At 72.6% G+C, this 57,172-nt stretch carries 50 protein-coding genes (1 of these 50 cut by a window edge); 32 read left to right on the forward strand and 18 right to left on the reverse strand.

What is annotated here, in order from left to right:
* The 9 genes from IE217_RS28905 to IE217_RS28945 form a co-directional block, all read left to right on the forward strand.
* The coding region (locus IE217_RS28905) for an acyl-CoA carboxylase subunit beta (RefSeq protein ID WP_308432780.1) at nucleotides 1-871 on the forward strand (871 nt) is incomplete at its 5' end.
* Nucleotides 872-952: 81 nt separating this feature from the next.
* Nucleotides 953-1,939, forward strand: coding sequence for an agmatinase (gene speB, locus IE217_RS28910; protein ID WP_190180902.1), 987 nt, complete (start codon nucleotides 953-955; stop codon nucleotides 1,937-1,939).
* Nucleotides 1,940-2,013: 74 nt separating this feature from the next.
* Nucleotides 2,014-3,864, forward strand: a complete 1,851-nt coding sequence (locus tag IE217_RS28915; protein ID WP_190180903.1) for a gamma-glutamyltransferase family protein — start codon at nucleotides 2,014-2,016, stop codon at nucleotides 3,862-3,864.
* A gap of 106 nt (nucleotides 3,865-3,970) precedes the next feature.
* Complete coding sequence (locus IE217_RS28920; RefSeq protein ID WP_190180904.1) at nucleotides 3,971-4,816, forward strand: inositol monophosphatase family protein; 846 nt, start codon at nucleotides 3,971-3,973, stop codon at nucleotides 4,814-4,816.
* A 317-nt stretch (nucleotides 4,817-5,133) separates the two neighbouring features.
* Nucleotides 5,134-6,543, forward strand: coding sequence for a phytoene desaturase family protein (locus IE217_RS28925; protein WP_190180905.1), 1,410 nt, complete (start codon nucleotides 5,134-5,136; stop codon nucleotides 6,541-6,543).
* A complete protein-coding gene (locus IE217_RS28930; protein ID WP_190180906.1) occupies nucleotides 6,540-7,082 on the forward strand; it encodes an O-acetyl-ADP-ribose deacetylase in 543 nt (180 codons plus the stop codon). Before IE217_RS28925 ends, IE217_RS28930 begins: the two co-directional genes overlap by 4 nt.
* A 110-nt stretch (nucleotides 7,083-7,192) precedes the next feature.
* On the forward strand, nucleotides 7,193-8,707 hold the full coding sequence (locus tag IE217_RS28935) for an AlkA N-terminal domain-containing protein (RefSeq protein ID WP_308432781.1): 1,515 nt from the start codon (nucleotides 7,193-7,195) through the stop codon (nucleotides 8,705-8,707).
* A gap of 13 nt (nucleotides 8,708-8,720) precedes the next feature.
* Nucleotides 8,721-9,257: a methylated-DNA--[protein]-cysteine S-methyltransferase gene (locus IE217_RS28940; RefSeq protein WP_190180907.1), complete on the forward strand. Its 537-nt coding sequence runs from the start codon at nucleotides 8,721-8,723 to the stop codon at nucleotides 9,255-9,257.
* A 228-nt stretch (nucleotides 9,258-9,485) separates the two neighbouring features.
* On the forward strand, nucleotides 9,486-9,695 hold the full coding sequence (locus IE217_RS28945) for a hypothetical protein (protein ID WP_190180908.1): 210 nt from the start codon (nucleotides 9,486-9,488) through the stop codon (nucleotides 9,693-9,695).
* Between the two features lie 66 nt (nucleotides 9,696-9,761).
* On the opposite strand, the gene IE217_RS28950 is transcribed toward IE217_RS28945, so the two are convergent.
* The gene (locus IE217_RS28950) at nucleotides 9,762-10,253 is read right to left on the reverse strand and encodes an NUDIX domain-containing protein (RefSeq protein WP_190180909.1); all 492 of its coding nucleotides are present in this window, start codon (nucleotides 10,251-10,253) and stop codon (nucleotides 9,762-9,764) included.
* Nucleotides 10,250-11,362, reverse strand: coding sequence for an ADP-ribosylglycohydrolase family protein (locus tag IE217_RS28955; RefSeq protein WP_190180910.1), 1,113 nt, complete (start codon nucleotides 11,360-11,362; stop codon nucleotides 10,250-10,252). The genes IE217_RS28950 and IE217_RS28955 overlap by 4 nt, the downstream gene beginning before the upstream one ends.
* Nucleotides 11,363-11,534: 172 nt before the next feature.
* Here IE217_RS28955 and IE217_RS28960 point away from each other — a divergent pair, with 172 nt between their 5' ends.
* Nucleotides 11,535-12,686, forward strand: coding sequence for a glycerate kinase (locus IE217_RS28960; protein ID WP_229865675.1), 1,152 nt, complete (start codon nucleotides 11,535-11,537; stop codon nucleotides 12,684-12,686).
* Between the two features lie 147 nt (nucleotides 12,687-12,833).
* Here the strand turns inward: IE217_RS28960 and pssA are convergent, their stop codons facing one another.
* The 9 genes from pssA to IE217_RS29005 form a co-directional block, all read right to left on the reverse strand.
* Nucleotides 12,834-13,652, reverse strand: coding sequence for a CDP-diacylglycerol--serine O-phosphatidyltransferase (gene pssA / locus IE217_RS28965; protein WP_190180988.1), 819 nt, complete (start codon nucleotides 13,650-13,652; stop codon nucleotides 12,834-12,836).
* Between the two features lie 22 nt (nucleotides 13,653-13,674).
* Entirely contained in the window at nucleotides 13,675-14,331 is a 657-nt protein-coding gene (locus IE217_RS28970; RefSeq protein WP_189706045.1) for a phosphatidylserine decarboxylase, read from the reverse strand.
* 170 nt (nucleotides 14,332-14,501) lie between these two features.
* Nucleotides 14,502-15,707, reverse strand: coding sequence for an acyl-CoA dehydrogenase family protein (locus IE217_RS28975; RefSeq protein WP_189706047.1), 1,206 nt, complete (start codon nucleotides 15,705-15,707; stop codon nucleotides 14,502-14,504).
* A 3-nt stretch (nucleotides 15,708-15,710) separates the two neighbouring features.
* A complete protein-coding gene (locus IE217_RS28980) occupies nucleotides 15,711-16,223 on the reverse strand; it encodes a MaoC family dehydratase (protein WP_190180911.1) in 513 nt (170 codons plus the stop codon).
* Between the two features lie 5 nt (nucleotides 16,224-16,228).
* Nucleotides 16,229-17,203 carry an HpcH/HpaI aldolase/citrate lyase family protein gene (locus IE217_RS28985; RefSeq protein ID WP_190180912.1) on the reverse strand — a complete coding sequence of 325 codons (975 nt, stop codon included), beginning with the start codon at nucleotides 17,201-17,203 and terminating at the stop codon, nucleotides 16,229-16,231.
* Complete coding sequence (locus IE217_RS28990; RefSeq protein WP_190180913.1) at nucleotides 17,200-19,248, reverse strand: ethylmalonyl-CoA mutase; 2,049 nt, start codon at nucleotides 19,246-19,248, stop codon at nucleotides 17,200-17,202. Before IE217_RS28990 ends, IE217_RS28985 begins: the two co-directional genes overlap by 4 nt.
* Nucleotides 19,249-19,265: 17 nt before the next feature.
* The gene (gene ccrA, locus IE217_RS28995) at nucleotides 19,266-20,609 is read right to left on the reverse strand and encodes a crotonyl-CoA carboxylase/reductase (protein ID WP_190180914.1); all 1,344 of its coding nucleotides are present in this window, start codon (nucleotides 20,607-20,609) and stop codon (nucleotides 19,266-19,268) included.
* A gap of 403 nt (nucleotides 20,610-21,012) precedes the next feature.
* Nucleotides 21,013-21,873 carry a TetR family transcriptional regulator gene (locus tag IE217_RS29000; protein WP_190180915.1) on the reverse strand — a complete coding sequence of 287 codons (861 nt, stop codon included), beginning with the start codon at nucleotides 21,871-21,873 and terminating at the stop codon, nucleotides 21,013-21,015.
* A 157-nt stretch (nucleotides 21,874-22,030) separates the two neighbouring features.
* Nucleotides 22,031-23,836 carry a 3-hydroxyacyl-CoA dehydrogenase family protein gene (locus IE217_RS29005; RefSeq protein WP_190180916.1) on the reverse strand — a complete coding sequence of 602 codons (1,806 nt, stop codon included), beginning with the start codon at nucleotides 23,834-23,836 and terminating at the stop codon, nucleotides 22,031-22,033.
* A 383-nt stretch (nucleotides 23,837-24,219) separates the two neighbouring features.
* Here IE217_RS29005 and IE217_RS29010 point away from each other — a divergent pair, with 383 nt between their 5' ends.
* Nucleotides 24,220-24,795, forward strand: coding sequence for an adenylosuccinate lyase (locus tag IE217_RS29010; RefSeq protein ID WP_190180917.1), 576 nt, complete (start codon nucleotides 24,220-24,222; stop codon nucleotides 24,793-24,795).
* Nucleotides 24,796-24,802: 7 nt separating this feature from the next.
* Here IE217_RS29010 and IE217_RS29015 read toward each other — a convergent pair whose 3' ends face one another.
* The 4 genes from IE217_RS29015 to IE217_RS29030 form a co-directional block, all read right to left on the reverse strand.
* A complete protein-coding gene (locus tag IE217_RS29015) occupies nucleotides 24,803-25,303 on the reverse strand; it encodes a GNAT family N-acetyltransferase (protein ID WP_190180989.1) in 501 nt (166 codons plus the stop codon).
* Nucleotides 25,304-25,320: 17 nt separating this feature from the next.
* A complete protein-coding gene (locus IE217_RS29020; protein WP_190180918.1) occupies nucleotides 25,321-25,722 on the reverse strand; it encodes a RidA family protein in 402 nt (133 codons plus the stop codon).
* A gap of 49 nt (nucleotides 25,723-25,771) precedes the next feature.
* Entirely contained in the window at nucleotides 25,772-27,376 is a 1,605-nt protein-coding gene (locus IE217_RS29025) for an alpha/beta hydrolase (RefSeq protein WP_190180919.1), read from the reverse strand.
* A gap of 135 nt (nucleotides 27,377-27,511) precedes the next feature.
* Nucleotides 27,512-28,570 (reverse strand): Rv2578c family radical SAM protein, encoded by a 1,059-nt coding sequence (locus IE217_RS29030; RefSeq protein WP_190180920.1) that lies wholly within the window; start codon nucleotides 28,568-28,570, stop codon nucleotides 27,512-27,514.
* Between the two features lie 168 nt (nucleotides 28,571-28,738).
* On the opposite strand from IE217_RS29030, the gene IE217_RS29035 reads away from it, so the two are divergent.
* The 10 genes from IE217_RS29035 to IE217_RS29080 all read left to right on the forward strand — a co-directional run bounded on the left by IE217_RS29035 (nucleotide 28,739) and on the right by IE217_RS29080 (nucleotide 44,499).
* Nucleotides 28,739-29,182 carry an SRPBCC family protein gene (locus IE217_RS29035; RefSeq protein ID WP_190180921.1) on the forward strand — a complete coding sequence of 148 codons (444 nt, stop codon included), beginning with the start codon at nucleotides 28,739-28,741 and terminating at the stop codon, nucleotides 29,180-29,182.
* Nucleotides 29,183-29,265: 83 nt separating this feature from the next.
* On the forward strand, nucleotides 29,266-31,665 hold the full coding sequence (locus IE217_RS29040) for an MFS transporter (RefSeq protein ID WP_190180922.1): 2,400 nt from the start codon (nucleotides 29,266-29,268) through the stop codon (nucleotides 31,663-31,665).
* A 147-nt stretch (nucleotides 31,666-31,812) separates the two neighbouring features.
* Nucleotides 31,813-34,290 (forward strand): ATP-binding SpoIIE family protein phosphatase, encoded by a 2,478-nt coding sequence (locus tag IE217_RS29045; RefSeq protein ID WP_190180923.1) that lies wholly within the window; start codon nucleotides 31,813-31,815, stop codon nucleotides 34,288-34,290.
* 103 nt (nucleotides 34,291-34,393) lie between these two features.
* Complete coding sequence (locus tag IE217_RS29050; RefSeq protein WP_190180924.1) at nucleotides 34,394-35,119, forward strand: class I SAM-dependent methyltransferase; 726 nt, start codon at nucleotides 34,394-34,396, stop codon at nucleotides 35,117-35,119.
* A gap of 157 nt (nucleotides 35,120-35,276) precedes the next feature.
* A complete protein-coding gene (locus IE217_RS29055) occupies nucleotides 35,277-38,153 on the forward strand; it encodes a bifunctional glycosyltransferase/CDP-glycerol:glycerophosphate glycerophosphotransferase (RefSeq protein WP_229865676.1) in 2,877 nt (958 codons plus the stop codon).
* A complete protein-coding gene (locus IE217_RS29060; RefSeq protein ID WP_190180926.1) occupies nucleotides 38,150-39,283 on the forward strand; it encodes a glycosyltransferase in 1,134 nt (377 codons plus the stop codon). The genes IE217_RS29055 and IE217_RS29060 overlap by 4 nt, the downstream gene beginning before the upstream one ends.
* Before the next feature lie 128 nt (nucleotides 39,284-39,411).
* A complete protein-coding gene (locus tag IE217_RS29065) occupies nucleotides 39,412-40,245 on the forward strand; it encodes a M55 family metallopeptidase (protein WP_190180927.1) in 834 nt (277 codons plus the stop codon).
* Nucleotides 40,238-41,542 carry a M20/M25/M40 family metallo-hydrolase gene (locus IE217_RS29070; protein WP_190180928.1) on the forward strand — a complete coding sequence of 435 codons (1,305 nt, stop codon included), beginning with the start codon at nucleotides 40,238-40,240 and terminating at the stop codon, nucleotides 41,540-41,542. The genes IE217_RS29065 and IE217_RS29070 overlap by 8 nt, the downstream gene beginning before the upstream one ends.
* A gap of 60 nt (nucleotides 41,543-41,602) precedes the next feature.
* Complete coding sequence (locus tag IE217_RS29075) at nucleotides 41,603-43,579, forward strand: prolyl oligopeptidase family serine peptidase (protein ID WP_190180990.1); 1,977 nt, start codon at nucleotides 41,603-41,605, stop codon at nucleotides 43,577-43,579.
* A complete protein-coding gene (locus tag IE217_RS29080) occupies nucleotides 43,576-44,499 on the forward strand; it encodes a S66 peptidase family protein (RefSeq protein ID WP_190180929.1) in 924 nt (307 codons plus the stop codon). Before IE217_RS29075 ends, IE217_RS29080 begins: the two co-directional genes overlap by 4 nt.
* Before the next feature lie 37 nt (nucleotides 44,500-44,536).
* Here the strand turns inward: IE217_RS29080 and IE217_RS29085 are convergent, their stop codons facing one another.
* Entirely contained in the window at nucleotides 44,537-44,884 is a 348-nt protein-coding gene (locus tag IE217_RS29085) for a DUF6204 family protein (protein WP_190180930.1), read from the reverse strand.
* A 163-nt stretch (nucleotides 44,885-45,047) separates the two neighbouring features.
* Between IE217_RS29085 and IE217_RS29090 the strand changes: the two genes are divergently transcribed.
* Nucleotides 45,048-47,009 (forward strand): DUF5107 domain-containing protein, encoded by a 1,962-nt coding sequence (locus IE217_RS29090; RefSeq protein ID WP_190180931.1) that lies wholly within the window; start codon nucleotides 45,048-45,050, stop codon nucleotides 47,007-47,009.
* 6 nt (nucleotides 47,010-47,015) lie between these two features.
* Here IE217_RS29090 and IE217_RS29095 read toward each other — a convergent pair whose 3' ends face one another.
* Nucleotides 47,016-47,363: a VOC family protein gene (locus IE217_RS29095; protein WP_190180932.1), complete on the reverse strand. Its 348-nt coding sequence runs from the start codon at nucleotides 47,361-47,363 to the stop codon at nucleotides 47,016-47,018.
* A 99-nt stretch (nucleotides 47,364-47,462) separates the two neighbouring features.
* On the opposite strand from IE217_RS29095, the gene IE217_RS29100 reads away from it, so the two are divergent.
* A complete protein-coding gene (locus IE217_RS29100) occupies nucleotides 47,463-47,933 on the forward strand; it encodes a phage holin family protein (RefSeq protein ID WP_190180933.1) in 471 nt (156 codons plus the stop codon).
* A gap of 82 nt (nucleotides 47,934-48,015) precedes the next feature.
* Here IE217_RS29100 and IE217_RS29105 read toward each other — a convergent pair whose 3' ends face one another.
* The gene (locus tag IE217_RS29105) at nucleotides 48,016-48,966 is read right to left on the reverse strand and encodes an LLM class F420-dependent oxidoreductase (protein WP_190180934.1); all 951 of its coding nucleotides are present in this window, start codon (nucleotides 48,964-48,966) and stop codon (nucleotides 48,016-48,018) included.
* A 228-nt stretch (nucleotides 48,967-49,194) separates the two neighbouring features.
* Between IE217_RS29105 and IE217_RS29110 the strand changes: the two genes are divergently transcribed.
* The 9 genes from IE217_RS29110 to IE217_RS29150 form a co-directional block, all read left to right on the forward strand.
* Nucleotides 49,195-50,829, forward strand: coding sequence for an NAD(P)/FAD-dependent oxidoreductase (locus IE217_RS29110; protein ID WP_190180991.1), 1,635 nt, complete (start codon nucleotides 49,195-49,197; stop codon nucleotides 50,827-50,829).
* Between the two features lie 88 nt (nucleotides 50,830-50,917).
* Nucleotides 50,918-52,765 (forward strand): transketolase, encoded by a 1,848-nt coding sequence (locus tag IE217_RS29115; protein WP_190180935.1) that lies wholly within the window; start codon nucleotides 50,918-50,920, stop codon nucleotides 52,763-52,765.
* Nucleotides 52,762-53,700 (forward strand): non-homologous end-joining DNA ligase, encoded by a 939-nt coding sequence (gene ligD, locus IE217_RS29120; protein WP_229865679.1) that lies wholly within the window; start codon nucleotides 52,762-52,764, stop codon nucleotides 53,698-53,700. Before IE217_RS29115 ends, ligD begins: the two co-directional genes overlap by 4 nt.
* Before the next feature lie 105 nt (nucleotides 53,701-53,805).
* Entirely contained in the window at nucleotides 53,806-54,177 is a 372-nt protein-coding gene (locus IE217_RS29125; RefSeq protein WP_190180936.1) for a gas vesicle protein GvpO, read from the forward strand.
* Nucleotides 54,178-54,287: 110 nt separating this feature from the next.
* On the forward strand, nucleotides 54,288-54,719 hold the full coding sequence (locus IE217_RS29130) for a gas vesicle structural protein GvpA (protein WP_190180937.1): 432 nt from the start codon (nucleotides 54,288-54,290) through the stop codon (nucleotides 54,717-54,719).
* Nucleotides 54,716-55,486, forward strand: coding sequence for a GvpL/GvpF family gas vesicle protein (locus IE217_RS29135; protein WP_190180938.1), 771 nt, complete (start codon nucleotides 54,716-54,718; stop codon nucleotides 55,484-55,486). Before IE217_RS29130 ends, IE217_RS29135 begins: the two co-directional genes overlap by 4 nt.
* A 4-nt stretch (nucleotides 55,487-55,490) precedes the next feature.
* Nucleotides 55,491-55,754, forward strand: coding sequence for a gas vesicle protein GvpG (locus tag IE217_RS29140; RefSeq protein WP_190180939.1), 264 nt, complete (start codon nucleotides 55,491-55,493; stop codon nucleotides 55,752-55,754).
* The gene (locus IE217_RS29145) at nucleotides 55,751-56,482 is read left to right on the forward strand and encodes a DNA primase (protein ID WP_190180940.1); all 732 of its coding nucleotides are present in this window, start codon (nucleotides 55,751-55,753) and stop codon (nucleotides 56,480-56,482) included. Before IE217_RS29140 ends, IE217_RS29145 begins: the two co-directional genes overlap by 4 nt.
* A protein-coding gene (locus tag IE217_RS29150) for an SRPBCC family protein (protein WP_190180941.1) crosses the window boundary here: on the forward strand, nucleotides 56,479-57,172 show its 5' portion. Its footprint extends 494 nt past the window's final position; the window shows 694 of its 1,188 coding nt (coding positions 1-694); it begins with the start codon at nucleotides 56,479-56,481; the stop codon falls past the right edge of the window. The genes IE217_RS29145 and IE217_RS29150 overlap by 4 nt, the downstream gene beginning before the upstream one ends.

The following is a 57,172-nucleotide window of genomic DNA, read 5'->3' on the forward strand; positions in this document are numbered from 1 at the left end:
CTTCGCCTACGACGACGAGGAGACCTGCATCGCCGAGGTGCGCTACCTCCTCTCCCTCCTTCCGCAGAACAACCGCGAACTGCCCCCGGACGCACCCTCCGGCGACCCGGCCGACCGCGGGAACGGGGCGCTGTCGGCGCTGGTGCCCGTGGACGGCACCCGGCCCTACGACATGCGCGCCGTGATCGAGGAGATCGTCGACGACGGCGAGTTCATGGAGGTCCACGAGCGCTGGGCGACCAACGTGATCGTCGCGCTCGCCCGCCTGGACGGCCGCGTGACCGGCATCGTCGCCAACCAGCCGCAGGTGCTGGCCGGCGTCCTCGACATCGAGGCCAGCGAGAAGGCCGCCCGCTTCGTGCAGATGTGTGACGCCTTCAACATCCCGCTGGTCACCCTGCTCGACGTACCCGGCTTCCTGCCGGGCGTCGACCAGGAGCACGGTGGAATCATCCGGCACGGCGCGAAGCTGCTGTACGCCTACTGCAACGCCACCGTGCCGAGGATCTCGCTGATCCTGCGCAAGGCGTACGGAGGTGCCTACATCGTGATGGACTCCCAGTCGATCGGCGCCGACCTGACGTACGCCTGGCCGACCAACGAGATCGCCGTGATGGGCGCCGAGGGCGCGGCCGGAGTGGTGTTCCGCCGGCAGATCGCCGAGGCCGACGACCCCGAGGCCATGCGCGAACGCATGGTGAAGGAGTACAAGGCCGAGCTGATGCACCCCTACTACGCCGCCGAGCGCGGCCTGGTGGACGACGTCATCGACCCGGCCGACACCCGCGAGGTGCTGATCCGCGGTCTGGCGATGCTGCGCACCAAACACGCCGACCTGCCCTCCCGCAAGCACGGCAACCCCCCTGCCTGACCCACCGGTTCACACCCGCCACGCCCGCGAAGGCCGCGGGCGGAGCACGCACATCCCCCAGAGGAAGGCCCCGCACCCACCATGACCGACCAGCCCCACGGCGTCGTCCCGCCTCGCGGACCGGAGGAGTCCGAGCGGACCCTCCACTACGCGGGCCCGGCCACCTTCGGCCGGGTGCCGCGCCTGGACGAGGTCGAGAACACCGACATCGCCGTGGTGGGCGTGCCCTTCGACTCGGGCGTCTCCTACCGTCCCGGCGCCCGCTTCGGCGGCAACGCCATCCGGGAGGCCTCCCGCCAACTGCGGCCCTACAACCCGGCCCAGCAGGTCTACCCCTTCCACTTCGCCCAGGTCGCGGACGCCGGCGACATCACCGCCAACCCCTACGACCTCAACGAGGCGGTGGAGACCATCGAGGCCGCCGCCGACGAACTCCTCGGCACCGGCGCCCGGTTGATGACCCTGGGCGGCGACCACACCATCGCCCTGCCCATGCTGCGCGCCGTGGCCCGCCGGCACGGTCCCGTCGCCCTGCTGCACTTCGACGCCCACCTGGACACCTGGGACTCCATCTTCGGCGCGCAGTACGCCCACGGCACGCCGTTCCGCCGCGCGGTCGAGGAGGGCGTGCTCGACACCTCCGCCCTCTCCCACGTCGGCATCCGCGGCCCGCTCTACCACCAGAACGACCTCGCCGAGGACGCCAAGCTCGGCTTCGGCATCGTGACCTCCGCCGACGTCATGCGGCGCGGCGTGGACGAAGTGGTCCAGCAACTGCGCGAGCGCATCGGCGAACGCCCCCTCTACATCTCCGTCGACATCGACGTCCTCGACCCCTCCCACGCCCCCGGCACCGGCACCCCGGAGGCGGGCGGCCTCACCTCGCGCGAACTCCTCGAGATCATCCGCGGCCTGTCCGACTGCCGGCTGGTCTCCGCCGACCTGGTCGAGGTCGCCCCCGCCTACGACCACGCCGAGATCACGTCCATCGCCGCGTCCCACACCGCGTACGAACTCGTCACCATCATGTCCCGCCAGATGGGCCCGGCCCGCTGGGGAGCCAAGTGAACGGACGACCACCCGGGGCCCGACCGGCGTAGCCTGTCGCCGACCGGCCGGCGGCGACGGACACGAGGTGACAGATGCGGTTCACCACCCGCCCCACGCTCCAGGGCACCTTCGGCATGGTGTCCTCCACCCACTGGCTGGCCTCGCAGTCGGCCATGGCGGTGCTGGAGGACGGCGGCAACGCCTACGACGCGGCCGTCGCCGCCGCCTTCGTGCTCCACGTCGTCGAACCCCACCTCAACGGGCCCGCCGGCGAGGTGCCGATCCTGCTCGCCCCGGCCGGCGGCGAGGTCCGGGTGCTGTGCGGGCAGGGCGTCGCCCCGGCCGGCGCGACCGTCGCCCACTACCGCGGCCTCGGACTCGGCCTCGTACCCGGCACCGGACCGCTCGCCGCGGCCGTGCCCGGCGCCTTCGACGCCTGGATGCTCCTGCTGCGCGACCACGGCACGAAATCCCTCGACGACGTCCTGAAGTACGCCATCGGCTACGCCGAGCACGGACACGCGCCCGTGGAGCGCGTCGGCCAGACCGTCGAGACGGTACGGCGGCTGTTCGAGACCGAGTGGACCTCCTCGGCCGAGGTCTACCTGCCCGGCGGGCGCCCGCCCCGCCCCGGCGAACTCCTGCGCAACCCCGCGCTCGCCGCCACCTGGAAGCGGCTGCTCGCCGAGACGGCCCACGCGGGGGACCGGGAGGCGCGGATCGAGGCGGCGCGCGAGGTCTGGCGCACCGGCTTCGTCGCCGAGGCCCTCGTCCGGCAGTCCGGGCGGCCCACCATGGACACCAGCGGCGAACGCCACGCCGGCACCCTCACGGCCGCCGACCTCGCCGGCTGGTCCGCCGCCTACGAGAGCCCGGTCACCTACGACTGGAACGGCTGGACCCTCTGCAAGGCCGGGCCGTGGAGCCAGGGCCCGGTGTTCCTCCAGCAACTCGCCCTGCTCCCGTGCGAACCGTCCGAACTGCCCGCACGCGGCTCCGCGGACTACCTGCATCTGCTCATCGAGGGCTGCAAGCTGGTGATGGCCGATCGCGAGGCCTGGTACGGGGACGCGGCCGAGGTGCCGCTCGCCGAGCTGCTCTCGCCCGGCTACAACGCCGGGCGGCGCGCACTGATCGGCCCCCGGGCCTCCTTGGAGATGCGGCCCGGCAGCCCCGGCGGACGCGTCCCGCGGCTGAGCGCGCACGCGACAGCGGCGGGGGCGGGCTCGGCGGCGGTCGTGGGGGAGTTCGACGCCCTGGGCGTCGGCGAGCCCACCGTGGCCAAGCCGCCGACCTCCCCCGTGCCGGGCGAACCCCAGGTCGCCGCCGACGGCACGACCCGGGGCGACACCTGCCACCTCGACGTCGTCGACCGCTGGGGCAACATGGTCGCCGCCACGCCCAGCGGCGGCTGGCTCCAGTCCAACCCCGTCGTCCCCGAACTGGGCTTCCCGCTGGGCACCCGGCTGCAGATGGCCTGGCTGGAGGAGGGCCTGCCGAACTCGCTGACCCCCGGCCGCCGCCCCCGTACCACCCTCAGCCCGTCGATCGCGCTGCGCGAGGGCGTGCCGGTCATGGCCTTCGGCACGCCCGGCGGGGACCAGCAGGACCAGTGGCAGCCGCACTTCTTCCTGGCGGCCGCCCTGAGCGCGCCCGTCCGCGGCGGCCTCGATCTCCAGGGGGCGATCGACGCGCCCAACTGGCACAACGACTCCTTCCCCGGATCCTTCTACCCGCGCGGGATGCGCCCCGGCAGCGTCACCGTGGAGTCACGCACGGACCCCGGGGTCGTCGCCGCGCTGCGCCGCCGGGGCCACCACGTGACGGTCGGCGAGCCCTGGTCGGAGGGCCGCCTCTGCGTCGTCGCCCGCGACCCGCGCACCGGCATCCTGTCGGCGGCCGCCAACCCGCGCGGGATGCAGGGGTACGCGGTCGGCCGCTGAGCAGGGGGTGCCCTGGTGATCCGCGGCACCACGTGTTCATGCCGATTCCACCCGGTGTGCACCGGCCGGGCGGGGATTGTCACAGGCGCGTGGTCTCATGGAGGGCATGATCGAAGAATCGGAAACCATCGAGGAGTTTCTCGCACGCCACTCGGCGGACGTGGAGGACGCGGTGCGCAAGGCGGCCGCCGCCGAGATCATGCCCCGCTTCCGCAGGCTCGCCGAGCACGAGGTCGACCAGAAGTCCGGCCCGCACGACCTGGTGACGGACGCCGACCGCCTCGCCGAGCTGTACCTCACCGACACCCTCGCCGCCCTGCTGCCCGGCTCCGTGGTGGTCGGCGAGGAGGCCGTCCACGCCAACCCGGCCGTCTACGAGGCGATACGGGGCGAGGCCCCCGTGTGGATCGTCGACCCCGTCGACGGAACGCGGCAGTTCGTGCACGGCGACCCCGGCTTCTGCACGCTCATCGCCCTCGCCCACCACGGAGTGGTGCGGGCCTCCTGGACCTACGCCCCGGTCCGCGACCAACTCGCCGTGGCCGTGCGGGGACAGGGCGCCCACCTGGACGGAGCCCGGCTGCGCTCCGGCACGCCCGAGCCGGGCCGCCCGCTCCAAGTCGCCACCTCCCACCCGGACTTCACCACCGCCGAGCAGAAGCACGCCCTGCTCGGCCTGCGGACGGAGGGGGTCGCCCCCCGCCCCTGCGGCTCGGCCGGCCTGGAGTACCTGGCGGTCGCCCGGGGCGAGCTGGACGCCACGGCCTTCTCCTGGGAGGCCGCCTGGGACCACGCGGCGGGCCTGCTGCTGGTCGAGGAGGCCGGCGGCGCCCACGCCACCTCCACCGGTGAGCCCTTCCGCATAACCGGCGGCAACGCCCTGCCGTTCACGGCGGCACGCGACGCGGCCACGGCCCGCCGGTTGGTGGCGCTGCTGTCGCCGCCGGCCTGAGCCCGCGTGCCGGGCCGCGCCCTACCGCGGCGGCCGCGGTCGCGCGGGTGCTCGTGGTTCGTCGGCCGCGGGCGGTCGCGCGTGGGTGCTTGTGGTCCTTCGGCTGCGGGCGGTCGCGCGTGGGTGCTTGTGAACCATCGACCGCGGGTGGCCCCGGCCGGTTCCGCGCGGGCTTTCGTGTCCGGCGGCCGCGGGTGGTCGCGGCGGTTTCGCGTGGGTGGCCGGGTGGTCCGAGCCCGTGCCGTGCCGGCCGGCCCCGCGGCATATCCTGAGCGCAAGTGGCCATCGGCTGACGAAGGGGTCCGAAGGTGCCGTCGATGCTCGATGCGGTCGTGGTGGGTGCGGGGCCGAACGGACTGACCGCTGCCGTGGAGCTCGCCCGGCGCGGCTTCTCGGTGGCCGTGTTCGAGGCGCGGGACACCGTCGGCGGCGGCGCCCGCACCGAGGAGCTCACCCTGCCCGGCTTCCGGCACGACCCGTGCTCCGCCGCGCACCCCCTCGCCATCAACTCGCCCGCCTTCCGCGCCCTGCCCCTGGAGCGGTACGGCCTGGAGTGGCTGCACGCCCCCCTGCCCATGGCGCACCCCTTCGCGGACGGCACCGCGGCCGTCCTGGCCCGCTCGGTCGCGGAGACGGCCGCCTCCTTCGGACCACGTGACGCGGGCGCGTACCGCAGACTGGTCGCGCCGTTCCTGCCCAGGTGGGACACCCTGGTCCGCGACTTCATGTCGCTGCCCATCACGGCCCTGCCCCGCGACCCGGTCACCCTCGCCCGCTTCGGCCTCGCCGGCCTGCCCCCGTCCACCTGGCTGATGCGCCGCTTCCGCGACGAGCGCGCCAGGACCCTCGTCGCCGGCCTCGTCGCCCACGTCATGGCCCCCCTCAGCGGCTTCGCCACCGGCGCCATCGGCCTGGTCTTCCTCCTCGCCGCCCACGCCCGCGGCTGGCCGGTGGCCCGCGGCGGCTCCCAGGCGATCTCCGACGCCCTCGCCGCGTACCTGAAGGACCTGGGCGGCGCCGTGCACACCGACTACGAGGTCAAGCGCCTCGACGACCTGCCACCCGCGCGGGCGTACGTCTTCGACACCTCGCCCACCGCCCTGGCCCGCATCGCCGGCCTCGGCCGCTACTACGAGGGGTACCGCTACGGCCCCGGCGTCTTCAAGATCGACTACGCGCTGGACGGCCCGGTCCCGTGGACGGCCCAGGAACCCCGCCGCGCCGGCACCGTGCAGATCGGGGCCGACAGCGCCGAGATCGGCGCGGCCCTGCGCGCGGCCTCCCGCGAGGGCCGCGCGCCCGACCGGCCCTTCCTCATCACCGTCCAGCCCAGCCTCGTCGACCCCACCCGCGCCCCGGCCGGCAAACACGTCTTCTGGGCCTACGGCCACGTCCCCAACGGCTGGAACGGCGACCTCACCGACGCCGTCGAGCGTCAACTGGAGCGCTTCGCACCGGGGTTCCGCGACCGCGTCCTCGCCCGCGCCACCGCCGGACCGGCCGAACTCGCCGCCCGCAACGCCAACTACGTCGGCGGCGACATCGGCACCGGCGCGGTGGCCGGACTCCAGCTCCTGCTGCGCCCCAAGCTGTCCCTGTTCCCGTACACCACCCCGCACCCGGCGGTCTTCATCTGCTCCTCCGCCACCCCGCCCGGCCCCGGCGTGCACGGCATGTCCGGGCACAACGCGGCGAAGGCCGTATGGAGGAGGCTGCGCCAGACATGAGCACCGGACAACCCGTCCTCACCCTCGTACAGGGCGACATCACCCTCCAGAGCGCCGACGCCATCGTCAACGCCGCCAACTCCTCCCTGCTGGGCGGCGGAGGCGTCGACGGCGCCATCCACCGGCGCGGCGGCCCGGCCATCCTCGAGGAGTGCCGCGCCCTGCGCGCCTCCCTTGCCCGAGCGGGAAACCCCCTCGGCCGTGGTCTGCCCACCGGACAGGCGGTCGCCACCACCGCGGGCAGGCTGGACGCCCAGTGGGTGATCCACACCGTGGGCCCGGTCCACAGCACCACCGACGACCGCTCGCCCCTGCTCGCCTCCTGCTACCGCGAGTCCCTGAGGGTCGCCGATGAGCTCGGCGCCCGCACGGTGGCCTTCCCCGCCATCTCCACCGGCGCCTACCGCTGGCCCGTGGACGACGCGGCCCGGATCGCGGTGACCACCGTCCGGGCGACGGAGACGGCCGTGGAAGAGATCCGCTTCGTCCTCTTCGACGGGCGGGCGTACGAGGTGTTCGCCACGCACCTCGGCGGCTGACCGGAGGACGCCCCCACAGGCCACCGGGTGATCCGCGTGGTCCCAGTACAGCCGACCTTCATGTCGGATTCTCGCCAGCCCCACGCCCGCCGGTGCCCGATGCTGGAGGCATGCAGAACGGGATGCACAGCGACCGTGAGCGCTGCGTGCGCGCAGTCCAGTCCAAGGACGCACGGTTCGACGGCTGGTTCTTCACCGCCGTCCTGACCACGGGCATCTACTGCCGGCCCAGCTGCCCGGTGGTACCGCCCAAGCCCGAGAACATGACCTTCTACCCGAGCGCGGCCGCCTGCCAGCAGGCCGGATTCCGCGCCTGCAAGCGCTGCCGCCCCGACACCAGCCCCGGCTCACCGGAGTGGAACCAGCGCGCCGACCTGGTCGCCCGCGCCATGCGGCTGATCGCCGACGGCGTGGTGGACCGCGAGGGCGTGCCGGGGCTCGCCGCCCGCCTCGGCTACAGCAGCCGCCAGGTCGAGCGCCAGCTCCGCGCCGAACTGGGCGCCGGCCCGCTCGCGCTCGCCCGCGCCCAGCGCGCCCAGACCGCCCGGCTGCTGATCGAGACCACCGCCCTGCCGATGGCCGACATCGCCTTCGCCGCCGGCTTCGCCTCCATCCGCACCTTCAACGACACCGTGCGCGAGGTCTACGCACTGTCCCCCGGCGACCTGCGCACCCGGGCCGCCGCACGGTCCACGAGCCGCACGGCGACAGCCCCGGCCCCCGCGGCGCCCACCACTCCCGGCGCCCTCTCCCTGCGCCTCCCCTTCCGCGCCCCGCTCAACCCGGACAACCTCTTCGGCCACCTCGCGGCGACCGCCGTACCCGGCGTCGAGGAGTGGCGCGACGGCGCCTACCGCCGCACCCTGCGCCTGCCCTACGGAAACGGCATCGCCGCGCTCACCCCGCGGCCGGACCACATCGCCTGCCGCCTCACCCTCAGCGACCTGCGCGACCTGCCCGTCGCCATCAGCCGCTGCCGGCGCCTGCTCGACCTCGACGCCGATCCGGTGGCCATCGACGACCAGCTCCGAGCCGACCCGGTCCTCGCGCCCCTGGTCGACAAGGCCCCGGGCCGCCGGGTGCCGCGCACCGTCGACGAGGCCGAGTTCGCGCTGCGCGCGGTGCTGGGCCAGCAGGTCTCCACGGCCGCCGCCCGCACCCACGCGGCCCGCCTGGTCACCGCCCACGGAGAACCGGTCGACGACCCCGAGGGCGGCCTCACCCACCTCTTCCCCTCCGCCGGGGCGCTCGCCGCCCTCGACCCCGAGTCGCTGGCGATGCCCCGGACACGGCGGACGACGTTCACCACACTGGTCCGCCGACTGGCCGACGGTGAGCTGCACTTGGGCGCGGACAGCGACTGGCAGGAGACCCGCACCCGTCTCCTCGCGCTCCCCGGCTTCGGCCCCTGGACCGCCGACGTCATCAGCATGCGCGCCCTGGGCGACCCCGACGCCTTCCTCCCCACCGACCTGGGCATCCGCCGGGCCGCACAGGAACTCGGCCTGCCCTCCACCCCGGCCGCCCTCACCGCACGCGCCGCGGCCTGGCGGCCCTGGCGGGCCTACGCCGTGCAGTATCTGTGGGCGACTGACAGCCACCCGATCAACTTCCTTCCCGTCTGAGGACGTTCCCACGATGAACGAGCACATCACCACCAAGCGGCACACCGCGAACAGGCCGGGCACCACGACCAGGCAGCACACGGTCACCGACAGCCCGTACGGCCCACTGACCCTCGTCGCCGAGGACGGCGTCCTGTGCGGCCTCTACATGACCGACCAGCGCCACCGCCCGCCCGAGGAGACCTTCGGCGACCTGGACGACACCCCCTTCACCGAGGCGAAGGAACAACTGGAGGCCTACTTCGCGGGCGACTTGAAGACCTTCACCCTCGAATTGCGCCTGAACGGCACCCCGTTCCAGCGCAGCGTCTGGGAACAGCTGCGCGCGATCCCGTACGGCCAGACCCGCTCCTACGGCCAACTCGCCGACGCCCTCGGCAATCCGGGCGCCTCCCGCGCGGTCGGCCTCGCCAACGGCAGGAACCCCGTCGGCATCATCGTCCCCTGCCACCGCGTCATCGGCTCCGGCGGCGGCCTCACCGGCTACGGCGGCGGCCTGGCCCGCAAGCGACGCCTGCTCGACTTCGAGCGGGGAGCGGGCCTCTTCTGATCCCGCCGGGCCCTGATCCCCCCGGACTCCGCCCCCTCGGACCTGTCCCCTCGGACCTGTCCCTTCCGACCTTTCCTTTCAGACCTGTTGCGCGATCTGCACAGCGCGTTCGCGGCCTGAACACGGCACCTGACGGTGCGCCTGCTTGGATTCCACAGGTCGCGGCCCGTCCGTCCCCGGCGGGGCCGCACCCCGTTCCCGCAACACAGGTACGAAGGGAAGTTCCCCATGCGCTCCGCTCACCACTTCGAGACGGCCGAGCTCTCCGAGACCGAGCTCGACACCGTCTCCGGCGGCCTCGCCCCGCACGTCGCCGTCGTCGCCGGTCCCACGGCCCTCACCGACTCCGACCTCCTGGCCCAGGCCGGCGCGGTCCAGAACCAGGTCCTCGGCACCCTCGGCGAGTACCACCAGGCCGGCGTGGCCGTCTCCTTCTGACCGGCACCGCATGCCCCGAGGCCCGGCCGCCCACCCGTGTCGGGTGAGCGGCCGGCCCCGGACGGGTCAGCCCACGCGGTGGCCGTTCTCCAGTTCCGCTGTGCCGGTGCCGTCCGTGAGGACGTCCAGGGCGGCCAGTACCCGGCGGCCGAGGGCGCCCGGCAGGTGGGCGGTCAGCTCCTCGCGCGGGACCAGACGCCAGGACAGCAGCTCCTCCTCCTGGAGCCGGATCGCGCGTAGGTCGTCCTCCGTGAGGGTTCCGCCGTCGTAGAGATAGGCGACCAGCGGCGGGCGGCCGGTGCCGTGCACCCAGTCCACGGCGAGCAGCCGCCCGAGTTCGCGGTCGAGCCCGATCTCCTCCAGCGTCTCGCGGCGCGCGCCCTGGCGCGGGGTCTCCCCGTCGTCGGACTCGATGGTGCCGCCCGGGAGCGCCCAGCCCTCCCGGTAGTTGGGCTCGACGAGCAGCACCCGGCCCTCCGCGTCGCGGAAGAGCGCGGCGGCGCCGGAGATGACGCGGGGCAGGCCCGCGATGTACGTGGCGAAGTCCGCAGTGGTCATCCTGGAAGGGTAACCAGTCGCAGCGTGCGCTCGGCCAGGTCCGAGACGCGCACGCCGTCGAAGCCGAACACCGCGCTGCGGACCGTGTCCTCCAGCGGGTCCTTCCACTGCGCCGGAATCGCCCGCGCGCCGGTGAGCACCCCGGCCACCGAACCGGCCGTGGCCCCGTTGGAGTCGGTGTCCAGGCCGCCCCGGACGGTCAGCGCGATCGTGCGGGTGAAGTCGCCGTCGCCGTAGAGCAGCCCCGCCGTGATGACGGCCGCGTTCGGCACGGTGTGGATCCAGCCCAGGCCCGCCGTCTCCTGCGCGAGCGTGCTCAGCGTGTCCTCCCACCGCATCCCGGCCTCGTGCAGCGAGGCGGCCCGCCGCACGGTGCGGGCCAGCCTGCTGCCCGCCGGCACCACCAGCAGCGCCCGCTCCACCGCCGCGCGCACAGTCGGTGCCGTGAACGCCGACGCGATCAGCGCCGCCGCCCACATCGCGCCGTAGACGCCGTTGCCGGTGTGCGACAGCACCGCGTCGCGGCGGGCGAGCGCGGCCGCGCGGCCCGGGTCGCCGGGGCTGGTCCAGCCGTAGACGTCCGCGCGGATCAGCGCGCCGATCCACTCCTGGTACGGATTGTCGTACGTCGCCGTCAGCGGCGGCTTGATCCCCGAGGCGAGGTTGCGGTACGCGGCGCGCTCCGCGGTGAACGTCTGCAGGTACGGCAGCCGCAGCAGCCACAGGTCGCCGACCTGCTCGGTGCTGAAGCCGAAGCCGTGCGTCTCCAGCAGGTGCAGGCCGAGGACCGCGTAGTCGACGTCGTCGTCGCGGCAGCTGCCGTGGATCCGCCCGCGGACGCATTCCCGCCACTCGGGGCGCAGCGCGAGGCAGGTGTCCTCGTCGGGCGGTTCGGGGAGGTAGTCCGTCAGGGGCAGCGCCCGCGACAGGCGCAGGTAGCGGTCGATGCGTTCGCGCGTCCACACCTCGCCCTGCTCGACCGGCTTGCCCAGCATGTTGCCCGCGATCCGGCCCAGCCAGCCGCCGAGGACGCGGTCGGCGAGCCCCGGCTCGTCCTCGGCAGGGATCACTGGCTCGCCCTTCACAGGGGCGCCCTCCACAGGGGTCATAGGGCTGATGTACCCGGATTTGCCAGGGGCTTCCCAGGGGCTTCCGAGCGGCGCCACGGGTCCTTCGCAGGGTTCGGCCGGGCATGGCGGCGCGGGCGCGTTCCCGGTTAAGGTCGCAGTGGCGCGACTGGTCCCGACACGCGCGGGGCCCGGAGAGCAAGGGGATGGCAAGGTGGCGGACGCTGCAGTGCGGGACACCCGCAGGGTGCTGGTTGCCGCGGACAAGTTCAAGGGGTCGCTGACGGCCGTGCAGGTCGCCGAGCGGGTGACCGCGGGCCTGCGCAGGGTCGTACCGGACCTTCCAGTCGAGACGCTGCCCGTCGCCGACGGCGGCGACGGCACGGTCGACGCGGCGGTCGCGGCCGGCTTCGAGCGCCGGGAGGTACGGGTCGCCGGTCCCCTCGGCCAGGAGGTGAGCGCCGCCTTCGCGCTGCGCGAGGGCACCGCGGTCGTGGAGATGGCCGAGGCCAGCGGGCTGCAACGGCTGCCCGCCGGGGTCTTCGCCCCGCTCACGGCCTCCACCTACGGCTCGGGAGAACTGCTGCGCGCCGCGCTGGACGCGGGCGCGCGGACGATCGTGTTCGGCGTCGGCGGCAGCGCGACGACGGACGGCGGCGCGGGCATGCTGTGCGCGCTCGGGGCCCGGTTCCTGGACGCGCAGGGCGAGCCGGTCCCGCCCGGGGGCGGGGCACTGGCCGGACTCGCCCACGCCGACCTGTCCGGCCTCGACCGGCGGCTCGCCTCCGTCGACCTCGTCCTCGCCAGCGACGTCGACAACCCCCTGACCGGGCCGCTGGGCGCGGCCGCCGTCTACGGGCCCCAGAAGGGCGCCTCCCCGGACGACGTCGAGACGCTGGACGCGGCGCTGGCGCACTTCGCGAAGGTGCTGGAGGACGCGGTGGGGGAGCGGGCGGCGAAGTGCGCCCAGTCGCCCGGCGCGGGCGCCGCGGGCGGCATCGGGTACGGCGCGCTGCTCCTCGGCGCGCGGTTCCGGCCCGGCATCGAGGTCATGCTCGACGTGCTCGGGTTCGCGCCCGCTCTGGAGCGGGCGTCGCTGGTGATCACCGGCGAGGGCTCGCTGGACGAGCAGACGCTGCACGGCAAGGCCCCGGCCGGGGTCGCCGCGGCGGCGCGCGCGGCCGGCAAGGAGGTCGTGGCGGTGTGCGGACGCCTGGCGCTGCAGCCCGCCGCCCTGGGACGGGTCGGCATCCGGCGCGCGTACGCCCTGACCGACGTCGAACCGGACGTCGCCACCTGCATCGCCGAGGCGGGGGACGTCCTGGAACGGCTGGCGGAGCGGGTGGGCCGCGACTTCCTGCTCTGACGCGGGCTCCCGCCCGCCGCGCCCACGGCGTGCCGCGCACCTCGAGGTTACATGTGAGCCGCCGGCGGGCGGCACGGGAGGCGGCACGTGAAGGGCCCCGAACCGGTGACCGGTTCGGGGCCCTTCACGGCGTGGGGCGGCGGGGCGCTACGGCAGCTGGGCCGTCCGCGCCTCGCGGCGGTTGTCGCGGAAGTTGTTCACCCGGCGGGCCGTGGCGAACAGCGGGATCACCGCGCCCATGACCAGCTGGAGCGCGCAGCCGGTCTGCAGGAGCAGCTGGCCGCTCGGGGCGTCGAAGGCCCAGGCGGCGAGCAGCCCCATGGACAGCACGATCCAGGAGAGCATCGCCACCGCGAGCCGGCCCCGCGGCTTGGGGTACTCCACCCGGCTCACCATCAGCCAGGCGGTGCCGAGGATGGCCAGCAGCGTCGCCACGAAGGGCAGCTCCAGGAGCACGATGGAGACCACCGTGAGCGCCCCGAAGGGGCTCGGCATGCCCTGGAACACGCCGTCCTTCATCGTCACGCACGAGAAGCGCGCGAGTCTGAGCACCACCGCCAGCAGCACCACGATCGCGCCGAGCGCGGCCACCCGCTGGTGGGCGTCGTCGGCGACCATGCCGTAGACGAGGACGAAGTACGCCGGGGCCAGGCCGAAGCTGATCAGGTCGGAGAGGTTGTCCAGCTCCGCGCCCATGGGCGAGCTGCGCAGCTTGCGGGCGACCAGTCCGTCGAACAGGTCGAAGACCGCCGCGCACAGCATCAGGATGACGGCGGTGGCGGCGCTGTGCCGGGCCATGCCCGACTCCTGGCTGCCGGTGAGGTGCGGGATCAGGATGCCGGTGGTGGTGAAGTACACCGCCATGAAGCCGCACGTGGCGTTGCCCAGGGTGAGGGTGTCCGCTATCGACAGGCGGAGCGAGAGGGGCATCTCCTCCTCGTCGTCCACTTCGTCGGCCTCGGGCACCCAGCCGGCCTGGGTCTCGGGATCAATCACGGTCAATGCGAGTCACCCCAGCCACGGTCTTCTGGCCGACCTCGACCGCGACCTCCACGCCCTCGGGCAGGTAGATGTCGACGCGCGAGCCGAACCGGATGAGGCCGATCCGCTCGCCCTGCTCGACCTTGGTACCGGACGGCACGTAGGGGACGATGCGGCGGGCCACCGCGCCGGCGATCTGGATCATCTCGATGTCGCCGAGCTCGGTGTCGAAGTGCCAGACGACCCGCTCGTTGTTCTCGCTCTCCTTGTTGAACGCCGGAACGAACCCGCCGGGGATGTGCTCGACCGACGTGACCGTGCCGGAGAGCGGGGCGCGGTTGACGTGGACGTTCAGCGGGCTCATGAAGATCGCGACGCGGGTGCGGCCGTCCTTCCACGGCATGATGCTCTGCACCACACCGTCGGCGGGCGAGATGACCCGGCCCTGGGCGATCTCGCGCTCGGGGTCGCGGAAGAACCACAGCATCCCCGCCGCGAGCGCGGTGGCGGGGACGGCTACGGCCTTGGCGGCACCCGAGCGGCGGGCGCGTACCAGGCTGACGGCTGCGGTGGCGACGGTCGGCAGAAGCCACGGCGAGGCTCCGCGCGCGAGGCGTACGCCGGCGAGGCTGTCGCGAGGTGCAGAGGTTTGGCTGTGGGGCATGGATGACCTTCGTAACGGATGATGCCGCGTTTTCGACGGGGGACGGCGGCTTTCCGCGATCGTAGCGGTTAAGGGCCACAACTGGGTAAGCCGAGCTGCCGAGTCGGCGGCGGAAGCCCCCGGACGGGGTGTGATCTTCTTCTCGGAGAAAACACCCCGTATCCGGACATTCAGCCCTGGAAGCGGTACTCCTCGAGCAGCCTGCGACCGATGATCATTTTCTGGATCTCGGCGGTGCCCTCACCGATGAGCAGCATCGGGGCCTCGCGGTAGAGGCGCTCGATCTCGTACTCCTTGGAGAAGCCGTAGCCGCCGTGGATGCGGAAGGCGTCCTCGACGACCTCCTTGCAGTACTCCGAGGCCAGGTACTTCGCCATGCCCGCCTCGAGGTCGTTGCGCTGGCCCGAGTCCTTCTTGCGGGCCGCGTTCACCATCATGGCATGCGCGGCCTCCACCTTGGTGGCCATCTCCGCCAGCTTGAACTGGATGGCCTGGTGCTGGGCGATCTGCTTGCCGAAGGTCTGGCGCTGCTGGGCGTACTGCACGCCGAGCTCGAAGGCGCGCTGGGCGACGCCGCAGCCACGCGCCGCCACGTTCACCCGGCCGACCTCCACGCCGTCCATCATCTGGTAGAAGCCCCGGCCGGTGACGCCGCCGAGGACCCGGTCGGCCGGAACGCGCAGGCCGTCCATGATCAGCTCGGTGGTGTCGACGCCCTTGTAGCCCATCTTGTCGATCTTGCCGGGAATGGTCAGACCCGGGCGGACCTCGCCGAAACCGGGCTCCTTCTCCACCAGGAAGGTCGTCATCGACTTGTGCGGGGCCGTGCCCTCGGGGTGACCCTCGTCACTGCGCACGAGGACGGCGACGAGGGAGGAGGTGCCGCCGTTGGTCAGCCACATCTTCTGGCCGTTCAGGACGTACTCGTCGCCGTCCTTCACCGCCTTCGACGAGATCGCCGACACGTCCGAGCCCAGCGCCGGCTCCGACATCGAGAAGGCGCCCCGGATGTCGCCGAGGGCCATCCTCGGCAGGAAGTGGTCCTTCTGCTCCTGCGTGCCGTGCTGCTTGAGCATGTACGCGACGATGAAGTGGGTGTTGATGATGCCGGAGACCGACATCCAGCCGCGGGCGATCTCCTCCACGCACAGCGCGTAGGTCAGCAGCGACTCGCCCAGGCCCCCGTACTCCTCGGGGATCATCAGGCCGAACAGGCCGAGTTCCTTCAGGCCGTCGACGATCTGCTGCGGGTACTCGTCGCGGTGCTCCAGCTCGGTCGCGACCGGGATGATCTCCTTGTCGACGAAGTCCCGGACGGTGGAGACGATCTCCTGCTGGACGTCCGTGAGACCGTGGGTCTGGGCGAGTCGCGCCATGGCTTACTTCTCCTGCTGCTTGGGTTCCGGACGGCCCGGCTGCTCGCCGCCGCGCTCCTTGATGTACGTCTCGGTCGGCACCATCACCTTGCGGCGGAAGATGCACACCACGGTGCCGTCCTGCTTGTAGCCCTTGGTCTCGACGTAGACGATCCCGCGGTCGTTCTTCGACTTCGACGGCCACTTGTCGAGCACCGTCGTCTCGCCGTAGATCGTGTCGCCGTGGAACGTGGGCGCCACGTGCCTGAGCGACTCGATCTCCAGGTTGGCGATCGCCTTGCCGGACACGTCCGGTACGGACATGCCGAGCAGGAGGGAGTAGATGTAGTTGCCCACGACGACGTTCTTGCCGAAGTCCGTCGTCTTCTCCGCATAGTTGACGTCCATGTGGAGCGGGTGGTGGTTCATGGTGAGGAGACAGAACAGGTGGTCGTCGTACTCCGTGACCGTCTTGCCCGGCCAGTGCTTGTACGTCGCCCCGACCTCGAACTCCTCGTACGTGCGTCCGAACTGCATGCCGCTCAGGCCTCCGGGATCTCGAACTTGCTGGTGCGCCGCATGCCGGCGGCACGCCCCTTGCCCGCGATGACCAGGGCCATCTTGCGGCTGGCCTCGTCGATCATCTCGTCGCCGAGCATCGCCGAGCCCTTCTTGCCGCCCGCCTCGGACGTGCAGTATTCGTACGCGTCGAGGATCAGCTCGGCGTGGTCGTAGTCCTCCTGGGAGGGCGAGAACACCTCGTTGGCGGCGTCGACCTGGCCCGGGTGCAGCACCCACTTGCCGTCGAAGCCCAGCGCGGCGGCGCGGCCGGCCACCTCGCGGAAGCCGTCCACGTTGCGGATCTGCAGGTAGGGGCCGTCGATCGCCTGGAGGTCGTTGGCGCGGGCGGCCATCAGGATCTTCATCAGGATGTAGTGGTAGGCGTCCGCCGGGTAGCCGGGCGGCTGCTCGCCCACGACGAGGGACTTCATGTTGATCGACGCCATGAAGTCGGCCGGGCCGAAGATGATCGTCTCGATGCGCTGGGAGGCCTGCGCGATCTCGTTGACGTTGTTGAGGCCCTGCGCGTTCTCGATCTGCGCCTCGATGCCGATGCGGCCGACCTCGAAGCCCATCGTCTTCTCGATCTGCGTCAACAGCAGATCAAGAGCGACGACCTGCCGGGCGTCCTGGACCTTGGGCAGCATGATGCAGTCAAGATTGGGGCCGGCCCCCTCAACAACCGTCACGACGTCCCGGTACGTCCACTCGGTCGTCCAGTCATTGACGCGCACCACCCTGGTCTTGCCCGTCCAGTCGCCCTCGTTGAGGAACTTGACGATGGTGTGCCGCGCCTCGGGCTTGGCCAGCGGCGCGCACGCGTCCTCCAGGTCCAGGAACACCTGGTCGGCCGGCAGCCCCTGCGCCTTCTCCAGGAAGCGCGGGTTGGAGCCCGGTACGGCCAGGCAGGAGCGCCGTGGGCGCAGTCGGTTGACCTGGGGAGCGGGGCTGGTCATGCGGGGACCTCCAGGGGGTCGAGCTTGTTCGCTTTCCGGATCTCGTCGACGATCGCGCCGATGATCCCGGTGATGTCGAAGTCCTTCGGGGTGAACACCGCGGCCACTCCGGCGGCCCTGAGCTGCTCGGCGTCACCATTCGGGATGATGCCACCGGCGATCACCGGTATATCTGTGGCACCGGCCACACGCAGCCGCTCCAGCACGTCCGGCACCAGCTGGGCGTGCGAGCCGGAAAGGATGGACAGGCCGACCGCGTGCACGTCCTCGGCCAGGGCCGCGTCCACGATCTGCTCCGGGGTGAGCCGGATGCCCTGGTAGACCACCTCGAACCCGGCGTCGCGGGCCCGCACGGCGATCTGCTCGGCGCCGTTGGAGTGCCCGTCCAGGCCCGGCTTGCCGACCAGGAAGCGCAGCTTGCCCACGCCCAGGTCCCGTGCGGTGGCGTCCACCTTCCGGCGGACGTCGGCCAGCCCGCCGCCCTCCGCGGCGGCCACCGCGACGGGCGCGGAGGACACGCCGGTGGGAGCGCGGAACTCGCCGAACACCTCGCGCAGCGCCCCGGCCCATTCGCCGGTCGTGACGCCCGCGCGGGCGCACTCCAGGGTGGCCTCCATGAGGTTGCCGGTGCCCTTGGCCGCCTCCTTCAGCCGCTCCAGCGCCTTGCAGGGGCGCGGGTGGTTGAACGGAGGCTGGTAGCGGGTGTCCCGCCAGTTGCGCAGCGACTCGACGACGCGGGCCTCGACCGCCGGGTCGACCGTCTGGATCGCGGTGTCCAGGTCGGCCGTCAGCGGGTTCGGCTCGGTGCCCTCGAAGATGTTGACGCCGACGATCTTCTCTTGACCGGACTCAATACGGGCCCGGCGCTCGGCGTGCGAGGCGACCAGTTGCGACTTCAGGTAACCGGACTCGACGGCCGCCATCGCGCCGCCCAGCTCCTGGATGTGGTCGATCTCGGCGAACACCGCCTCGACCAGCTCGTCCACCTTCGCCTCGATCACCTTCGAGCCCTCGAAGATGTCGTCGTACTCCAGCAGGTCCGACTCGTACGCCAGCACCTGCTGGATGCGCAGCGACCACTGCTGGTCCCACGGGCGGGGCAGGCCGAGGGCCTCGTTCCAGGCCGGCAGCTGCACGGCACGCGCGCGTGCGTCCTTGGAGAGGGTGACCGCCAGCATCTCCAGCACGATCCGCTGGACGTTGTTCTCCGGCTGGGCCTCGGTCAGGCCGAGCGAGTTGACCTGGACGCCGTAGCGGAAACGGCGGTGCTTGGGGTTCTCGATGCCGTACCGCTCACGTGTGATCCGGTCCCAGATGCGGCCGAAGGCGCGCATCTTGCACATCTCCTCGATGAAGCGGACGCCCGCGTTCACGAAGAAGGAGATGCGGCCGACCACGTCGCCCATGCGCTCCTGCGGCACCTGGCCGGAGTCGCGCACGGCGTCGAGCACGGCGATCGCGGTGGACATCGCGTACGCGATCTCCTGCACCGGCGTGGCCCCGGCCTCCTGCAGGTGGTAGCTGCAGATGTTGATCGGGTTCCACTTGGGCATGTGGGAGACCGTGTACGCGATCATGTCCGTCGTCAGGCGCAGGCTCGGCCCGGGCGGGAAGACGTGCGTCCCGCGGGAGAGGTACTCCTTGACGATGTCGTTCTGGGTCGTGCCCTGAAGCTTGGTGATGTCCGCGCCCTGCTCCTCGGCGACGACCTGGTAGAGCGCCAGCAGCCACATGGCCGTGGCGTTGATCGTCATCGAGGTGTTCATCTGCTCCAGGGGGATGTCCTGGAACAGCCGGCGCATGTCACCGAGGTGTGCGACCGGCACGCCGACCCGGCCGACCTCGCCGCGGGCGAGGACGTGGTCGGAGTCGTAGCCGGTCTGCGTCGGCAGGTCGAACGCCACCGACAAACCCGTCTGACCCTTGGCGAGGTTGCGCCGGTACAGCTCGTTGGACGCCTCCGCCGTGGAGTGACCGGCGTAGGTCCGCATGAGCCACGGCCGGTCCTTCTCCCGCCTGGATGCGGCGGGCTGACGCTCTGTCATCTGTGACCTCCGCTGCCTCAGATGTTCCGGAAGCGGTTGATGGCGTCGATGTGCTGGGCGCGCATTTCCTCGTCGCGCACGCCCAGGCCCTCCTCGGGGGCCATGCACAGCACGCCGACCTTGCCCTGGTGGAGGTTGCGGTGCACGTCGTAGGCCGCCTGGCCGGTGTCCTCCAGGGAGTAGACCTTGGAGAGCGTCGGGTGGATCTTGCCCTTGGCGATGAGGCGGTTGGCCTCCCAGGCCTCGCGGTAGTTGGCGAAGTGCGAGCCGATGATCCGCTTCAGGGACATCCACAGGTAGCGGTTGTCGTACTCGTGCATGTAGCCCGAGGTGGAGGCGCAGGTGGTGATGGTGCCGCCCTTGCGGGTGACGAACACCGAGGCGCCGAAGGTCTCGCGGCCGGGGTGCTCGAAGACGATGTCGATGTCCTCGCCGCCGGTGAGCTCGCGGATGCGCTTGCCGAAGCGCTTCCACTCCTTGGGGTCCTGGGTCTGCTCGTCCTTCCAGAACTTGTAGCCCTCGGCGTTGCGGTCGATGATCGCCTCGGCGCCCATGGACCGGCAGATGTCGGCCTTCTGCGGCGAGGAGACGACACAGATCGGGGTGGCGCCGCCGGCCAGCGCGAACTGCGTGGCGTAGGAGCCGAGGCCGCCGCTCGCGCCCCAGATGAGCACGTTGTCGCCCTGCTTCATGCCGGCGCCGTTGCGGGAGACCAGCTGGCGGTAGGCGGTGGAGTTGACCAGGCCCGGGGCGGCGGCCTCCTCCCAGCTGAGGTGGGCGGGCTTCGGCATCAGCTGGTTGGACTTGACCAGGGCGATCTCGGCGAGGCCGCCGAAGTTGGTCTCGAAGCCCCAGATGCGCTGCTCGGGGTCGAGCATCGTGTCGTTGTGGCCGTCGCTCGACTCCAGCTCGACGGACAGGCAGTGCGCGACGACCTCGTCACCGGGCCGCCAGGCGTTGACGCCCGGGCCGGTGCGCAGGACGACGCCGGCGAGGTCGGAGCCGATGATGTGGTACGGCAGGTCGTGGCGCTTGGCCAGCTCGTTGGTGCGGCCGTAGCGCTCGAGGAACCCGAAGGTGGACAGGGGCTCGAAGATCGAGGTCCACACGGAGTTGTAGTTGACCGAGGAGGCCATGACGGCCACCAGGGCCTCGCCCGGGCCCAGCTCGGGCAGCGGCACCTCGTCGAGGTGGATCGACTTGCGCGGGTCCTTGTCGCGGGTCTCCAGGCCCGCGAACATCTCCGTCTCGTCCTTGTGCACGGTGATCGCGCGGTACGACTCGGGGAGCGGCAGAGCGGCGAAGTCGGCGGCGGTGGAGTCCGACGACTGGATCGCGTCCAGGATGTCCTTCACGGTCACGGTGTTGCCTCCGGCGATGAGCGCCCCGAGGGAAGGGCGCTGAGGGTTACGTCGGTGCTGCTGAGGGTTGGATGAGGGGTGCCGTCGGTTCGGCGGGGGTGGAGCTTCGGCAGCGCTTTGTGGCGCGGGAGGTGCCTGTGACGCAGGCGTCCGGGCGGACAGGCCATCGGTCTGCTGGGACGGCCCGGACCTCTTCAACGTATGACACCGCGTGTCAGCTGACAAGGCACTGAGTGCCATGAATTTCGCTCAAGCGAAATCTTTACGTAACAAATGAGCGATGATCGATCGAATCGGGTCGCAGAGGCGTGCGAAAAGGGCCTCTGACATGCCAAAACGGCCACCCCGAAGGGTGGCCGTCATCACATGGCCGACAGGGCCGGAGGGGACGGGCGAACCGCGCTCAGCGGTCCTTCAGCGCCTCCTCGATGGTCCGCATGACCTCTTCCAGAGGGGCGTCGGTGCGGGCCACCGTCACCAGGACCTCGCCCTGCCGGGAGGCCACCGCCGCGGCCTCGGGACGGGCGCCGGCGGTGGCGGTGGCGCCGGCGGTGGCGGGAGCGGCACTCGCCGGGACGGTGCCGCGGCCGGCCCCGATCCCCGTGCCGAACGTCTTGCGCACGATGGCGAAGGCGTGGTCCAGCTGCGCCTCCACGTCCCCCTGGCCGTCCGCCCGCAGCCAGCGCCGCAGCACGTGGTTGTGCGCGGTGACGACCGCCGAGGCGGCCACCTCCGCGAGCAGCGGATCGTCGTTGGCGTCGTCGGCGTGCGCCCGCTCGTCGAAGTGGCCCAGCAGATAACGCGTGAACAGACGCTCGTAGCGGGCCACCGAGGCGATCTCGGCCTCGCGCAGCGTCGGCACCTCGCGGGTCAGCTTGTAGCGGGCGACCGAGATCTCCGGCCGCGCCGCGTACATCTTCATGACCTCCTTGATGCCGCGGCACACCGTGTCGAGCGGGTGTTCGTGCGCGGGGGCGGCCTTGAGGACCGCCTCGGCGCGGATCAGGGTGTCGTCGTGGTCGGGGAAGATCGCCTCTTCCTTGGAGCGGAAGTGGCGGAAGAAGGTGCGGCGGGCGACCCCGGCCGCCGCGGCGATCTCGTCGACCGTGGTCGCCTCGTACCCCTTCGTCGCGAACAGTTCCATCGCGGCGGCCGCCAGCTCCCGTCGCATCCTGAGCCGTTGGGCGGCCGCGCGGGAGCCCGCGGCACTCTCCGGCGCGTCGGGCGTGGCTGGTGTACGTGAGGACTTGGCGGGCTGGGGCATGACCCGAACGTACTGCATCCGCGCAGCTTGGTGCGCGTGTCCCCGGTTTCCGCCGTCCCCGGCGGGGGCGGGGCCGGCCGCCGGGTCGAGCAGCCCGCCCCACTCCCGTCCCGCGCGGAACCGGTCGCCGGGCCGGTCTTCGCGCCGGTCGGGCCGGTCAGCGGCGGGCATATTCGCGGAAGCCGCGGCCCGTCTTGCGGCCGAGGCAGCCCGCGGCCACCAGGTGCTCCAGCAGCGGCGCCGGGGCCAGGCCCGGGTCGCGGAACTCGCGGTGGAGCACCTTCTCGATGGCCAGCGACACATCGAGGCCCACGACGTCCAGCAGCTCGAACGGGCCCATCGGGTAGCCACCGCCCAGCTTCATCGCCGCGTCGATGTCGTCGAGGGTCGCGTAGTGCTCCTGCACCATCTTGATCGCGTTGTTGAGGTACGGGAACAGCAGCGCGTTCACGATGAACCCGGCCCGGTCGCCGCAGTCCACGGCGTGCTTGCGGATCTTGCCGCAGACCTCGCGGACCGTGGCGTGCACGTCCTCGGCGGTGAGCACCGTGCGCACGACCTCGACGAGCTTCATCGCCGGCGCGGGGTTGAAGAAGTGCATGCCGATCACGTCCTGCGGGCGCGAGGTGGCACGGGCGCAGGCGACCACGGGCAGCGAGGAGGTGGTGGTGGCCAGCACCGCGCCCGGCTTGCAGACCTTGTCCAGCGTCGCGAACAGCTGCTGCTTGACGGCGAGGTCCTCGGCGACGGCCTCCAGGGCGAGGTCGACGTCGGCGAAGTCGTCGTAGGTGCCGGTCGCCGTGATCCGGTCCAGGGTCTGCGCGGCGGCCTCGGCGGTCATCCGGCCCTTGTCGACGGAGCGCGAAAGCGACTTGCCGATACGGGCCTTGGCGGCCTGCGCCTTCTCCGCGCTGCGCGCGGCGAGCACCACCTCGTAGCCGGCCTTGGCGAAGACCTCGGCGATGCCCGAGGCCATGGTGCCCGACCCGGCCACGCCGACCGAGCGGACCGGACGGCCGGGGGTGAGGGAGTCGCCCTCCAGCGGGGTCAGCGCGTCGCGCACGACCGTGCCGCTGCCCGGCGCCTCGTAGGTGTAGAAACCGCGGCCCGCCTTGCGGCCGGTCAGGCCGGCCTCGCTGAGCTGCTTGAGGATGGGCGCGGGGGCGTGCAGCCGGTCGTGGGACTCGGCGTACATGGCCTCGAGGACCGTGCGCGCGGTGTCGACGCCGATCAGGTCGAGCAGCGCCAGCGGGCCCATGGGCAGGCCGCAGCCGAGCCGCATCGCGGCGTCGATGTCCTCGCGGGAGGCGTACTTCGCCTCGTACATCGCGGCGGCCTGGTTGAGGTAGCCGAACAGCAGGCCGTCGGCGACGAATCCGGGCCGGTCGCCGACCGCGACGGGCTCCTTGCCGAGCTCCAGCGCGAGGTCGGTGACGGCGGCCACGGCCCCCGGCGCGGTCAGCACCGAGGAGACCACCTCGACCAGCTTCATGGCCTGCGCCGGGTTGAAGAAGTGCAGGCCGATCACGCGCTCGGGGTGGGCCGAGTCGGCGGCCAGGCGCGTCACCGACAGGGCGTTGGTGCCGGTGGCCAGGATCGCGCCGGGCCGCACGATACGGTCCAGCTCGCGGAAGATCTGCTGCTTGATCTCGTACGACTCCGGGGCCACCTCGATGACCAGGTCGGCGTCGGCGGCGGCGGTGAGGTCGGTGGAGGTGCGCACCCGGGCGAGGACGTCCGCGCGCTCCTGCCCGGTGAGGCGGCCGCGCTCGACGGCGCGGGCGGTGGAGGACTCCAGCGCGGCCACGGACTTGGCGGTCGCGGCCTCGCTGATGTCGATGCCGACGACCTCGCGGCCGGCGCGGGCGAGGACTTCGGTGATGCCGGTGCCCATGGTGCCCAGGCCGACGACGGCGATCGTCTTCAGTGGGGACAGGGGGCTGTCGGAGAGGGGAGTGGCCATCGCGGGACTCCAGGAATGAGGGTGACGACTGGGAGCGCGCCCCGTGTGCGCCGAGGAGGCGCACACGGGGGGCGGAAAACGCTGAGGGAATGCGGGTGTTGCCGGGCTGCGAGCGCACACGCCCGGATGCCTCTCGCCGCGGGCGCGCACACGCCCGGGCTGCGGCGGGATGCCGACCGGCTCTGTCCCGGAGCCGAGTCGTACTGCGGTACCTGAAGTACCGAACCGACAACACTCGCAGCGGCTGCGTCACCAGGCCACTGCAAGTCAGTGCGAGTGGGTAACTCGCTCGTCTGAGCTTAACCGGTGGGTAACGAGCGCGCCACCCCCCGACTTTGTGATGTACGTCCCGCGCGGAGGCGCGTCCTCCTAAGCTGGCCCTCGTGGACGAAGAGTTGCGATCACTCACGGACCGTGCACGGCGGGAGTCGGGCGGCTCGGCGGCGTACGAGCATCTGGCGGCCACCGGCGACCTCGACGAACTCGCCGAAGTGCTCACCGCCCCGGGACAGCCGCTGTGGGCCAGGGAACTGGCCGCGTTCCGCCTGGGAGTCGCCGGCGACCGGCGGGCCTTCGAATCCCTGGTCCTGTTCCTGAACCACCGGGACCCCGAGCGCTGCGCCGCCGCGGCCCACGCGCTGGCCCGCCTCGGCGACCCGCGCACCGCCCGCGCGGCGGCCGCCCTCGCCACCAACGAACTCCGCGTCGCCTACGCCCTGCACCCCGTACGGCTCCTCGTGGACCTGCGCGCCCCCGAGTCCGTGCCGGCCCTGATCACCACCCTCCAGCGCCGCCTGCGCCCCCACGACCCCTACCGCAGGGTCGCCCTGGCCTGCGTGGAGGGCCTGGGCGCCCTGGGTGACCCGCGGGCCCGCCCGGTCCTCTCCGAGGCCCTGGCCCACCCCTCCCTCGCGGAGGCGGCCGTCCACGCCCTGGCCCGCATCCCGCGTCAGAGGTAGGGCGGGGTCACCCCGCCAACTCCCTGACGTACCGCACCTCGGGCACGGCGACCCCGTCCGCCTCGAACGGCTCCTCGGCGCCGTCCGCTTCAAAGCCGGCCCGCTCGTAGAAGCGGCGGGCGCGCCTGTTGCCTTTCAGTACCCACAGGTACACGCGCGCGTGCCCGGCGGCGGCGCATCCGCGCACAGCCTCGTCCAGCAACGCCCGCCCGATCCCCTCGCCGACCCGTCCGGGGTCCACGTAGAGCGCGTACAACTCGGCATCCCGGGTGCGGACTTCGCCGTCCCGGTACGGGCCGTGGCACGCCCAGCCGGTGACGCCGCCGTCGTCCTCGGCGACGAGGTTCACCCCCCCGGTGTCGCCGCGCGCGAGGAGCGCGCGGCGCCGCTCCGCGTCCCGCGTCACGCTGAGCGCGTCGAGGTACGACGCCGGTATGAGGTCGCGGTAGGCGGTCTGCCAGCCGCGTATGCGGATCTCGGCCACCCGGTCGCAGTCGGCGGGGGTCATCGCCCGCACGCGCGGGTTCACTCGTCGTTCACCACCGCCAGGGCCTCGATCTCCATCAGGAACTCCGGGCGGACCAGGGCGGCCACCTGGACGGCGGAGGAGGCGGGGAGGCGGTCGTCGGGTATGTGGGCGACGCGGGCCGCGCGGATCGCGGGGAGGTGGGCCGTGTCGGTGACGAAGTAGGTGAGCTTGACCACGTCGTCGAAGCCCGCTCCGGCGGCGGCCAGGCAGCGGCGGAGGTTCTCGAAGACCTGCCGGGCCTGGGCCGCCGCGTCGCCCTCGCCGACGATCCCGCCCTCCTCGTCCAGCGGGAGCTGGCCGGAGACCGCGACGAGGCGGCCGGTGGCCATGACGACGTGGGAGTACTGGGCGGCGGGGAAGACCCCGGCGGGGGCGGTGATTCTGGTCGGCTCACTCATGCGTCCATGGTGGACCATGGGTCCGACAACGCCCGCCCCCGCCCGGGGTTCAGCCGCGGAAGCCGACCAGCTCGTGCAGCGCCGCGCCGCGCGGGGCGCCCGAACCGGACGGCGCCCCCTTGACGGTGGACGCCTTCGTGCTCAGCGGCTTCGGGTCGGGCAGCTTCTGGCACACCGCGTCGGCCACGCCCGTGTGCCCCCGCGGCACCTTGCCCTCGGCCAGGTACGCCGACAGGTACTTGTCCAGGCAGGCGTTCCCGCTCAGCGTGATGCCGTGGTTGCCGCCGCCCTGCTCGACGACCAGGCTGGAGCCGCGCAGCAGGTGATGCACCGTCACACCGCCCTCGTAGGGCGTGGCCGCGTCATTGGTCGCCTGGAACAGCAGCACCGGCCCCAGCTTGCCGTTGGCGATGTTCACCGGCCGCATCGTGGAGGTCGGCCAGAACGCGCACGGCGCATTGTACCAGGCGTTGTTCCAGGCCATGAATGGCGCCTTGTCGTACACCGCCCAGTTGTCCTCGCGCCACTGCCGCCAGTCGCGCGGCCAGGCGGCGTCGCGGCACTGCACCGCGGTGTAGACGCTGTAGCCGTTGTCCCCGGAGGCGTCCACGGCGCCGAACCTGCCGTACGCATCGACCAGCGGGCCGGTCTTCTTCTCGTTGACGTACGCGGCGAAAGCCTGCGCGAGAGAGGGCCAGTAGCCGTTGTAGTAGCCGCCCGGGATGAAGGTGTCCTCCAGCTCCGAGGCGCCGACCTTGCCGCCCGCGGGCTTCTTCGCGAGCGCCGCCCGCATCGCGTACCACTTGGCCTCGACCTTCTGCGGGTCGGTGCCGAGCTTGTACGTCGAGTCGTACTTCGCGATCCAGGCCATGAAGGCGCGGTGGCGGTCGTTGAAGGCGTAGTCCTGCTGGAGGTTGTCGTCGTACCAGACGCCGGCCGGGTCGACGATCGAGTCCAGGACGAGCCGGCGCACCCGCTCGGGGAAGAGCTTGGCGTACACCGCGCCGAGGTAGGTGCCGTAGGAGTAGCCGAAGTAGTTGATCTTCTTCGCGCCGAGCGCCCGCCGGATCGAGTCCATGTCGGTGGCGGCGTTGACCGTGTTGACGTACGGCAGCAGCTTGGCGTACTTGCGGCCGCAGGCGGCGGCGAAGGACTTCGCGCGCGCGAGGTTGGCCTTCTCCAGCGCCGCGGTGATCGGCACCGAGTCGGGCCGCACCGGCTTGAACTGGCCCGGCTTGCAGTCGAGCGCGGGAGTGCTGGCGCCCACCCCGCGCGGGTCGAAGCCGATGACGTCGTACTGGGCCGCGACCGCCTTGGGCAGCGAGGAGGCGACGAAGCCGGCGAGCGAGAGCCCGCTGCCGCCGGGACCGCCGGGGTTGACCAGCAGCGGCCCCTGGTACGTCTTCGCGGTGTGCCGGACGCGGGACAGGGCCAGCGTGATCTTCTGCCCGGACGGGTGCCGGTAGTCCAGCGGCACCTTCAAGGACCCGCACTGCATGCTCGGTTGGTCGGTGGTGCCGCACTTCTTCCAGGCGACCTTGGCGACACGGACGGCGACTGCGGAGTGCGACGTGCTCGCGTCGGCGGGGACGGCCGTGACGGAACCGGCGACCACGACGGCGGCACCGCACAGCACGGCAGCGCTTTTTCTCATGCGTGCTCCCAGGACGGAGAGGCTGCGGACCGCGGGTCTCGCGATCCTCGCCGCATCGTCCCGGAAAGCACCCCTGGAAGAACGTGTTCTGACAATTGTTGACCCAATTGGGCCGCGCGATGCGCTCGAACGATCTCAGATGAGCGAAAGTTGCACCGGTTCGGTCATCGAGGGCGTCGAGGGCGCATCCGGACGGGTTTCTTCCGGCCGTATGCGGCGCGCCATCCCCGCACGCGCGGGTCCGATGCCGTACTCGCTCGCCAGCTCGTGCACCTGACGGGTGATCCGGCGCTGGTACCACTTCGGGGCGTAAGCCCCCTCCGCGTACAGCCGCTCGTAACGGCGCACCAGGTGCGGGTGGTGCTGCCCCAGCCACGCCATGAACCACTCCCGGGCGCCCGGCCGCAGATGCAGCACCAGCGGCGTCACCGAGGTCGCCCCGGCCCGGGCGATCGCCCGCACCGTCGCGCGCAGTTGCGCCGGGTGGTCGCCGAGGAAGGGGATCACCGGCGCCATCAGCACGCCGCAGCCGATGCCGTGCTCCCCGAGGGTGCGCACGACGTCCAGGCGGCGCTCGGGCGCCGGGGTGCCCGGCTCCACCGTGCGCCACAGCTCGGTGTCGGTGAAGCCCACGGAGACCGAGATGCCGACGTCGGTGACCTCCGCCGCCTGGGTCAGCAGGTCGAGGTCGCGCAGGATCAGGGTGCCCTTGGTCAGGATCGAGAAGGGGTTCGCGCGGTCGCGCAGGGCGGTGAGGATGCCCGGCATCAGACGGTAGCGGCCCTCCGCGCGCTGGTAGCAGTCGACGTTGGTGCCCATGGCGATGTGCTCGCCCTGCCAGCGGGGCGAGGCCAGTTGCCGGCGCAGCAGGTCCGGCGCGTTCACCTTGACCACGATCTGGCTGTCGAAGCCGAGGCCGGTGTCGAGGTCCAGATAGCTGTGCGTCTTGCGGGCGAAGCAGTACACGCACGCGTGCGTGCAGCCCCGGTAGGGGTTGACCGTCCACTCGAAGGGCATGCGCGAGGCGCCCGGCACCCGGTTGATGATCGAGCGGGCCCTGATCTCGTGGAAGGTGATCCCGCGGAACTCCGGCGTGTCGAAGGTCCGGGTGGTCACCGCGTCCGCGCCGAACAGCGCGGGGTCCGCCGTGCGGCCGTGGCCGCCGGACTCCACTGTGAGGTTCTCCCAGCGCATGACGCCTCCTCGGTAGCGGTGCCTCCCGAGTGAAACACGTGTTCGAATTATCGTGCAAGTGCGCTTTCTGATCGCTTCGGACTCCGGCCGCCACCCCGATTTGGGCGCCCCCGGGCCGGGGTGGTTGGCTTGCCCCAAGTGCGGATACGGATGTCCTGGAGGAAGTCAATGGCGCAGGTCGAGGCCACTACGGAGCGGGTCGTCGCGGCTGACGCGGAGAAGGTGTTCGACGCCCTCGCCGACTACAGCGGCACCCGCGAGCGGATGCTCCCCGAGCACTTCAGCGAGTACGAGGTGCGCGAGGGCGGCGATGGCGAGGGCACCCTCGTCCACTGGAAGCTCCAGGCCACCAGCAAGCGGATCCGCGACTGCCTGATGGAGGTCACCGAGCCCACCGACGGCGAGCTCGTCGAGAAGGACCGCAACTCCTCCATGGTCACCACCTGGCGGGTCACCCCGGCGGGCGAGGGCAGCTCCCGGGTCGTGGTCACCACCACCTGGAAGGGCGCCGGCGGCATCGGCGGCTTCTTCGAGAAGACCTTCGCCCCCAAGGGCCTCGCCAGGATCTACGACGCCATGCTCGCCAGGCTGGCCGCCGAGACCGAGAAGTAGCTCCCCGCCCCGTAACTCGTCGCGCTTGTTCGTAGTTGTCGTTCAATGCGGGAATTGTGACAGGTGCGACGAGGGAGCGGTACGTGGGCGGGATCACTCTGGTGCAGGACGAACCGGTCGTGGCGCCGGCCGGCATCCCCGCCACGCCACCGGTCCCGGACCGCCGTCTCAGCCCCCGCCGTGTGCGGCTGGTCTTCTTCGGGCTGATGCTCGCGCTGCTGCTCGCCGCCCTCGACCAGATGATCGTGGCGACCGCGCTGCCCAAGGTCGTCGGCGAACTGCACGGCCTGGACCGGATGTCCTGGGCGATCACCGCCTACCTGCTCACGGCCACCGTCGGCCTGCCCGTCTACGGCAAGCTCGGCGACCTGTTCGGCCGCAAGGGCGTCTTCCAGTTCGCCATCGGCGTCTTCGTGATCGGCTCCGCGCTCGCCGGCCGGGCCGGGAGCATGGACCAGCTGATCGCCTTCCGCGCGGTCCAGGGCGTCGGCGCGGGCGGCCTCATGATCGGCGTACAGGCGATCATCGCGGACATCGTGCCGCCCCGGCAGCGCGGCCGCTTCATGGGACTGATCGGCGCCGCCTTCGGCCTCGCCTCCGTCGCCGGACCGCTGCTCGGCGGCTACTTCACCGACCACCTCTCCTGGCGGTGGTGCTTCTACGTCAACGTGCCCTTCGGCCTGGTCACCCTCGCCGTCGTCACCGTAGTGCTGAGGCTGCCGAAACCTCCCGCCAGGGGCCGCTTCGACGTCCTCGGCGCCCTGCTGCTCGCCGCGGCCTCCACCTGCCTGGTGCTCCTCACCAGCTGGGGCGGCACCGAGTACGCCTGGGGCTCCCGGGTCGTCCTCGGCCTCGGCTCGGGCGCGGCGGCCGCCGCCGTCCTCTTCCTGGTCGTCGAGCACTTCGCCGTCGAACCCCTCATCCCGCTGCGCCTGTTCAGGGACTCGGTCTTCAACGTCAGCGCCCTGGTCGGACTGGTCGTCGGCGTCGCGCTGTTCGGCGCGGCCAGCTACCTGCCCACCTTCCTGCAGATGGTCGACGGTGCCTCGGCCACCGGGTCCGGACTGCTGATGCTGCCCATGATGGGCGGCGTCGTCTGCGCGTCGATCGTCTCGGGGCAGCTCATCAGCCGCACCGGCCGCTACCGGATCCACCCGATCCTCGGCGGGGCCCTCGCCGCGACCGGCATGTGGCTGCTCTCCCGCCTGCGGACCGACACGCCACGACTGCACTACAGCCTCTGGATGGCCGTCCTCGGCGCCGGCATCGGCCTGGTCATGCCGGTCCTGGTGCTCGCCGTGCAGAACTCCGTGCGCCCCGCCGACCTCGGCACCGCGACCAGCGCCAACAACTACTTCCGCCAGATCGGCGGCAGCGTCGGCGCCGCCGTCTTCGGCACCCTGTTCGCCGGCCGGCTCACCGACGCCCTGCAAAAGCGCGTCCCCACGCGCGCGGGCGCCGCCCTGCCCGACCCCGAGTCGATCACCCCGCAGGCGGTCCACGCGCTGCCGCCGGACCTCCGCGACGCCTACATCCACGCGTACGCCGACGCCATGCCGCGGATCTTCCTCTACCTCGTGCCGGTGCTCGTCCTCGGCCTGATCATCGCCTTCTTCCTCAAGGAGAAACCCCTGGTGTCCCACAACGTCCCCGAGACCGAGACCGAGACCGAGACCGCGCCGCTGAACCCGACCGTGCCCCCGCAGGCCCGCTCGGCCCACCCCGCGGGCGTCCCCGTGTGCGGCACGGTGCAGCACCCCGACGGGACCGTGGTGCCCCGCGCGGCACTCACCCTGATCGACGTCACCGGGGCGCAGATCGGCCGCGGCGCGAGCGGCGACGACGGACGCTACGCGCTGTCCACGCCGGGCTCGGGGGCGTACGTCCTGATCGCCGCGGCGGGCGGACACCAGCCGCAGGCGGTCTCGGTGACCGTCGGCGAGCGGCCCGTCGAACTCGACGTGGTCCTCGGCGGCGCCGGGCGCCTCGCGGGCAGCGTGCGCACCGCCGACGGCAGCCCCGTGCGGGACGCCGCCGTGACGCTGACCAACGTGCACGGCGAGGTCGTCGCCTCCACCCGCAGCGGACGCGAGGGCGGGTACGCCATCACCGAGCTGGTCGCCGGGGAGTACACCCTCGCCGCCAGCGCGCCCGCCTTCCGCCCGGCCGCGCTGCCCGTCACGGTGCAGGCCGCGCGGGAGACCCGTCAGGACGTGGAGCTCGCGGGCGGCGCCGTGCTGCGCGGCACGGTGCGCGCGGGCGGCGGCCGCCCCGTCGAGGACGCGCGCGTGACCCTGCTCGACGCGGCGGGCAACGTCGTCGACACCCTCACCACCGGACCCGACGGAACGTTCCGGTTCGTCGATCTGTCCTCCGGCGAGTACACCGTGATCGCCGCCGGCTACCCGCCGGTCGCCACGGTGCTGCAGGTCGCGGGCGGTGGACGCACCGAGCGCGATCTCCAGCTCGGGCACGAGGACTGAGCTCCGCCCACGCGGGGACCCGCTTCCGCTCACGCGGCCGCGCCGGGGTCGATTCCGGTGATTGCCGCACACCGTGACCGGCCGGGGCCGTACCGTGGTGGACGGGGAACAGATCTTGCGGAGCCGTGCGGAGAGAGGGCCTGGGCCATGGACCGTGGCACCGAGAGGGACGCGCCTGCCGGCCACCTGGCCGCGGCCGGCGCGCCGGCGGGGGACGTCACGGCGGCCGGCCGCGTGCCGCTGGCGGTCGTCGTGGTCGACCGGGACGGCCTGGTGTCCCACTGGAGCACCGGCGCGCGGCGGCTGTTCGGCACCGGCAAGCAGGACGCGATCGGCCGCCCCGCCGCCGACCTGCTGCCCGTCTCCGGCGCCCTGCCGGACGACGGCGACGACGAGGCCCCGTACGGGAGCTGGGGCGGCGACGACGGGCTCGGGCCCGGCCTGGAGAGCTCCCTGGACGGGCGGCTGTCCTACCCGGCCGCGGGCCGCGCACGGCTCACCGTGCCCAGGCACGACCGGCTCGACGTCCTGTGGTGGGCCTATCCGCTGGTGGGCCCGGGACGGGAGCGGCTGCTGGTGCTCGCCGCCGACGCGGACGCCCTGCGCCGCGCCGACCGCGACGACCCGCTCCGGGCCGCCGCCTTCGAGCGCATCGCGCCCGCCTTCGCCCTGCACACCGACTTCCCCGGCGCGGAGGAGCTGGCCCGCCGGCTGCCCGAGATCCTGCCCAGCATGAGCGTCGGCGAGAGCGCCAGGATCGTCGCGCAGGTCCTCGAACTGGGCTATCCCGTCCTGGAGTTCAGCCAGAACGACCGGGTGCCCGTCACCCCCGACTGGGGCGTGCCCCGGCGGGCCGGGCGCCGCGCCCGCCGCGAGCGCGCCGCCCGGGCCGCCGCCCAGGGCCTGCCGGTGCCCGCGGACGCGGCCGACGACGGAAGCGAGGACCTGGAGTACGCCGCCGTACGCGAGCGCCTGGAGTTCCTCAACGAGGTCAGCGGCCGCATCGGCACGTCCCTCGACCTCGCGCGCACCATCGTCGAGGTGAGCCGGGCCGTCGTGCCCCGCTTCACCGACGTCGCCGGGACCTATCTGCGCGAGCAGGTCGTCGCCGGCGAGGGCTTCCCGGAGGGCGTGCCCGACACGACCACCATGTGGCACCGCGTGGCCCTGGAGCACACCGACGAGCCCGGCCGCTGGGACGACGTCGTGCCCGTCGGCGAGGCCATGCCGTTCCCCGCGCACACGCCCTTCTTCCAGTGCATGACCTCGGGCGAGCCCGTGCTGGTGCCGCGCATCAGCACCGAGATGGGCCACGCCATCGCCTCGCAGTTCGAAAAGCGCGACATCCGGCCGCTGATCACCCACCGCTCGATGCTGGTCGTGCCCCTCAAGGCCCGCAACGTCGTCCTCGGCTTCATGATCCTGCTGCGCCACCCCGAGCGGGCCGAGTTCAACGACATGGACAGGGTCACCGGCGCCGAACTGGCCGCCCGCGCGGGACTCGTACTGGACAACGCGCGCATGTACACCTACCAGGAGAGCGTCGCCGAGACCCTCCAGGACAGCATGCTCCCGCACATCCCCGCGCGGATGGCGGGCTGCGACATCGCCACCCGCTATCTGCCGGGCACCCTGCTCGGCCGGGTCGGCGGCGACTGGTTCGACTCCGTCAAACTGCCCGGCGCGCGCACCGCCCTGGTCGTCGGCGACGTCATGGGCCACGGCCTGAACTCCGCCGCCATGATGGGCCAGTTGCGCACCGCCGTGCAGACCATGGCCGCGCTCGACCTGCCGCCGGCCCAGCTGCTGCGCAACCTCGACGACCTCGCCCAGCGGCTCGGCGACACCTACCTGGCGACCTGCCTGTACGCCGTCTACGACCCGATCGCGGGCGAACTGAGCCTCGCCAACGCCGGTCACATCCCGCCCGTCCTGGTGTGCGCCGACGGCCGCAGCGAACTGCTGGAGCTGCCCACCGGGGCTCCCATCGGTGTCGGCGGGGTGCCCTTCGAGGCGGTACGCGTGCGCGTGCGGCCCGGTGACCGCCTGGTGATGTGCACCGACGGGCTGGTGGAGGTGCGCGGCGAGGACATCGGCGTGGGGCTCGCCGCCCTGTGCGAGTCCGCCGCGCACCCGGCCGCATCCATGGACGACGCCTGCGACACGATCATCCGCGCCCTCAACACGCGCGGGGGCCGCAAGGACGACGTGGCCCTGCTCATGGCCCGCCTCAACGGCATCGAGCCCGACGACGTCGCCGAGTGGCGCCTGGCCCGCGACCCCGCCGAGGTGCGGCGCGCCCGCGCGGCCGTCCGTGAGCAACTCCACACCTGGGACCTCGCCCGGCTCGCCGACCCCGCCGAGCTGATGGTCAGCGAACTCGTCACCAACGCCGTACGGCACTCCCACGGCCGGCCCGTCGAGCTGCGGCTGGTGCGCGGCGACACCCTGCTGTGCGAGGTGGACGACGACGATCACGAACTGCCCACGCTGCTCAGCGCGGGCCCCGGCGACGAGTCGGGGCGCGGTCTGCGCGTGGTCAGCACCCTGGCCCGCGAATGGGGCACGAGCCGTACGGCCGGCGGCAAGACGGTCTGGTTCGAGCTGACGCTGCCGCGCCGCTGAACCGGAGGAACACGCGGGGCGCTTGTGACGCCGACCCGGGCGCGATACACCGTACTGGCCCGTCACTTACGACGGATCGCCGCCGCACTCCGGGGAGTTGGGCATGAGCGTGACGAGTCGGTACCGTGAGGCCTGGGAGAGATTCTGGCGCGAGGCGCCCGGGGAACCGGAGGCGGTGTTCTGGGACGCCGCACCCCGGCTGGCCGCCGGCGTGCATCTGCCCCTCTTCGAACCGCACCTCACCGACCCGCATCTGCCGCTGCTCGACCTAGGCTGCGGCAACGGCACCCAGACCCGCTTCCTCGCCGAGCGCTTCCCGCACGTCGTCGGCGCCGACATCGCCGCCGCCGCCATCGAGCACGCCCGGCGCGGCGACCCCGCCGGACAGGCCACGTACCGGGTGCTGGACGCCACCGACAAGGGCGAGGCCGAGGCCCTGCACGCCGAGCTCGGCGACGCCAACGTCTACATGCGGGGCGTCCTGCACCAGTGCGAGCCCGGCGACCGGCAGCCGCTGGCCGACGCGCTCGCCACGCTCACCGGCGAGCGCGGCCGTGTCTTCCTGGTGGAGCTGGCCGAGGCCGCGGGACCCATCCTCGGCGGCCTGGCCCAGAGCCCTTCCGGGCCGCCGCCCAAACTCGCGCCCGTCCTCCGGCACGGCATAGCCCCCGGCGAGGTCGCCGACGCCGCCGTTCCCCGGCTGCTGAGCACGGCCGGCCTCACCGTCCTCGCCGGCGGCGAACTGCCGCTGGCCACCACCGAGTCCGCGCCCGGCGGCGGTCGGCTGCGGCTGCCGTCCAACTGGTGCGTGGCGGCCCGGGCACGGTGACCGGTCGGCCGCCGCGGCGGCCGGGCTGCGTGTCAGTGGGGCGGCGTATTGTCGCATTGACGTAGTTTGCAGGGGGTGGGGGATTCGGCTGCCCCTACACGCTGTAGGGTTACGTCCACCCTGCCGCAGCCCCAACGGACAGAGACGAGAGGTGGCCGTGTCGACCGTCGCGCCCGATCCGGACGTCAGTGTTGTCGTCATCGTCTACAACGACGAAGAGCGACTTCCGACGGCCGTTGGTTCCGTCCTTGAGCAAACACTGCGCAATGTCGAGGTGATCATCGCCGACGACTGCTCGACGGACGGCTCCTACGAGGTCGCGCAGAAGCTCGCCTCGGCCCACCCCGGCAAGGTCCGGGCCATCCGGCTCCCCGAGAACAGCGGAGGCTGCGGAGAGCCCCGCAACCAGGGCGTGAAGGTGGCCCGCGGCCGCTACGTGATGTTCCTCGACAGCGACGACACGCTGGAGAGGAACGCCTGCCGCAACATGATCGAGGCCGCCGACCGCACCGGCGCGGACCTCGTCTCCGGACTGTGTGTCCGGGTTCACACCGACAGTCGTCACGACAAGCGGATCCTCTGGTACCCGTGGCTGTACCGCGGCACGCGCACCCTGGACTCCGTCGCCGAGCTGCCGGACCTGTTCGTCTTCGACACCCTGTCGACGAACAAGTGCTACCGCCGCGACTTCCTCCTCGCCAACGACCTCACCTTCCCCCGGGGCATCCACTACGAGGACCTGCTCTTCTCCGCACAGGCCTACCTGGCCGCCGAGAAGATCACCCTGATCCCCAACACGGTCTACTACTGGAACGTCGTCGAGAAGACCGCCGCCAAGTCGATCAGCAACCGGCGCAACGAGATCCGCAACTTCGCCGACCGGGTCGAGATCCACCGCCGCATCGACGCCATCCTGGACCGCCAGGGCCAGGACGAGCTCAAGCTGCGCAAGGACATCAAGTTCCTCAAGCACGACCTCGTGCTCTACCTGCGCGAACTGCCCTTCCTCGACAACGACTACCGGCACGGCTTCGCCGAGCTGGCCCGCGGCTACGTCCAGGACTTCCCCGAGGCCGCCTACGCCGAGCTCGACCGCGTCCACGCCATCTGCGCCCAGCTGCTGCTGCGCGAGGACTGGACCGACCTCATGCCGGCCATCGACACCCTGATCAACCGCAACAAGATCTCCGCACCGCTGGTCGAGCACGACGGCCGCATCTACTGGACCGACCGCTACCTCGACGACCCCGAGATGCGCGCCGTCCTCGACGTCACCACCCTCGGCTACCACGCCAAGCCGGTCGACGCGATGTTCCTGCGCAACCAGCTCACCGAGTACACCGCGCGCGGCGGCGACCTGGTCCTCGCCGGCGAGATCGTCAACCCGCTGCACACCATCGCCCCGGACGCCACGCTCGCCGCCGAGCTGGAGTTCCGCGCCCGGCGCCGCAGCCTGCAGACCTTCCGCTTCCCGGTGGCCACCCCGCGCCACGAGGGCGACGCGATCGCCTGGCGGGCCGAGGTGCCCCTCGCCCGGCGCTTGAGACCGCTCGGCATCATTGACGACGTGTGGGACGTCCGGCTGCACCTCACGGTGGACGGCAAGCGCACCACCAGCCGGCTCACCGTCGGCACCGTCGACCTCGAGCACGCCCAGGACCTGCCCGTCCGGCCCCGGCTGACCCGGCTCATGGCCGACCGCGTCGAGGCCCAGGTGTCCGCCAAGGGCCACCTCGCCTTCCGGCTGATCCAGCAGGGCCAGGCCGCCCGCACCGGCCGCGCCGTCGTCGAGCGCAACCTGCACGGCGGCCCCGCGCGCGCCGCCAAGGGCGCCTACCGCAAGCTGCGCGCCGTGCGCCGCGACCTGAACTCCGGCGACCGCAAGCTCCAGGTCTACGAGCGGATGCTCACGCGGCTGCCCGTCCGCAAGGGCACGGTCGTCTTCGAGAGCCACCTCGGCAAGCAATACAGCGACAGCCCCCGCGCCATCTACGAGGAGCTCAAGCGCCGCGGCACCCCGATCACCGCGATCTGGTCGTACGCCGGGGAGCGCCCCACGGGCTTCCCCGAGGACGTCGAGCTGGTGCGCCGCTGGTCGTGGCGCTACCTCAGGGCGCTCGCCCAGGCCGAGTACTGGATCGACAACCAGGGCTACCCGCTGCGCCTGGCCAAGCGCCCCGAGACCACGTACATCCAGACCTGGCACGGCTCCGCCCTCAAGCGCATGGGCTTCGACGAGCCCACCTACCGGATGCAGTCCGAGCAGGAGCAGCGCGCCTACCAGCAGGCTCTGGACCGCTTCGACCACTTCGTGGTCCGCAGCGAGCACGACGTGCGCACCCTCGCCCGCGCCTACCGCATCCCCGAGCACAAACTGCTGCGCACCGGCTACCCGCGCAACGACGCCCTGGTCCGCGCCCGCGAGGGCACCGAGGCCGGCCCGGAGGCGCGGCGGATCGCCGAACGCCTCGGCATCGACCCGAGCCGGCGCGTCCTGCTGTACGCGCCGACGTTCCGCGCCCACCCCGACGGCCGGGTGCGGGACTTCGAGTTCCCCTTCGACGTCGAGCGCTTCGCCGCCCGCTACGGCGACCAGTTCACCCTGCTCGTCCGCGCGCACTATCTCAACCGGCTCACCCTGCCGCCTTCGGTGGCCGGACGCGTCGTCAACGTCAGCGCCGAGCCCGACATCACCCCGCTGATGCTGCTCGCCGACGGGCTGATCACGGACTACTCCTCGGTGATGTTCGACTACGCCCTCCTCCAGCGTCCGATCGTGTTCTACGCGCACGACTGGGAGGAGTACGCCGAGGACACCCGCGGCACCTACTTCGACCTGCTCACCGAGGCGCCGGGCCCCGTCCCGCGCACCGAGGAGGAACTGTTCTCCGTGCTCGACGACCTCGGCGGCGTCCACACCCGGCACGAGGCGCGGCTGAAGGAGTTCGTGGACAAGTACGGTGAGTACGACCGCGGAGACGCCGCGGCGCAGATCGTGGACCGTTTCTTCGGCCCCGCGGGAGAGGCCCGATGACCGAGCGCGACATCATCTTCGTGGCCAACGAGGTCGACGAACTCGGCGGCGTGGGCCGCTGGCAGGCCCAGCTCGCCGGGCTGCTCGCCGACCGCGGCCACCGGGTCACCATCGCCGGCATCGCCCCGGCCAACCACCCCATGGACCTGGGCGAGAACCCGCCGTTCAAGACGGTGACCCTCTACGCCCAGCGCCCCCCGGGCCGCCCGAGGCGCCGCCGGCTGCTCGGCCCCGCCGACCCGGCCCTGCGCCGGCACGAGGCGCACATGCGGGGCGCCGCCGACCGGCTCACCCAGCTGTTCCGCGCCGCCCGGCCCGGAGCCGTGATCATCGTCACCCAGGTGTGGGCGATGGAATGGGTGGCGCTCGCGGACACCGCTGGGCACATCGTCATCGGCATGACCCACGAGTCCTTCGACACGGCCCGCAAGTCCTCCCGCTTCGAGCGGGTCAAGAAGTACTACCAGGACGTCGACCGCCTGCTCGCGCTCACGCAGGAGGACGCCGACCGCTGGGTGGGCGAGGGCATGAACAACATGGGCTTCATGCCGAACCCGCTGCCGATCGTGCCCGACACCCCGTCGCCGCGCACGGAGAAGGTGGTGGCGAGCATCGGCCGGCTCTCCCACGAGAAGGGCGTCGACCTGCTCCTCGACGCCTGGGCCGAGGCCGCGCCGAAGCAGCCCGGCTGGACCCTGCGCATCTACGGCCGCGGAGAGGCCGAGGCGGAGCTGCGGGCGCGCTGCACCGAACTCGGGCTCGACGACTCGGTCGACTTCGCCGGCCAGACCGAGGACGTGCCCGGGGCGCTGCGCGCCTCCTCCGTCTTCGTGCAGTCCTCCCGCGGCGAGGGCTTCCCGCTGGTCCTGCTCGAGGCGATGGCGTGCGGACTGCCCTGCGTGGCCTTCGACTGCGCCCCCGGCGTCCGGGAGATCGTCACGCACGAGGAGGACGGCCTGCTGGCCCGCCCCGGCAACACCACCGAACTCGCCCGCCACCTGGTCCGGCTGATGTCCGACGAGCGGCTGCGCGACGCGATGGGCGAGCAGGCCCTCAGCAGCGTGCGGCGCTTCGACCCGGACGCCATCACCCGGCGCTGGGAGGAGCTGTTCGACTTCCTGGAGCGCTGAGCGCGCCCGTGAGGACCGCCCCATGGCGCCCCGGCACCCTCGGTGTCCGGGGCGCCATTGGTCTGTGCCGGTGAGAGTTTTCCACAGGCATGGCCGCGCTTCACCGTGACCGCGTAGCGTGAGGCGGCATGAAGATCCTCATCAGCGCCGACATGGAGGGCGCCACGGGCGTGACCTGGCCTGCCGACGTGCTGCCGGGGGCACCGGAGTGGGAGCGGTGCCGGTCGATGTTCACCTCCGACGTCAACGCCGCCGTGCTCGGCTTCCTCGACGGCGGCGCCGACGAGGTCCTGATCAACGAGGCCCACTCGACCATGCGCAACCTCCTCCTGGAGGACCTGGACGAGCGGGCGCAGATGCTCACCGGGCGGCACAAGTCCCTGTCCATGGTGGAGGGCGTGCAGCACGGCGACGTGGACGGCATCGCCTTCGTCGGCTATCACGCGGGCGCCGGCATGGAGGGCGTCCTCGCCCACACCTATCTCGCCAACCAGATCACCGGGGTCTGGCTCAACGACGTACGGGCCAGCGAGGGCCTGCTCAACGCGCACGTGGTCGCTGAATACGGCGTGCCGGTGGTCCTCGTCACCGGTGACGACGTGGCCTGCGAGGACGCCCTGGGCTATGCGCCCGAGGCACTGAAGGTCGCCGTCAAGGACTACGTGTCGCGGTACGCGGCGGTGTGCCGCACCCCTGCCCGCACCGCCGCCGACATCCGCGCGGCGGCCAAGGAGGCGGCCGCCCTGGCGGTCCGTCACGAGCCGGTCGACGGCGGGCCGTTCACGGTCGCGGTGGAGTTCGACGCCGAGCACCTCGCCCTGGCCGCCACCGTCGTGCCCGGCGTCGACCGGGCCGCCGAGCGCAAGGTGGCGTACACCAGCGCCACGATGTTCGAGGCGATCCGTACCTTCAAGGCGGTCACCACGATCGCCTCGGCCGCCGTGGAGGAGCAGTATGGCTGACGCGCAGGCACTGGACGAGGTCGTCACGTTCACCTCCGACCTGATCCGCATCGACACCACCAACCGGGGCGGCGGCGACTGCCGTGAGCGCCCGGCCGCCGAGTACGCCGCCGAGTGGCTGGCGGGCGCCGGCCTGGAGCCCCTGCTGCTGGAGCGCACCGAGGGGCGGACCAACGTCGTCGCCCGGATCGAGGGCTCCGACCCCTCCGCGGACGCCCTGCTCGTCCACGGCCACCTGGACGTGGTGCCGGCGCGGGCAGAGGACTGGAGCGTGCACCCGTTCTCCGGGGAGGTGCGCGACGGCGTGGTCTGGGGCCGGGGCGCGGTCGACATGAAGAACATGGACGCGATGATCCTGGCCGTGGTGCGGGCCTGGGCCCGGCAGGGCGTCCGGCCGCGCCGGGACCTGGTGATCGCCTTCACCGCCGACGAGGAGGCCAGCGCGCGGGACGGGTCGGGGTTCCTCGCCGACGAGCACGCGGAGCTGTTCGAGGGCTGCACCGAGGGCATCAGCGAGTCCGGCGCGTTCACCTTCCACGACGGCGCCGGCCGGCAGATCTACCCCATCGCGGCCGGCGAGCGCGGCACCGCCTGGCTGCGGCTGAGCGCACGGGGCCGGGCCGGGCACGGCTCCCGGGTGAACAAGGAGAACGCGGTCACCCGCCTGGCCGCCGCCGTCGCCCGGATCGGCGTGCACGAGTGGCCCGTGCGGCTCACCCCCACGGTGCGCGCGGCCCTGACCGAACTCGCCGCCGTGTACGGCGTCGAGGCCGACCTGCGCAACGTGGACAGCCTGCTGGACAAGCTCGGCCCGGCCGCCCGGCTCGTCGAGGCCACCCTGCGCAACAGCGCCAACCCCACGATGTTCGACGCGGGTTACAAGATCAACGTGATCCCGGGGGAGGCCGTGGCCCACGTCGACGGGCGGTATCTGCCCGGCGGCGAGGAGGAGTTCCGGGCCACCATGGACAGGCTGACCGGCCCGGACGTCGACTGGGAGTTCCACCACCGCGAGGTGGCCCTGGAGGCGCCCGTGGACTCACCGGCCTTCTCGGCGATGCGGGCCGCCGTCGAGGCGTTCGCACCCGAGGGGCACGTGGTGCCGTTCTGCATGCCGGGCGGCACCGACGCCAAGCAGTTCTCCCGGCTCGGCATCACGGGGTACGGCTTCTCGCCGCTGAAGCTGCCCGAGGGCTTCGACTACCACGCCCTCTTCCACGGGGTCGACGAACGCGTCCCCGTGGACGCGCTGCACTTCGGCGTCCGCGTCCTGGACCGCTTCCTGCGGACGGCCTGAGCGGTGGGGGAGGGGACGGTGGAGGAGAGGACAGTGGGGGAGCCGGTGACGGGGCGGGAGGTGCGGACCCTGCCGTACGGATCGTGGCCCTCGCCCGTCGACGCGGCGCTGGCCGCCGCGCACGACGGGAAGCCGGAGTTCGTGGGCTTCGTCGGCGACGAGGTGTGGTGGACCGAGCCGCGCCCGGCCGAGGGCGGCCGACGGGCCCTGGTGCGGCGGCGCGCCGACGGCACACAGGAGTCGCCCCTGCCGGCTCCGTGGAACGCGCGCAGCCGGGTCATCGAGTACGGCGGCCGGCCCTGGGCGGGCGCCGTACTGGACGGCGAACCGTTGCTGGTCTTCGTGAACTTCGCCGACCAGCGGCTCTACCGGTGGCGGCCCGGAGACGATCCGCTCCCCCTCACACCGGCGTCCGCCGTGGGCGGCGGACTGCGCTGGGCGGACCCCCAGGTGCTGTCCGGCCGGGGCGGTCCGGCCGGTCCGGGCACGGGCGAGGTCTGGTGCGTACTGGAGGAGTTCACCGGCGAGGGGCCCGGCGACGTGCGGCGCGTCCTGGCCGCCGTACCCCTGGACGGCTCGGCGGCGGCCGACCGCGGCGCGGTGCGCGAACTCACCGACCACCGGCACCGGTTCGTGACCGGCCCCCGCCTCTCGCCCGACGGACGCCGCGCGGTGTGGCTGACCTGGGACCACCCGCGCATGCCCTGGGACGGTACGGAACTGCTGCTGGCCGAGGTGGGCGAGGACGGGGTCCTGTCGGCGCCCGAGGTCGTGGCGGGCGGACCCGAGGAGTCGATCGCGCAGGCGGAGTGGGCCCCGGACGGCTCGCTGCTGTACGCGAGCGACCGGAGCGGCTGGTGGAACCTCTACCGGGACGGCGAGCCGCTGTGCCCGCGCGAGGAGGAGTTCGGCGGACCGCTGTGGAAGCTCGGCCAGCGCTGGTTCGCACCGCTGGACGGCGGGACGGTCGCCGTTGTGCACGGCAGGGGCGCCGCCGCCCTCGGCGTGCTCGACCCCGAGACGGGCGAGGTCGTGGACGCGGCCGGCCCCTGGACGGAGTTCGACGCCACCCTCGCGGTGCGGGGCGAGCGGGTGGTCGCGGTGGGCGCGGGCCCGTACAGCGCCCACGAGGTGGTCGAGCTGGACACGCGCACCGGCCGGGCCCGCGTCATCGGCGCCGCCCACGAGGACCCGGTCGACCCCGCCTACTGCCCCGAGCCGCTGATCCGCGCCTTCACCGGACCGGACGGCCGCGAGATCCACGCCCACGTCCACCCGCCCCGCAACCCCGGATGCGTGGCACCGCAGGGCGAGCTGCCGCCGTACGTGGTGTGGGCGCACGGCGGGCCCACCAGCAGGGCCCCGCTCGTGCTGGACCTGGAGATCGCCTACTTCACCTCCCGGGGCATCGGGGTGGCCGAGGTCAACTACGGCGGCTCCACCGGGTACGGCAGGGAGTACCGCAACCGGCTGCGCGAGCGGTGGGGCGTGGTCGACGTGGAGGACTGCGCGGCCGTCGCCCTCGCCCTGGCCGACGAGGGCACCGCCGACCGTGCCCGGCTCGCCATCCGGGGCGGCAGCGCGGGCGGCTGGACCACGGCCGCCTCCCTGACCGCCACCGACGTCTACGCCTGCGGCACCATCCTCTACCCGATCCTCGATCTGACCGGCTGGGGCTCGGGGGAGACCCACGACTTCGAGTCGCGGTATCTGGAGACCCTCGTGGGACCGCTCGCCGAGGTGCCCGAGCGGTACGCCGAACGCTCGCCCGCCGAGCACGCCGACCGGATCACCGCGCCCTTCCTGCTGCTCCAGGGCCTGGACGACGTGATCTGCCCGCCGGCCCAGTGCGAGCGGTTCCTCGCCCGGATGACCGGCCGCGGCGTGCCCCACGCGTACATCGCCTTCGAGGGCGAGGGGCACGGCTTCCGGCGGGCGGAGACCATGGTGCGCGCACTGGAGTCCGAGCTGTCGCTGTACGCTCAGGTGTTCGGCCTGGACGCGGCCGGCATCCCGACCCTGGAGCTAGGCACGTGAAGGAACTCCGGCGCCCCGGCCGGCTCGCCCCCGGCGCGCGCGTGGCCGTCGTCGCCCCCAGCGGACCGGTGCCCGAGGAGCGGCTCCAGGCCGGTCTCGACGTCCTGCGCGGCTGGGACCTGGACCCGGTGGTCGCCCCGCACGTGCTCGACCGGCACGGCACGTTCGCCTACCTGGCCGGCACGGACGCCGACCGCGCCGCCGACCTCCAGGGCGCCTGGTGCGACCCGGAGGTGGACGCGGTGCTGTGCGCCCGGGGCGGGTACGGGGCGCAGCGCATGGCCGACCTGCTCGACTGGGACGCGATGCGGGCGGCGGGACCGAAGGTGTTCGTGGGCTTCAGCGACATCACCGCGCTGCACGAGGCGTTCGCCACCCGTCTCGGCCTGGTCACACTGCACGGGCCGATGGCGGCCGGCATCGACTTCGTGAAGAACACCCGGGCGCAGGAGCACCTCAGAGCGACCCTGTTCGCGCCCGAGACGGTCCGTACGATCGCCTCCGGCGGCACCGCCCTGGTCCCCGGCCGGGCCCGGGGGATCACACTCGGCGGCTGCCTGGCGCTGCTCGCCACCGAGCTCGGCACCCCGCATGCCCGGCCCTCCGCCCACGGCGGCCTGCTCTGCCTGGAGGACGTGGGCGAGGAGACCTACCGGCTCGACCGGTACCTCACCCAACTCCTGCGCGCCGGCTGGCTCGACGGCGTGCGCGGGGTGCTGCTCGGCTCCTGGGAGGCCTGCGACACTCCGGGCGCGGTGCGCGCGCTGCTCGCCGACCGGCTCGGCGGGCTCGGTGTCCCGGTCGCCGAGGACTTCGGGTTCGGCCACTGCGAGGGCGCGGTGACGATACCCTTCGGCGTCGCCGCCGAACTGGACGCCGGCGCGGGCACGCTCACCCTTGACGAGCCGGCCCTGGACTGAGCGGGGCCGCGGGTGACGGCGCACGTGCGGGGGCCGGTCAGCGCCGGGACCCGGCCTTGTAGTTGATCTTCATGGTGTCGAGGTCCGTGACGGTCGACTTCAGGGCGCCGAAGCCGTAGCCGAGGCCGCGCAGCGATGTCTCGGCGCGATCCTCCGCGATCGCCGCCGCCATCTCCTCGCCGTCCTCGGCGTCGCACACCACCACGTAGCGCATCGAGAAGTGCTTCAGCGGCGAGGACTCGTAGGTCAGCGTGCCCTCCTCGGTGAACCGCATGCTCGTCAGCCCGTGGCCGTCCGCCTCGGCGAGCAGCCGGGCCCGCGCCTCCTCGGTCAGTCCGTCCCAGGTTCCCCTGACGATCACCCGGTAGGTGTGCTGCTCGCTCATCGGCTCCCGTACTCCTCGGTACACATCGGTACACGTCACGCGGGGGCCGACTCTACGGCCCCCGGGCCGCACCGCCTACGGAATTTCCGCCCGGTCCCGAAAGCCGCCTTTGCGCAATCCTGACCGGTCCCGCCCCTGGCCAGGTCATCCCCGAGCGGGTTCCATGGTCATCGTGACGACGATCCGACGTGAGGTACTGACGCTGCCCGCCGCACAGTTGGGCTCCGACAACCCCCTGCCCGCCCTGCGCCCGCTCGACGAGATGCACCACATCGAGGACCGTGACAAGGAGGACCTGCCCCGCGACATGGCCCGGCAGGTCGGCTACGCGCCGCTGCACAGCCTGCTGCCCGTGCGCGTCCGCGACGGCTACGGCAGGGCCCGCGAGCCCCGCCCCGTGGACGCCCTCGTCCTGGAGAACGACCGGCTGCGCGCCACCGTGCTGCCCGGACTCGGCGGCCGTGTCGCCTCCCTCGTCCACAAGCCCACCGGACGCGAACTCCTCTACCGCAACCCGGTGCTCCAGCCCGCCAACTTCGCCCTCAACGGCGCCTGGTACTCGGGCGGCATCGAGTGGAACATAGGCGCCACCGGCCACACCACCCTCTCCTGCTCGCCGCTGCACGCCGCCCGCGTCCCCGCCCCCGACGGCGGGCAGATGCTGCGCCTGTGGGAGTGGGAGCGGCTGCGCGACCTGCCCTTCCAGGTCGACCTGTGGCTGCCGGAAGGCTCCGAATTCCTCTACGTCGGCGTCCGCGTCCGCAACCCGCACGAGCGGGAGGTGCCCACCTACTGGTGGTCGAACATCGCCGTGCCCGAGGAGCGCCGGGTACTGGCCCCCGCCGAGGAGGCCTGGCACTTCGGCTACGAGCGCCGGCTGCGCCGGGTGCCGGTCCCCACGTACGACGGCGTCGACCGGACGTACCCCCTCAACAGCGTCTATCCCGCCGACTACTTCTACGAGGTGCCCGAGGGGCGGCGCCGCTGGATCGCCGCACTCGACGTGCACGGCCACGGGCTGGTGCAGACCTCCACCGACGTGCTGCGCGGACGCAAGCTGTTCGTCTGGGGCTCGGGCCCCGGCGGCCGGCGCTGGCAGGAGTGGCTCACCGAGCCGGGCACCGGCGGCTACTGCGAGATCCAGGCCGGCCTCGCCCGCACCCAGCTCGAACACGTACCGCTCGCGGCGGGCAGCGAGGTGGCCTGGCTGGAGGCGTACGGCCCCCTGGACGCGCCGGCGCCGGACGGGGAGTGGGACGCCGCCGTCGCCCGGACCGAGGCCCACCTCGACGCCGCCCTGCCCCGCGCCGACGTGGACGCCGCCTACGCCGCCTGGAGGCCGCACGCCGACGCCGAACCGGGCGAGATCCTGCACACCGGATCCGGCTGGGGCGCGCTCGAGGTGATGCGCGGCGGCTGGAAGCTGCCCGGCACGCCCTTCCCCGAGACCACCATCGGCGAGGCGCAGGAGCCCTGGCGGGAGCTGCTGCGCTCCGGTTCGTTCCCGGAGCCGCGCCGGGTCCGGCCGCCGGGGGAGAGCCTCGTGGCACCGCACTGGCGGGACATGCTGGAGACGGCGCCCGCCACCCCGCTCACCGAGTACCACCTGGGCATCGCCCAGTGGCAGGCCGGCGACCGCGCGCAGGCCGTGCGCAGTTGGGAGAGGGCGCTCGAACTCGCGCCCTCGCGCTGGCCGTCGCTGCGCTGCCTCGCCGTGGCCGACCAGGAGGCGGGCCACCACGAGCGGGCCGCCGACCGGTACGCGGAGGCCTTCGACGACCTGTGCCAGGAGCGGCGGGACGGCGAGCCCTGGACGGCGGCCACGGCCGCGCTCGGCCGCGAGACGATCGAGGCGCTGCTGAAGGTGCGCCGGCCCGAGCAGGCGCGCGCGGTGTGGGAGCGGGTGCACCCACAGACCCGGGCGCGCGGGCGGTTCCGGCTGCTGGAGGCCGAGTTGCTGCTCGCCGAGGGGCGGCCCGACCGGGCGCGGGCCGTCTTCGACGAGGGCTTCGAGGTCGCCGACCTGCGTGAGGGCGACGAACGGATCGGCCAGGTGTGGGAGCGCGCCGAAGGCGGTGAACTGCCCGACCGGTACGAGTTCCGGATGCGCCCGCCCGCCTCCTGAGCGGGCTCAGCCACGGCGGTCCACGTACTCGTAGACCGTCCCGTCCGGATGCATGGCAAGGAGGTTGCGGCCCGCCGGGGTCCGCACCGGGCCCGCGACGACGCGGGCGCCGAGCTCGCTCAGTACCCGGTGGGCCTCGTCCACGTCCTCCACGGCGATGGTCGCCACCACCTTGCGCAGCACCTCGAGTTCCGCCTCCGGACCGCTCATCAGCAGGAAGCAGCCGACCGCCGCCACCTGGACACCGCCGCGCTCGAACCGTTGCGCCCGGCCGCCCGCGAGGCGTTCGTAGAAGGGGACCGCGCTCTCCAGGTCGTCGACGCAGACTCGCAAGGTGGTACCCAGAATCTCCATGCGCACGAGCCTAGTTGGGGCGCCGGGCAGGTCGGGGCGCGTACGCCCCGTTGTGCTCGCGCCTCGTTACGCGCACGCCCGTGCGGGTACCCGCGCCGCATGGAGCGCTTGGATCATCTGGAACACCTGGACAGGCAACTGGTCGACGAGCTGGCGCAGGTGGCCCGTGAGACGGTGCGCGACGAGCTGCGTGAGCAGACGCGCAGGCAGCGCCGCACGGCCATGCTGTACGCCGGGTCCGGCGCCGCCGCGCTGTACGCGGGCGCGGCCGTCGCGCTCGCCGTGGGACTGGCCCTCGCCATCGGGCTGCCCGGCTGGGCCGCCGCGCTGATCACCGCGGCGATCCTGGGCGCGGTGGCCTACGCGCTGCGGTCCGCGGCCCGGCCCGCGGCGGCATCGGCCGGCCCGGACGCGTCGGCCCGCCCGGCGTCCCGGCCTTCACCGGAGCACACCGGGGACCCCACGGCCGGTCAGGGGCAGGGTTACGGCCAGTGCCACGGCCGCCGTGACGTGGCGTACCCGCCCGTGCCGCCGGTCCCGCCCGCCCCGCCCGCCGGCTACAGCGACTGACGACCGATGGACGGGATGGGCCCCGCCTGCGCGAAGCAGGCGGGGCCCGTCCCATTCGCTCACGATCCGCTCACGACCGCGTTCACAGCTGCGGCAGCACCTTCGTGCGGTAGAAGTCGAAGAAGCCGCGGTGGTCCGGGCCGATCTGGTTGACGTAGATCCGGTCGAAGCCCGCGTCCGCGAACTGCTTGAGTTCCGCGACGTGTTCGTCGGCGTCGTCCCCGCACACCCGGTTCTCGCGCACCATGTCCTCGGTGACCAGTTGCTGCGCCTGCTCGAAGTGCCGCGGCGAGGGCAGCACTTGGCCCAGCTCGCCCGGCAGCAGCTCGTTGGGCCACAGCCGGTGGACGGTGCGCACGCACTCTTCCTTGTCGGTCCCGTAGCAGACCTTCGTGCCGCCGCTGACGAGCTTGCCGCCGCCCCCGCCCTTGCGGTACTGCTCCACCATCGCCGCGTCCGGCATCATCGTGATGTAGCCGTCGCCGACCCGCGAGGCCAGCTGGGTCGCCGCCGGACCGAAGCCGGAGACGTCGATACGCACCGGCTCGTCCGGCACCGTGTAGAGGCGCGCGTTCTCCACCGTGTAGTGGGTGCCGTGGTGGCTGACCTCCTCGCCGGTGAACAGCCGCCGCATCACCTGGATCGCCTCCTCCAGCATCTCCAGGCGGACGTGCGCGGGCGGCCAGTGATCGCCCAGGATGTGCTCGTTGAGCGCCTCCCCGCTGCCGACGCCGAGCCGGAAGCGGCCGCCGGTCATCACCGCGCTGGTGGCCGCGGCCTGCGCCACGACGGCCGGGTGCATACGCACGGTCGGGCAGGTCACGGCGGTCTCGACGGGCAGGGACACGGCCTCGGACAGCGCGCCGATCACGGACCACACGAACGGGCTCTGCCCCTGCGCGTCGTTCCAGGGGTGGTAGTGGTCGGAGATCCACAGCGCCTGGAAACCGGCCTGCTCGGCCATCCGTGCCTGCTCGATCAGCTCGGCGGGCCCGTACTGCTCGCACGAGAGGAAATAGCCGTATTCGGGCATGGGGGTGTGCCTCCGTGACGTGGTCGGGGTGGAACGCCCCACCGGGTTTCCCTCCCGCAACGCCGGAAACCGCGCCCGCCCCGCCGGAAACCGCGCCCGCAGCCCCGGCGCACGTTTGGACGCCCGGGCCAGGGGGACGCGGGAGGTTCCGCACGAGCTGTAAATGCTGTGGCAACCGCACGAGCCACGCGACCGCGCCGGAGGCGAACCGTGAGTCGACCCCGCATCGTGATCGTCGGTGCCGGCTTCGCCGGCTACCGGACGGCCCGGACCCTGTCCCGCATGTCCCAGGGCAAGGCCGACATCACCCTGCTCAACCCGACCGACTACTTCCTGTACCTGCCGCTGCTGCCCCAGGTGGCCGCCGGCATCCTGGAGCCCCGCCGGGTCACCGTCTCCCTCTCCGGCACCCTGCCCCACGTCCGGCTGGTCCTCGGCGAGGCGCACGGCGTCGACATGGACGCCCGCACCGTCCAGTACACCGACCCCGAGGGCAACGGCGGCACGCTCGCCTACGACCGGCTGGTGCTGGCCGTGGGCAGCGTCAACAAGCTGCTGCCGATCCCCGGTGTCGCCGAGCACGCGCACGGCTTCCGCGGACTGCCCGAGGCGCTCTACCTGCGCGACCACGTGACCCGCCAGGTCGAGCTCGCGGCCGCCGCCGAGGACCGGGACACCTGCGCCGCCCGCTGCACCTTCGTGGTGGTGGGCGCCGGGTACACCGGCACCGAGGTGGCCGCGCACGGCAAGATGTACACCGACGCCCAGGTGCGCAAACACCCGCTGCGGCAGGGCATGAGCCCGCGCTGGATGCTGCTGGACGTCGCGCCCCGGGTGCTGCCCGAGATGGACGAACGGCTCTCGGCCACCGCCGACCGGGTGCTGCGCGAGCGCGGTGTGGACGTGCGCATGGGCACCTCCGTGAAGGAGGCCACGCACGAGGGGGTGCTGCTCACGGACGGCGAGTTCGTGCCCAGCCGCACGCTGGTGTGGTGCGTGGGCGTGCGGCCCGATCCGCTGGTGGAGAGCACCGGCGAGGCGCTGGAGCGGGGGCGGCTGGTCGTCGACCCGTACCTCCAGGTGCCGGGGCGGCCCGAGGTGTTCGCGTGCGGTGACGCGGCGGCCGTGCCGGACCTGAACAACCCGGGCAAGTACACGCCGATGACCGCGCAACACGCCTGGCGGCACGGGAAGGTCGCCGCGGTCAACGTCGCCGCCTCGCTGGGCGTGGGCGAGCGGCGTCCTTACCGGCACCGCGACCTCGGCTTCGTGGTGGACCTCGGCGGCACGCAGGCCGCCGCCAACCCGCTCGGCGTCCCGCTGTCCGGCCCGGCGGCCGGCGCGGTGACCCGCGGCTACCACCTTGCCGCGATGCCGGGCAACCGGGTCCGGGTGGCCGCGGACTGGCTGCTGGACGCCGTACTGCCGCGCCAGTCCGTGCAGTTGGGTCTCGTACGGTCCTGGTCGGTGCCGCTGGAGTCGTCCTCCCCGGAGCTGGCCCGCGTACCGGGCGGCCCGGGCGGGCAGGCCCGCACGGACGAACCCGCGGGGACGGAGAGTCGGCCGGGCGGTGAACCCGCGAAGAACCAGCCGGGCGGTGAACCCGCGAAGAACCAGCCGGGCGGTGAACCCGCGAAGAACCAGCCGGGCGGTGAACCCGCGAAGAACCAGCCGGGCGGTGAACCCGCGAAGAACCAGCCGGGCGGCGAGCCCGCCAAGAACCAGCCGGGCGGCGAACCCGCCAAGAACCAGCCGAGCGGCGAGCCGGCCAAGAGCCGGTCCGGGGCGCCCGCGCGTTCCGGGCGGGCCAAGCGAAGGCATCCCCACCACCCCGCCCCCGGCCCCGTCGAACGTGACGACTGACGCCAAGCAGCCGGCGCAGCCGACGTAGTTGACGCAGCCGACGTAGTCGACGCATCGACGCATCCGAGCAGGAGACCGAAGGAGACTCATGGACACCGCCGAACTCGTCGAGCTCGGCCAGCAGTTGCGCGTGGACAGCGTGCGGGCCGCCGCAGCGGCGGGCTCCGGGCACCCGACGTCCTCCATGTCCGCCGCGGACCTGATGGCCGTACTGCTGGCCCACCACCTCCGCTACGACTTCGACCACCCCGAACACCCCGGCAACGACCGCTTCGTCCTGTCCAAGGGACACGCCTCGCCCCTGCTCTACTCCGCCTACAAGGCGGCCGGGGCCATCGACGACGAAGAGCTGCTCACCTTCCGCAAGCTGGGCAGCCGGCTGGAGGGCCACCCCACTCCGCAGCGGCTGCCGTGGGTGGAGACGGCCACCGGCTCGCTCGGCCAGGGGATGCCCATCGGCGTCGGCATCGCGCTGGCCGGCAAGCGGCTCGACCACGCCGACTACCGGGTGTGGGTGCTGTGCGGGGACAGCGAGATGGCGGAGGGCTCGATCTGGGAGGCCGCCGAGCACGCCGGGTACGAGCACCTGGACAACCTGACCGTGATCGTGGACGTCAACCGGCTGGGCCAGCGCGGCCCCACCCGGCACGGCCACGACCTGGACGCCTACGCGCGCCGCTTCCGCGCCTTCGACTGGCACACGGTCGAGATCGACGGCCACGACGTGGACGCCGTCGACCGCGCCTACGGCGAGGCGATCTCCACCAGGGGCCAGCCCACCGCGATCATCGCCCGCACCCTCAAGGGCAAGGGCGTCCACGCCACCGAGGACCGCGAGGGACTGCACGGCAAACCGGTCAAGGACGCCGACGAGGCGATCGAGGAACTCGGCGGGGTCCGCGACCTGCGCGTGAGCGTCCACGCCCCGCCGGACGTCCGCTCCCGCCGGCCCGTCGGCGACGGCGGCCTGGAGCTGCCCCGCTGGGACAAGGGCGAAAAGGTCGCGACCCGCGACGCCTACGGCGAGGCGCTCGCCGCGCTCGGCACCGCGCGCGGCGACGTGGTGGCCCTGGACGGCGAGGTGGGCGACTCCACGCGCGCGGAGTTCTTCGCCAAGGAGCACCCCGAGCGCTACTTCGAGTGCTACATCGCCGAGCAGCAGATGGTCGCGACCGCGGTCGGCATGGCCCGCCGTGGCTGGGTGCCCTACGCCTCCACCTTCGCGGCCTTCCTCACCCGCGCCTACGACTTCGTGCGCATGGCCTCGGTGAGCGGCTCCGGCATCAACCTCAACGGCTCCCACGCGGGCGTCTCGATCGGCCAGGACGGGCCCAGCCAGATGGGCCTGGAGGACCTGTCGATGATGCGGGCGATCCACGGCTCGACCGTGCTGTACCCGAGCGACGCCAACCAGACCGCCAAGCTCGTCGCGCGGATGGCGGACCTCGACGGCATCCGCTACCTGCGCACCTCGCGCGGGGAGAGCCCGGTGCTCTACGGGCCGGACGAGGAGTTCCCCGTGGGCGGCAGCAAGGTGCTGCGCTCCTCCGGCGCCGACCGCCTGACGATCGTCGCCGCCGGCGTCACCCTGCACGAGGCGCTCGCCGCCGCCGACGCGCTCGCCCGGGAGGACATCGCCGTCCGCGTGATCGACCTGTACTCCGTCAAGCCCGTCGACCGGGACACCCTGCGGCGGGCCGCCGAGGAGACCGGCTGCCTGCTCACCGTCGAGGACCACCGCGAGGAGGGCGGCCTCGGCGACGCCGTCCTCGACGCGTTCCTCGACGGCCGCCCGGTGCCGCGCCTGGTCCGCCTCGCCGTCCGTACGATGCCGGGCTCGGCCTCGCCCGCCGAGCAGCTGCACGCGGCGGGCATCGACGCCGAGTCGATCGCGGCCTCCGCACGGCTGCTGGTCGAGGAGGCGATCGTGCGGTGAGCCAAGCGCCGCGCGCGGTGCGAGCCGGCCGGCGCACGGTCCCGGTGCACCGGCCGGAGAAGGTCCTGCTGGCGGGGCGCGAGGAGGACGAGGCGACGGGGTACACCAAGGGCGACCTCGCCGACTACCACCGCGCCGTCGCCCCGTACATGCTGCCGCATCTGCGCGGCCGGCCGCTGATGCTGGAGCGGCACTCCGACGGCCCGGACGGCCCGGTGTTCATGCAGAAGAACACGCCGGACACCTACCCGGACTGGATCACGCGGGTGGAGGTCCCCAAGGAGGGTGGCACGGTCACGCACACGGTGTGCGACGACACCGCCACCCTCGTGTACCTCGCCGACCAGGCGTGTGTGACGCTGCACCGCTGGCTGTCCCGCGCCGACCGGATCCGCTGCCCGGACCGCATGGTGTTCGACCTCGACCCGCCCGGCGACGACGTCGTGGACTTCGCGCCGGTGCGCGAGGCGGCGCGCCGCCTGCGCGAGCTGCTGGACGAGCTGGGGCTGCCCTCGGCCCTGATGACGACGGGCTCGCGCGGCCTGCACCTCGTCGTGCCCCTCGACGGGCGCGAGGACGTCGACGAGGTGCGCGCCTTCGCCCGTGACGCCGCCGACGTGCTCGCCGCCGCGCACCCCGACCGGTTCACCACCGCCGCCCGCAAGAAGGACCGCGGCGGGCGCCTGTACCTCGACGTGCAGCGCAACGGGTACGCCCAGACCGCGGTCGCCCCCTATACCGTCCGGGCCCGCCCCGGCGCGCCCGTGGCCGCGCCCGTCTCCTGGGACCAGCTGGACGACCCGGACCTCGACGCGCGGCGGTGGACCATCGCCGACGCCGTCGAGCACGCGCGGACCCGTCCGTGGGCCGGGATCCCGCGCCGGGGCCGCGCCCTGGGACCGGCACGGCGCCGCCTCGACGCGCTGCGTGGCTGATACACGCAGCGCCCTGCGCAGGTGGAACGCCGTGTCCTGGGGCACGCCTGTACCCGTACAGGTTTGGCCATGGAACCTGCGGCCACACGGAGAGAAGAGGTGGCCATGGCGAATACAGAAAACACATCAGAGTCGCAGGATTCACAAGAGCCACAGGAATCTCAGGAGTCACGTACCGAAGACGACAACCACGCGACGGCGCGCCGGCCCAGGCCCATGGAGGTACTGCGCGAGGCGCGCGCCCAGTTCGCCGAGCTGACCAACCTGACCCCGGAGTCGGTCACGTCCTTCGAGCAGACGGACGACGGCTGGTCCCTGGAGATCGAGGTGCTCGAACTCGCCCGCGTGCCCGACACGATGAGCCTGATGGCGAGCTACGAGGTCGAGCTCGACGACGAGGGCCAGCTCGCCGGTTACCGGCGGCTGCGCCGCTACGAACGCGGACGCTCCGACGCGCAGCGGCACGGCGGCCGCTAGGCCGCCCGCCCCCGACGCGCGGCAGCAACAGGCGAAGACATCGACCGACGCATCAACCGACACATCGACCGAGACAACCACTGAGACAACAACAAGGAGGCACGGCCGGCATGACCGTAGTCCCGGCACAGACGTCCGGCGGCGGAGGCGGAAGCAGCGGCCTCTACGACGTACTGGAACTCGTCCTCGACAGGGGGCTGGTGATCGACGCGTTCGTGAGGGTTTCCCTTGTAGGCATCGAGATCCTGAAGATCGACGTGCGTGTCGTCGTCGCCAGCGTGGACACGTATCTGCGCTTCGCCGAAGCGTGCAACCGGCTCGACCTGGAGTCCGGGCCGCACAAGAGCCCGGGCCTGCCCGACATCGTCGGCGAGGTCACGGAGTCCGGCGCGCGCGGCAAGTCCAAGGGCGCGCTCTCCGGCGCCGCCCAGACCGTTTCCGACGCCTTCAAGCAGGCCCGCTCCGAGAGCTCCGGTGACTCCGAGCCCCGGCCGCGGGCGCGCAAGGCCACGCCGGCGCGCAGGAAGGAGGAGCAGGAGTGAGCACGTACGTCTACGGGATCACCGCGGCCTCGCACCCCTCCCTGCCGGAGGGCATGGGCGGCGTCGGCGACCCGCCGCGGCCGGTGCGCATCCTCAAGGCGGGTGAACTGGCCGCCGTGGTCAGCGACGCGCCGGAGGGCCTGCGCCCCAAGCGCAAGGACCTGCTCGCCCACCAGAACGTGCTCAGCGAGACCGGCGCGGGCGGCTGCGTGCTGCCCATGCGGTTCGGCAGCGTCGCCCCCGACGACGACGCCGTCGGCGGTGTGCTCACCGAGCGCGCCGCGCACTACACCGAGCGTCTGCGGGCGCTGGACGGCAAGGTCGAGTACAACGTCAAGGGCAGCCACGTCGAGGAGGCGGTGCTGCACCGGGTGATGGCCGAGAACCCCGACATCCGGGCCCAGGCCGAGGCCAACCGGCGCTCTGGCGGCGGAAGTTACGACGACAAGATCCGGCTCGGCGAGATGGTCGCCGCCGCCGTGCAGGCCCGCGAGGCCGGGGACGCCGCCGAGGTGGTGCGCGCCCTGGAGCCCGCGGCCGCCGCGGTCAGCGCCGGCCCGGAGTCCACCGGGTGGCTCGTCAACGCCTCGTTCCTGGTCGACCGGGGCTCGGCGGAGGAGTTCCTGGCCGCCGTCGAGCAGGCCCGCAAGGACCTGCCCCACCTGGAACTGCGCGTCAACGGGCCGCTGCCGCCCTACAGCTTCGTCGAGCCCGGCCCGGCCGAGCCGGCGGGGACCGCGGCGGGAGCCGACGCGGGAGCGGAGTGAGGTCATGGGACTGATCTCGGAGGTGCTGCTGCTGCCGTTCGCTCCGGCGCGCGGCAGCGCCTGGGTGATCAGACAGGTGCTGCACGAAGCGGAACGGATCTACTACGACCCGGCCACCGTCCGGGCCGAACTGGCCCGGCTGGAGGAGCGACTGGAGGCGGGCGAGATCACCGAGGAGGAGTTCGACCGCCAGGAGGACGAACTGCTGGACCGGTTGGAGACCGGCATGGGCGGGGGCGCGGAGACGGGTGAGGGGACGGCACGATGAATCGAGTGGGACTGGGCCTCGCGGTAGGGGCCGGATACCTGTTGGGACGCACGAAGAAGGCGAAACTCGCCTTCGCCGTGGGCAGTCTCGTCGCGGGCAAGAAGATGAACCTGGGACCGCGCGCGATAGCGGACCTGGTCAACCAGCAGCTCAAGGACAACCCGCAGTTCAAGGAGATCGGGGACCAGCTGCGCCAGGACCTCAGGGGTGTGGGCAAGGCGGCCTCGGGCGCGATGGTCGAGCGCCAGATGAGCGCGCTCGCCGACCGGCTGCACGGCCGCACCGCGCAGGTCCGCGACCAGCTCGCCGGCGTGGTCCCGGAGACCGGGGACGACGGGAACGACGAGGCTCGTGAAGGCCGCGGGGACGCCGACGAGGGCGCCGCCGAGGACGAGTACGACGACGACTACGACGACCGCGAGGGCCGTGAGGCCGACGAGGCCGACGAGGAAGCCCCCGAGGACCGGGAAGACCGGGACGACCGGGACGACCGGGACGGCGACGGGGCCCGGGACGCGGCCGGGAAGGCCGCCAGGAAGGCGCCGGCCCAGCAGGCGGCGAAGAAGCCGCCCGCGAAGAAGGCTCCTGCCAGGAAGGCCCCCGCCAAGAAGGCGGCGGCCAAGAAGACCGCGGCCGCGGGCAAGACGGCCGCGAAGAAGACGGCCGCGTCCGGCGGCGCCTCACGCGCCGCCCACTCCCGGCCGGCGAAGGGTGGCGGTGACCGATGACCGAGACCCTCGGATCCGCGACGTCCGCCGCGGGCAAGGCCGCGGGTGGTGCGGCGAAGGACAACCCGCTCACCGGGCTCGCCCACAGCGAGGCCGCCGACCGGCTGAAGGCGGAGGTGCAGGAGTACCTCTCCGCCCAGGCCGAACGGGTGCTGGCCGGCTTCGGCCGCAAGCTCGGCGAGACCACCGGCAAGCTCAACGACATCGCCGAGGGCAACAGCCCCGGCTTCGCCAAGCTCGCCCTCGACACCGGCCGCAAGGTCGCCGAGGGCAAGGGCCCGGTGCGTTCGATGCTGGAGGCCGGGGCCTCGCGCGCCAAGGACAGTGTGATGGACACGGTCAAGAACCTCGGCGGGGGCGGAAAGGGCAAGCGCAAGAGCGGCGGGGGCAACAAGCCGACCGTCATCATGGAGTACGTCGACGTCGGCGTGCCGTTGCGCACCGCCTACGACCAGTGGACCCGGTTCCAGGACTTCAGCACCTTCGCCAAGGGGGTCAAGAGCGCCGGTCGCGCCGACGACACCCACTCGGACTGGCAGGCGAAGGTCTGGTGGTCCAGCCGCAGCTGGAAGGCCACGACGACCGAGCAGGTGCCCGACTACCGCATCCAGTGGACGTCGGAGGGCGCGAAGGGCAGCACGAAGGGCGTCGTCTCCTTCCACAGCCTGGAGGAGAACCTCACCCGCGTCC

The organism is Streptomyces naganishii JCM 4654 (genome assembly GCF_014650575.1).
In the GTDB taxonomy this organism is placed as follows: Bacteria; Actinomycetota; Actinomycetes; order Streptomycetales; family Streptomycetaceae; genus Streptomyces; species Streptomyces naganishii.

Bases quoted from the DNA above. Each gene is read 5' to 3' on its own strand.
- IE217_RS29145 (WP_190180940.1), top strand. From the start codon at position 55,751: ATGAATCGAGTGGGACTGGGCCTCGCGGTAGGGGCCGGATACCTGTTG.
- IE217_RS29050 (WP_190180924.1), top strand. From the start codon at position 34,394: ATGAGCGTGACGAGTCGGTACCGTGAGGCCTGGGAGAGATTCTGGCGC.
- IE217_RS29020 (WP_190180918.1), bottom strand. From the start codon at position 25,722: ATGAGTGAGCCGACCAGAATCACCGCCCCCGCCGGGGTCTTCCCCGCC.
- IE217_RS28925 (WP_190180905.1), top strand. From the start codon at position 5,134: ATGCTCGATGCGGTCGTGGTGGGTGCGGGGCCGAACGGACTGACCGCT.
- IE217_RS29025 (WP_190180919.1), bottom strand. From the start codon at position 27,376: ATGAGAAAAAGCGCTGCCGTGCTGTGCGGTGCCGCCGTCGTGGTCGCC.
- IE217_RS28930 (WP_190180906.1), top strand. From the start codon at position 6,540: ATGAGCACCGGACAACCCGTCCTCACCCTCGTACAGGGCGACATCACC.
- IE217_RS29005 (WP_190180916.1), bottom strand. From the start codon at position 23,836: ATGGCCACTCCCCTCTCCGACAGCCCCCTGTCCCCACTGAAGACGATC.
- IE217_RS29045 (WP_190180923.1), top strand. From the start codon at position 31,813: ATGGACCGTGGCACCGAGAGGGACGCGCCTGCCGGCCACCTGGCCGCG.
- IE217_RS29000 (WP_190180915.1), bottom strand. From the start codon at position 21,873: ATGCCCCAGCCCGCCAAGTCCTCACGTACACCAGCCACGCCCGACGCG.
- IE217_RS28940 (WP_190180907.1), top strand. From the start codon at position 8,721: ATGAACGAGCACATCACCACCAAGCGGCACACCGCGAACAGGCCGGGC.
- IE217_RS29015 (WP_190180989.1), bottom strand. From the start codon at position 25,303: ATGACCCCCGCCGACTGCGACCGGGTGGCCGAGATCCGCATACGCGGC.
- IE217_RS28950 (WP_190180909.1), bottom strand. From the start codon at position 10,253: ATGACCACTGCGGACTTCGCCACGTACATCGCGGGCCTGCCCCGCGTC.
- IE217_RS29095 (WP_190180932.1), bottom strand. From the start codon at position 47,363: ATGGAGATTCTGGGTACCACCTTGCGAGTCTGCGTCGACGACCTGGAG.
- IE217_RS29065 (WP_190180927.1), top strand. From the start codon at position 39,412: ATGAAGATCCTCATCAGCGCCGACATGGAGGGCGCCACGGGCGTGACC.
- IE217_RS28970 (WP_189706045.1), bottom strand. From the start codon at position 14,331: ATGCCCCACAGCCAAACCTCTGCACCTCGCGACAGCCTCGCCGGCGTA.
- IE217_RS29125 (WP_190180936.1), top strand. From the start codon at position 53,806: ATGGCGAATACAGAAAACACATCAGAGTCGCAGGATTCACAAGAGCCA.
- IE217_RS28990 (WP_190180913.1), bottom strand. From the start codon at position 19,248: ATGACAGAGCGTCAGCCCGCCGCATCCAGGCGGGAGAAGGACCGGCCG.
- IE217_RS29090 (WP_190180931.1), top strand. From the start codon at position 45,048: ATGGTCATCGTGACGACGATCCGACGTGAGGTACTGACGCTGCCCGCC.
- IE217_RS28980 (WP_190180911.1), bottom strand. From the start codon at position 16,223: ATGCAGTTCGGACGCACGTACGAGGAGTTCGAGGTCGGGGCGACGTAC.
- IE217_RS28955 (WP_190180910.1), bottom strand. From the start codon at position 11,362: ATGACCCCTGTGGAGGGCGCCCCTGTGAAGGGCGAGCCAGTGATCCCT.
- IE217_RS29130 (WP_190180937.1), top strand. From the start codon at position 54,288: ATGACCGTAGTCCCGGCACAGACGTCCGGCGGCGGAGGCGGAAGCAGC.
- IE217_RS28975 (WP_189706047.1), bottom strand. From the start codon at position 15,707: ATGGCGCGACTCGCCCAGACCCACGGTCTCACGGACGTCCAGCAGGAG.
- IE217_RS28945 (WP_190180908.1), top strand. From the start codon at position 9,486: ATGCGCTCCGCTCACCACTTCGAGACGGCCGAGCTCTCCGAGACCGAG.
- IE217_RS29060 (WP_190180926.1), top strand. From the start codon at position 38,150: ATGACCGAGCGCGACATCATCTTCGTGGCCAACGAGGTCGACGAACTC.
- IE217_RS28915 (WP_190180903.1), top strand. From the start codon at position 2,014: ATGCGGTTCACCACCCGCCCCACGCTCCAGGGCACCTTCGGCATGGTG.
- IE217_RS29070 (WP_190180928.1), top strand. From the start codon at position 40,238: ATGGCTGACGCGCAGGCACTGGACGAGGTCGTCACGTTCACCTCCGAC.
- IE217_RS28920 (WP_190180904.1), top strand. From the start codon at position 3,971: ATGATCGAAGAATCGGAAACCATCGAGGAGTTTCTCGCACGCCACTCG.
- speB (WP_190180902.1), top strand. From the start codon at position 953: ATGACCGACCAGCCCCACGGCGTCGTCCCGCCTCGCGGACCGGAGGAG.
- IE217_RS29115 (WP_190180935.1), top strand. From the start codon at position 50,918: ATGGACACCGCCGAACTCGTCGAGCTCGGCCAGCAGTTGCGCGTGGAC.
- IE217_RS29105 (WP_190180934.1), bottom strand. From the start codon at position 48,966: ATGCCCGAATACGGCTATTTCCTCTCGTGCGAGCAGTACGGGCCCGCC.
- IE217_RS29030 (WP_190180920.1), bottom strand. From the start codon at position 28,570: ATGCGCTGGGAGAACCTCACAGTGGAGTCCGGCGGCCACGGCCGCACG.
- IE217_RS29100 (WP_190180933.1), top strand. From the start codon at position 47,463: ATGGAGCGCTTGGATCATCTGGAACACCTGGACAGGCAACTGGTCGAC.
- IE217_RS29140 (WP_190180939.1), top strand. From the start codon at position 55,491: ATGGGACTGATCTCGGAGGTGCTGCTGCTGCCGTTCGCTCCGGCGCGC.
- IE217_RS29035 (WP_190180921.1), top strand. From the start codon at position 28,739: ATGGCGCAGGTCGAGGCCACTACGGAGCGGGTCGTCGCGGCTGACGCG.
- IE217_RS28935 (WP_308432781.1), top strand. From the start codon at position 7,193: ATGCAGAACGGGATGCACAGCGACCGTGAGCGCTGCGTGCGCGCAGTC.
- IE217_RS28985 (WP_190180912.1), bottom strand. From the start codon at position 17,203: ATGACCAGCCCCGCTCCCCAGGTCAACCGACTGCGCCCACGGCGCTCC.
- IE217_RS29085 (WP_190180930.1), bottom strand. From the start codon at position 44,884: ATGAGCGAGCAGCACACCTACCGGGTGATCGTCAGGGGAACCTGGGAC.